Raw genomic sequence first — 57,671 nt, forward strand, 5'->3', positions numbered from 1 at the left:
AGTACGTTTAATGAAAAACATGATGTCGGAGGTTTGCTGGTAGGAACCGTACGGGATTATCTTGAGGGCAGTCCGATTTATATGGGCCTTGAAAATTCTTTACCTAAACGTAATTTAAGTCTTGCCGGCCGGTTTACTTATGCATATAAAGGGAAATATTTTACTGAATTCAACTTTGGATATAATGGTTCTGAGCGATTTGCAAGTGGCGACCGTTTTGGATTCTTCCCTTCGTTTGGAGCAGGCTGGGATGTTTCAAAAGAAGACTTTTATACGAACCTTGGAATTCAGCATATTCTTTCGAAATTGAAAGTCAGAGGAACATACGGCTTAGTGGGTAACGATAACCTCGGAGGCCCCAACCGTTTTTATTATCTCTCGAGTGTTAGTTTAAACGGGGGACATGCAGGATTCTGGGGGAATGACGTAAAGATGGATTTATACAGTAAGCCAACTGTATATATTCGAAATCCCGGAAACCCAGAGATTACCTGGGAAATTACGAATAAAGCGAATCTTGCGCTGGAGATGGGATTCTTTGAAAACAAGCTCTCAATAGTTCCGGAAATATATAGGGAGAGAAGAAAAAATATTCTGCAAAGAAGGTCCAATATTCCGGCGACACTGGGATTACCCTACGAGTTGTACAGTAATGTTCAGGAAAACCTGGCAACAGGTGTTGAGGTCGCCATAGATTACAACGACCGAATTGGAGAAGATATCTGGTTTTTATTACGGGGTAATTTCACTTACGGGACAGCTGAAGTAGTTACTTATGATGAAATTGGAACCGATAAAGCACCCTGGATTTCAAGAATAGGTCATTCTCCTTCTCAACGTTTTGGATTTGTGGCGGAACACTTGTTTATTGACGAATACGAGGTGGCAAACTCGGCCTCACAAGCGGCATTGGGAGGAGAGATTATGGCAGGAGACATTAAATATGTTGATATAAATAAGGATGGTGTTATTAACCAGTTTGACGTTGTGCCAATTGGTTATCCTCAGGTACCTGAAATTCAATATGGCTTCGGCGGATCATTTGGATACAAGAAAATTGATTTCTCTATGTTTTTTCAAGGACAAGCGCATTATTCTTTTTGGTTAAATCCATATGAAATGGCCCCATTTATGCCCACCGGTGGAGGAAACAGGGCATTGTTAGGTTGGATTGCTGAAAATCACTGGTCTGAATCAAACAGGGATTTATATGCACAATGGCCCCGATTATCCAATGTTTACTCAGTTGGTAACCAAAATAATTTTCAATCAAGTACATACTTCATGAAAACAACTTCATACCTACGTTTGAAGCAGTTGGAAATTGGATATACTCTGCCAAAAGCAAAGAGTATGGAAATCAGGGCTTACTTAAGCGGTACAAACCTGTTGACTTTCTCAAAATTCAAACTTTGGGATCCGGAAATGGGAGGAAATGGTCTGGCATACCCGCTTCAAAAGGTATTTAATGTGGGGGTTCAAATTAATTTCAGATAATACAATTAAAACATGAAGAGAATGAGACTTTTAAAAAATATGAAGACAACCATTGCATTATTAATCCTGATAACCTTTGGTTTTGTTTCATGTAATGATTATTTGGATATTTATCCGGGTGATAGTCCTGAGATAAAGGATGCTTTTATGGACCGGAACGAATCGGAAAAATATTTAATGACCTGTTATTCATATATGCCAAGGAATGGTAATTTATATACAAGTTTACCATTGTTGGGATGTGATGAAATATTCTATACAACTGATGATATTCAGTTTACCGCAATGGGAAGTTTTCCCCTTCCTTATCTTTATGGCTATGGTGGTACCAATACTTCAGGCTCTCCATTTATGAATTACTGGGATGGTGGAAACGGTGCAAGCTCGTTGTGGGATGCAATCAGGCATTGTAATGTTTTTCTTGAACACATGCCTCTGGAAGCAGGCGGACCTCCAAATATGGAAGAAATCGAACGTAAGCAGTGGATAGCTGAGGTTAGCGTATTAAAGGCATATTATCACTACTATTTGTTCACCTTGTACGGACCTATCCCAATTGTTGATAAAGCTGTTTCAACGAATGCCGGTATCAACGAGTTTAAAATACACCGGGAATCGATTGATGATGTTGTAAACTATATAACCACCACGATTGATAATGCACTGCCTGATTTAAAGGACCATGCTCATCTAAATCTGGCAACAGAAGCTGGCAGGATAACTAAAACAATAGCTTTGGCAATAAAAGCTCAAACGCTGGTATGGTCTGCAAGTCCGCTTTTTAATGGTAATACCGATTTTAGTGTGGTCGATAACAGGGGGAAACAACTGTTTGCCATCAATTACGATAAAAACAAATGGCAACTGGCAGCTGATGCTCTAGAGGTTGCCCTGGAATCGGCTGAAAGCAATTATTTTAAGTTGCACTATTCCGATGGTAGCGAAATCAAGGGTAAAACACCCAGCCAGGAAACAATTTACCGTCTGGCCGTTAGGGAAGCAGTGGTAACTCATTGGAATGAAGAAATTATTTGGGCAAAATATGAAGACGGAGGTTCTGCCACTTTGCAGACCTTTGCCCAGGCTTTTTATCCGGGGGTGACACCACACGGAAAAGGTGTTGGACAACGGCAAGCTCCTCCCTTGCACATCGTTGAGCAATTCTATTCAGCAAATGGAGTTCCGATAAATGTTGATAATGACTGGATTAACAATGGTTGGTACAACAATAGGTTTACAGCGGTTAGGGTTGCCCCTGAAAATAAAACAGAAGCTGTTGAAGGACAGGTTACTGCCCAGATTAATCTAAACCGTTCACATCGGTTTTATTCCAGCATTTGTTTTGACCGTGGTTATTGGGAAGGCCTTGGTTTTGAAGAAGCTGAATTTAGACATCTTGAAGGTCGGGCATCTGAGGTTAGTGGTGCTATCGGTGTTCGATCCATTGGTATGACAGGATATTACTGTAAGAAAGTTTGTGGGATTAATAATACCTTCTTAAGTCCGGTAACGGGAACAGGCTACCAGGTTACACCTTATGCATTCCCGATTATCCGATTAACAGACTTGAAATTACTTTATGCTGAATGTTTGAATGAAATAGGCGTAGATCATCAGGAAATACTGCCAATCTTAGATGAGGTACGTGCAAGATCCGGTATTCTTCCGGTAAAAGAAGCATGGGATAACCATACTAACTTCACTGACTATGACAACCAGATTGGATTACGCGAAATAATCAGACAAGAACGCCTTAATGAATTAGCTTTTGAAGGAGGGCGTTTCTGGGACACAAGGCGCTGGAGGACTGCATTGATCAATATGAATACTCCCGTTAAGGCATGGAATGTCTGGGGAGAAACAGTTGCTGATTACTATAATTTAGTTATTAAGCAAAGACCTTCATATTCATTTAAAAACTATCTAATGCCACTTAGTGAAACTTCACTGGTTAAAAATCCTAACCTTGTGCAAAATCCGGGTTGGTAATAGTACCATGAAAATTGAAAGATATAAGCAATGAAAAGTATAAAAATAAATACGAAAATATTTTCCAATATCGTGATACTGATATTGGTGACAGTGGTCCTGTTTACTGGCTGTAACGATTATCTGGCTCCGGAACCTTATGTAAAGAACCCGGAAGTGCCACCTGCTTTGCAAAGTACTAATGTTACCAATATAAGTGGTGGCGCTAAAATCGAATTTGAATTACCCAAAGGAGTGGATGATCTGTTATATGTTAAAGCTAGTTATCTAAGAAACGGTAAAACCGTTGAAACAAAAGCTTCAAGGTATGACAATTCATTGTATGTGCAGGGCTTAAGAGACACATCCAAAACAGTGGAAGTTGAGTTAGTAGTCGGTAACAACAGTGGAAAAGAGTCGGCTCCAACCTTTGTGCAGGTAAAGCCCCTGGCTGCTTCTATCGATGTTGCAGTAAAGACAATGCTTGTAGAAGAAACGTTCGGTGGAGTTCGACTTCGGTGGGATAATCCAACACTGGCTGCTACAATTGTAAAGGTATATAGTGTAGGTGTTACCGAATTTGGAGGTGATTCCGTTTTAACAGAGGTTTTCTCCGAAGATACCAAGCTTATACGTCCTGATTATAAAATCCGCGGAGAAATTATTGGCGGCTACGATTCAATTCCAACCCAGTTTGGATTCCAGTTTAAGGATATTTTTGGGAATCAGACCGATACCATATTCTTGATAAAAACTCCTATTTACGAACGGTATCTGCAACCAGTTGCAACAGGTATTTTCCCATTTAAAGGTATAAGCGTGCATAGTGCAACATTGGCCGCTCAGGATCCAACCTTAACGTGGGATGGTCCTAACTGGGGCGACAGGGCATCGTATAAATTGTGGGACGGAAAATGGAACACAAACCCGGATGCCTATTGGGCTGTAGCACACGATGTGAATAACCTTGGTGGTGAAGAAGCATTTAAAAATAAGAAAAGTGCATTTGTTACCATAGATCTTCAACAACCTTCCAAATTGAGTAGATATAAACTTTACGGGCTCAAGAATAAGCAATATGTTTACAATGAATCGGCTCCAAGAAAATGGAGAATTTGGGTGACACCAGATTTGACGGAAGAGGAAGCGAAGAATTGGGGGCCGGATTCAAACTGGGAAGTGGCGCACGATTTTACGGTACCTGCTCCTCTTGACGGGAAAATTGCTCATGATGTAACAGATTCAGATTATAAAACCTGGAATATGGGCTGGGAACATGATCTTTCTATCCAAGTAACATATCCTGTGCGTTTTCTGAGGCTTGAAGTTTATGAAGCATGGACCAGTGCAGTAGGTGGTGGTGCAACAGGAGAATTAGAGGTTTATGGAGCCCCAGAATAATATATTAACAGACTGGTTAATATACTATTGTATTATAAGTACAGGCAAGTTATTCCAACAAAAATAAATGTGTCTATACCTTAAATAATTTAACAGGAAAGTATATAACTCGTTGGATTAAAAATGAAAAAGATGAAAAGAATATTAATATTTATAATAATCATTTCAGCATTTATGGCATGCGAAGATGTCAATGAAATGCATGAAAAGTACTTACGGGAAGGTTCTCCGATTTATGCCGGTAAAATTGATAGCTTGTCTTGTTTCTCAGGATATTACAGGGTGAAGGCTTCGGTATTTCCCTCAATTGACGTGAACAGAAAAGAATTTCGGATTTACTGGAATAATTTCAACGACTCTGTCGTTTTTTCATACGATGCATCGTATTTTAATGCAGATAACGGCAGATATGAGGTAATCGTTGAAGGTTTTGAGTCCCAAAAGATAGAAGGTTACACTACTCTGACTTTTGTAAATTTCGATCAACAGGGAAATAAATCTCGTAAAACAGAATCTACGGTTCTGATTTACGGAGATGATTATGCAACGGGGATACTAAACCAGGGATCAGCTGGATTCGATGGTCAGTTTCTCAACTTTACTCACAGAAACAATGCAGTTGGATTGTTGGCAGAGTACACCACAAACGAAGGCACGCAGAGTACAGTGAAGTTTAACGGAGAGGTAGAAAAATTAAAAATTATTGGGCTTGATCCTGATTTGCCTGATTTTAAAAGTGGTACAAAAGTAAAATTTAAAACTATGTATCATTTGGAGCAAAGCGATATAGACTCAATATATGCAGGTAATTTCAGTGAAACAGATCCCATAGTTTTGCCTGATCCGATAATTGTAGATTCGATTGTCAACAAATACGGGTATGCAGAAGACTTCAATATTCCGGTTAAAGTATACGAAGGGGAAACCTTTGCTTCTGTGTCTGATCAATCCTGGTGTACAATTACAGCAGATAATGAATCAGGAAACATACAGGTTTCCATTGAAGAAAATGTTTCCGGTTCGCGGACAGCAACAATCACTGTTAATGTAGTGGGAAAAACTGGTCCTGATTTTACCAAAGAAATCAAGGTTATTCAGTCGGATGCAACAAAACTGGAAGACACGAAATCTGGTTGGACTAAAGTTTCACTTTCAGATGAAAACTGGGAAGTTGTATCGGGCTGGGGAACAGAAAATCTGTGGAATGGTAGCTTGGCAGAACCGGGATACCACACGAAAGCTGCAGTCCCTACACCGCTTCTTATTAGTGTAAATTTTGGCAAATCTTTATTGATTGATGGTCTTGAGATTGTTCCTCGTCAACGTTACGTGAAAAATCCTGAAGTCTTTGAAGTTTGGGTATCGAATACCGAAAACGAAGTTGGTGTAGACAGGTATTCTGACGAATGGGAAACAAAAGCTGTAGAAGCTGGATGGGCCAAGATAAAAACAGTTGACTGGACAGGCTGGAAAGGAACAGATACCAGGATCGCTTATATTGGGGCAACTGAAAAGTACCAGTACATGAGAATCAGGGTTTTGAAAAACTCGGATTCGGGAAACAATTTGAATCTATTGGAATTGTCAATCATCGGGAAAGAATAAGCTTCCAAATAAGTATTTACAGGAAAAGAGGTTGTCTGCTTCAGGCAGCCTCTTTCATTAAACCTGTTGTTTGTTTTGAGTAAACCATAAGAATACCTAAACGAAAAAGTGGTTTTTATTCTCAATAATCACTCTTCAGTTAATAGAAACATCCGTTTCATCGCTTAAATCGCGCCCTTGAAAATAGAGTGTGAGATAGAACTTTGAAAAGAAAAGCAGGACTATAAAATGACGAAATTAATTCTCTTTATATTTTCACTGATAATAATAAACATTAACTGTATAGCCCAAAATACAAGTGTTTACGTTTCGCCACACCCCGACGACTGGCAATTGTTTTATAATCCCAATATCAGCTACAGCATACTCGACGACAAAGACACAGTCATTATTCTGCACACAACAGCTGGTGATGCCGGTTCTGGCATGGGGAATAACAATTATACACTGGCAAGAGAAGAAGGAAGCTTAAGGGGTATGCGTTTTATAATTAACGTAACCCAAACAAGCAATTTTGAAAATGTTAAAGAGAAATATTTATTGGTTAACAATCACCTGCTGAGGTGCTATTCCTATAAAAATATTATTTCAGTTTTTATGAGATTACCGGACGGAGGTGGAGGCAGAGGCTATGCGGGTACCAATTATGAAAGCCTGATGAGGTTCTATATTAACGAAATACAAACAATATCAGCGATTGATGGAAGCACCAGCTATAGCTCATTGGGTGATTTGAAAGAAACGATTAAACAACTAATTCTGCTAAAATCAAAAAAGGCTGAAAAAATAACGATAAACGTACCTGACACGGATGTTTCAATAAATCCGGGTGATCATAATGACCATCGTCACACTTCGTTAATACTTCAGGAAGTAGCCGATGATATTGAAAATGCTGAAGTGCGGCTATACCAGATGTACATAACCAGGCAAAGACCTGCCAATTTGGATGGCAACGATTACCAAATTACAGTCGGAACATGGGGCGCAACCACATCAGGTCTTGCAGATATGTTTCATAACAGCACATGGGATAATACCCATAATTCATGGGTTGATAAACAATATTTCCGGTTAAAAACTCAAACTAAATCAGACATTATTGACTCCGAAGAGACAAAACCTTCAATTAGCTTTGAGAAAAAGACAGTCCAAAAGGGGCAGGATTTAGTTCTGTCGTTAGAAAAAGTAACCCAGGATATTGAGCTGACGATATTTGGATTAGACGGACAAACCATTTATAACAATTCATTTGATAGCTGTTCTCAGGAAACAGTGCTTGAAATACCCACAGAAAAATTTCCTGTTGGTTATAATTCACTTATTGTCTTTGCCAGCAGCAGATATTATACATACGATTTTAATATTGAATAATGTCATTACTTTCAAAAACGTTAAAATACGATAGATGCATTTTTATACTTATAATCTCATGTGCAACGATGAGAGCTTATGCGCAAGATGTAAGTGTATTTGTATGTGCTCATCCGTACGATTGGCAGCTATTTATGAATCCCAACGCCTATCAAAGTTTGAAACAGAACGGAGAGAAAACTATTTTCATCCATTTAACTTCGGGAGACGAAGGAAACGGGATCAGCAATAACTTGTATCTGGCAAAGGAAGAAGGCAGTAAGAGAGGCGTCAGACATATGTCGAACACCTTTGCATCCGGCAGCGGAATTGGCGCCAATATGGATTCTAAAATCATAAAAATCAACAATCACAACATAAACTGCAGTTCTTACCGAAACGGAACGATGTTTTTTTTACGGCTTCCCGATGCAAAACATGATGGAGAAGGATATCCGGTACACAGTAACAGTTCGATACAAAAGCTGTATAAATCGGAAATAGACAGCATTGAAGCCATTGACAAAAGCAGCACCTATACATCTGTTGAAGATTTAAAAGCAACCTTAAAGGAAATGATCGGAACCGTTGCAAATAGCGACGACCTGATAAATTTTCATATGATTGATGATAGTCTGGAGATTAATCCAGGTATTCATTCAGACAGATTATATACATCAAAAATATTTTTCGAAATTGCCCGCGAATCTGATTTTTATACCCTGTATATGTATAAATCGCAATCAAGTGCCGTAGAAGGCAAAAATGTTTCCGGAAATAATTTATTAAATAATTTTGGTGCCTGGAGTGCAACCTGTTCAGGAGTGACCGACTTATTATTCAGAAGCGGATGGGGAGCACAAAACAATCTCTTACTCGAAAGACAATACTACCGGTACCTGAATCCATTTAATGTTGAAAACGAAAACATTGCTTTAAACAAGCCAAGCTCCTCGTCCAGTTTCGAATCGAACAATGAGAGCTTCATGGCAGTGGACGGTAGTCTGGAAACCTGGTGGGGGGCAAATCCGCACGGTGAATGGTGGATGGTTGACCTGGAATCGGAGTATAGCATCTCACGGATAAATGTGGTAAACTATTTTCATGGCCAACGAATTTACCGATTCAACATTGAGTCTTCAGTAGATAATGAAGACTGGACAAAAGTTGTTGATTATGATGCAAACAATACTTATGCTACATCAGAAGGAAAAAACTTTAGATTTAAGGATCTGCGCAGCAGGTACCTGAAAGTGAATATGACATATAACTCGGCCAACATTGGTGTTCATATTACTGAATTTAGGGCTTATGGCTCATTAATTACCGGAGTAGACGAGATGAAAACCGGCCCTGGAAAAAACATCAGACTTTATCCTAATCCTGTTCGGTTGGGAAATAGTATTAAACTGGAGGTCGATTCCGAAAGGCCAAAATTGGTTACGGTTAAGGTTTTGGATTCTTGCGGAAGCAAAGTGTCGCAATATACCAAAAGCCTGAATACGGGTATTAATACACTTGAAATCTTAACCGGAAATTTTAACGGCGGAATCTATTTTGTTCACATTTTACAAGGGAATGAGATGACAACCGAAAAAGTCATCATTCATTAGTAAAAGTTAGATTGAATCAGTGAGTCATTTTTATTCTTATAAGTTTCTTAATTCCATGAGGTTGTCTGCTTACGTGCAACGGTCACTTGCATGTGGTAGGGCGGTATCGGGCGCCCGAGACACGACTTCACAATGCAATTTTCAAAAAGTTGGTAGCAGTTGTTTTTTAATAGTATTTTTCAACTCCGCCAAATCCTTTTATCATCTTGTTCTCTTTGGTTTTGGCTATGAAATTGTTCAGGCGTTTTTCAAATTCTTCAGGCCTTTTCCGTGCTCTGTCAATGTATGCAATCCTGATCCGTTTATAAGGTTCTGAAAAGTTTTGGTAGTTTTCCCAAACAGCTTTCTCTGATTTTAACCGGGCTATTATGTCTTCGGGAAAAATGAATTCTTGTTGAATTATTTTTACAACCTCGTTTCGAATTGAGTTGTGAATCAAGCCGTTTTCAAAGAGCCATTTTAAGCGTTCAATGTTTGGTTGCGAGATCGACGAGTTTTTTCTTCGTTTACAGAACCTTTGAATCGTGGTCTCTTTGTTTAGTGATTTAACAGTGCTGTCGATCCACCCAAAACACAAAGCTTCTTCAACGGCGTCGTTGTAAAGGATTCGCTTTCGGCCGGTCTGCTTTAACGGATATTCCAACCAAATATCATCCTCGGTCTCAAAGTTCGTTTCGAGCCATTTTCTCCAATCTTTTCTGTCAACAAAATATTTCGTTGTCACTTCACTCATTTTTTTTGATTTCAACGGTGGTTCGTTGTTTGCATGTTTTCATTGGTTTCATTTTCCAACTTTCTGATAATTTCTTGTAATGTCCCTTTTACTATAAGCTGATGAATGGGCTTAACGGGTAAAAAGTAAATTCTCCCAAAGATATTTTTGTATTCAACCGCCGTTGTTATCATTATCTTCTTTTTGCCGTCAAGTAATAATGAAACTCTGAAGTTAAGGTGTTTGTCGTCATCGCCTAACACAAGTTCATTCCCGGTTTTTGCGTACAGTTTAAAAATGCCGAGTTGTTCTCCCTCCTGAAACTTTAAATTATCAGGATTCTTGGCTTCAGCAGTCAGTTGTGCTGTGGTTTTCAATCCAAACACGCCAACTGCTTTGTCTCTAATCGACATTAAACGGTCAGCCCACCCGGGACCACTGGTTAAAAATAATTTTCCGATACTAATTACATTTTTTTCTGGTCCGATAGTTAATTGCTGACTTTGAAAGCTATCAACATAATGGAATGATTTCTCGTCATTCTTCAGAATTGAATCGTCGGGAATTTTGTTTTGTTTCTCTATCATTTGCTTTTTATGGGTTTGTTTTTGCAAGCACTGCGAATGTTAAATTGCATGAGTAGTGACAGATTACGGGCTTCTTTCCTTTCGAACCGTTACGCCATTTTAGCGGATTATAGACGTTGATATTTTTTACATCGCTGTGCCATTATTTTTAAAAAATGTTATCGGTTGGATTTTCAAGATTTATACCTTTTCATACAAATCCACCAGAATTATTTATAACTTTTATAAAAGAGCTACATAAAGATTTATTCATAATAAATAAAGTGTTTATTCTTATTTTGATTGATCAATCCCTATAAGATTTAACGGCAAATTTTCTGGATTAAGGAAATTCTGGGGTAAAGGACCAATTGGTAGATTAGGGAATATTAATGATGGACTTCTTGGGAATTTAATTGGAACAGTCCCGCACCCTGTTGGATCCTCATTTTTTCCTTCAGCTGCTTCAGATAAAATTGCCATTAGCATCAAATGTATTCTTTCTTGTTCTAAATCTTCCAGTGTTTTCCCTTTATTGCGTTCCCATATTACTTTTTTAAATAAATTATTTGCTAAGATTCGAGCTCGTACTTGTTCTGGATCTGCCGCTGAACCTGGAATATATGAACCTGTTCTGCTCTCTTCTTCTTTTATTCTTTCTTTCTCCTGCTCTTTTTCTTCTTGTTTCTCACGCTCTCGTTTTTCCTTTTCGGCTTCTTCACGTTCCACTTTTTCATTTTTTTCTCGTTCAATTTCAACGTGTTTTTTATAAGAAGGTGATGTTGGATAATCAACGCCTAGCCATTGTTCATGTCCTGGTCTAGTAATTCCAGTAGTCGGAACAGCAAAGGACTCTTGTGCATGAGCCTTAAGAATCTCTATATCTTTTAGAAGAGCACTAGATTCCGAATCTAAACGTACTGGCCCATACTTTGTTCCTCTATCGCCATCAATAATATAGGCTCTTCTATATCTGTCTCTAAACGGAAGTTGCGCCACACCTAAACTTACCTGATGCGAAGAATCAAAGTTCTTAATTTCATTCTCCCCAAATAATCCTTCACTTCTCTTTCCCAAAATGTGAGAAAGAACTTCATCTGCCAAAAAGGCATCAAGACGGTCATTTGACTTTGGATTTATTGATTTTAAATCGCCAGACTGAACAAACCAACCAATAGCACTTTCGTTATCTTTAATATTGTCTATTGCATCTTTAATACGATCATCTGTTACATTTTTCAAAACAACTGTTTCTGGTAATTTTAAAAATTCAATTAATTCTTCAATATTAATGTCATTATTATCAAACTTGAGATTATCAGCTAGCTTAGCTATATATTTTTTAATGTTAAAAGCAGAAATCAAATCAGTTATATTATCAGGTGTTAAATCCGTTGCAACAGAACTTTCAATTTTTTTTGCAGTTTCTTTAATTTTCCTATTTAACTCATTTACATCTTCCTTTACAGGAACCATAATTACTTTTTTAGACATATTTTCTCCTATTTTTTGATTTTCATTTATGTGTAATATTTTCTTCAATGTGAATTAGATTGAGGTATCATTACATCTTACAAATCATTCCTTTTTAAAGTCTAAGAAGTTACATAATATTGTTTGAATAAAGAGTTTTCTGACACAAATCACATGTAGTCGATTTTCTGTTAATTACTTAAAATTACTTCATTCAATTTATTGTGTTAATCTTACCGTTAACGGCAGTCTATCTAAAAAGTAAAATTAAGTCGTTGAGATTTCACTATCCGAATAATACCCTCATATAAAAAGGTTTTTAGACACTCTGACAGAAAATTGTAAGTGGCGTAGCCGATTGCGGACTACATTACTGTCAAACCGAGATAAAGCTGATGCGGGTTACATAGCCAGAATAGTGACTCCAACGGCTATGACATTTATAAAATGTTATGCTGCGTTTTTATTTTTTTCTCATAGTCTTTAATTATTGCAACAAGGTCGTCTTTCAATGTATTATTTGATTTACCCTGTATGGCTTGTATTATTTCATTTTTGACTATATCCACTACTTGAATAAAATAATCTTCATTAAGCAACATTTTTCGGTACATGTCTATACTATAATTCGATGTCGAATCATGAAGAAACGTATTGATATTATCAAGAACGTCTTCAAATGATTTGGATATCTTATTTGTTATTTCTTCTTCTGGTAATTTGACTTCGTAGCTAAACTCTTTCTCATTAAATATTGTCGAGGTTAATTCGATGTATTTTTTTCGTTGTTTTTTTGATATGTCCTTGATATCAAGAAACCTAATCATGTTATCATAAATGGTTCTTGTTTTTTCTTTCATTCCAATTCCATCAATGATAGATAAATACTCGCTAGTGATTGTTTTTGGTTCAATTTTAAAGTCAATAAGCGACATATGATTAAGAAACTTTGATGGATTAAACAAGTGCCATGAAATGGCTTCTCTACGTTTAAACTTGGATTTAAAAGCCTTTCTAAAGTAAGTAAATGTCCTATCCCAAGTTAAAAAGAATGGTTCCGATTGATGTTCCTCTTGGTTTGACAAGTGACAAACCATTAATGCATCGTTTGCAAGAATGTGGTATGATTTTGGCGACAAAGAATTATCTCTTATCGTTTCTTCAAGAATTGTTACAGCAGCATCTCTATTCTCATAATAAGGCAAAGTGACTACATCAATTTGTAAGGCGTCATTTAATATGTCAGCAATACTAGAAGAAATAATCTTATCACTTTCAGAATGAAGAGCATCATCTTCATTTATGTATAACCAGTTTTCTAGAAAAGCACCAAACGAATCATCGTCTTCTTCTAAAAGTGAGTTTTCCTTTAAATGCTTGTAGAATAAAAAGAAAACATTGTTTGATAGATGACTTGTTGCCATATCTTCAAATGGAACTAATAAAATTGCCAACTTTAATTGATATGCAACTTCAGACAAGTATAATCTTGAAAATTTGAGTTCAATATTTGGATGCTCTTTTGAGTATTCAAGTAATTCGTCAATTATCTGGTAATAACCATTTTCATAACTAGCTTTATTGACATACCCAGTACAAAGAGCATGAAGAACAAGTTGAGTATCAATATATACTATTCTTTTTTGCTGTCGAATATAGTTTTGGAAATATTCGGGATTAGTTAATTTACCTAGAACTTTACTTGCACTTACTCGAATAACAAAATCACTTTGCTCACATAGTTTAAACAAATCCTTTAGTAAAGAAATTGCCTTTTCTTCATTTGATAATATTTCTTTTAGATAGGTAAGGAATTCATCTAGTATTACATTTTCTGTTTTGTCAATCTCCGACTCATATACTTCTTTAATATCAATGTTGAAGTTATTCACGAAGAAATCTGTAAGCAATTCCAATATAGAATCAAAATGTTCTTCAATTTCATAATTATCAATAATATCTTTGAAGTACAATAGGAAAAGCTCCTTATTTTCATTAAAATCAGCTTGAACAATTGAAAGTCTTTCACTTTCCTTAACTGATAGCTTAATTGAATTATTTGTACTATCTGCAAATTCAACTTTGCCTTTTTGCCTCAAGTTTTCAACCTTTCGCTTATAAAAATTACAACTAAGTATTTTCCCGAAATAACTATCAGATTCTTCCTTTAGTTTATCAATTAAGGTAACGCCATTTGCAATTAAGTAGTGTAAAATAAACGCATCTAACACTTGGCTTTTTATTTCTGTAGTTGAATTACCAAAGCTAATAAAGTCAAATAACATTTTGTTTTCTTGACCATTTAAAACCTCATTAGAAATCTTTGAGTTTATTTGCGGAACTGGTAAGTTTTCAATCTGTGTAGAGAACTTGTGTACAACAAATAGATAAACTACCATTAAGTCATTTAAATAAGTTAATATTTGCAAGTCACTTAAGTCTGGCGACACATGAACTTTATTTCTGATTAAATAAGAACTACAAATCTCATACAAGTAATCACGCTGATTTCGAAAGGAATCAAGGTTCTCAATTGATAAGTTAGGATAATCATTTCTATTTACCTGAGCTGTTAAGGCAGAGTTTATGCCTAAATCTTTAAGTATGGGAATCAACGTTTTATTTTCAACTTCTTGAACCGTTTTGCCCAAGCCAACAATTGATGCTTTTTTTAAAAATGGTTCCAAGGAGTCTGCAATTACTCGCAATGCTCCATGGTCTGAAAAATTTGAAACATAGCTTGTTTGCAATGCGGGGAATAATTGTTTTGCAAGTCCATTAAGGTTTATATTTCCCACATTATGAAGAACTAATTTCTTGAAAAGTTCTATACTTTTATCAATTTGTTCTTCAGTCAGCTGTGGGATTCCATTCGTAAATGATTGAAATGAATTACTCTTGATCTTTGATTTTATTTGTTCCCAATTAAACATAGTTGAATTAAGTTACTGGTATGTACTTTTGTTTTTTGTGAATATACTATTTAAAATTTGTTCAATAGAAGTTTATTGCAGCGTATTAGTTTTAAATGCAGCATAACGTATCTGTATATCACACTGTGCTATACATTTTATTAGTTGCTATTGTTTTAAGTTGTTGATATCTTTGGCTTTGCTCCAATAAAGCCAGTCGTATTTGTGTTTTGTATTGGCAAGCGGAATTTTCAATGTATTGGGTAATGATTGTTTTTCGTGCTCTAAAATAAACATAAAGACTATTGGTAGTACAGCGGCCGATATGTTATAGAGTAGTTTTCAGTTTAGGGGTACTTCGGAAGTGGGGAGGGGTACTTCAGAGGCCTCCGTTTGGGCCTCCGAGCCTCAACGTTGAGCCTCGGAGAAACTAATTTTAGCCTTTTTTGTTAAAAACCGGGGCAAAAAGGCTCAAGCGCGGGCCTCAATTGTTAAAAATTTGAGCAAAAAGGTTCAAGCTTGAGGCTCAATTGTTAAAATTCGAGGCAAAAAGGCTCTCGTTTGAGGCTCTGAGGTTCAAATTAGTTCTTCCGAGGCTGAATTTAGTTTCTCTGAAGCCCAAAGTAATACTTCGGAGGGGTGATGTTGGGGCTCTGAGGGCAAAATAGCCATTTAACCGTTTAGCAATGACTGGTAGCTAGTTCAGTGTTCAGAGTTCAGAGTTCAGAGTTCAGAGTGGCTGTGTTGCCGTGATGCCGTGTTGCTGTGATGCTTCTTCTGTATTTTGCTTGCAGCTCGTGGCTCGTAGCTCACGATTCAAAAAGCTTATTTTGCAATTTTGACAGTTTCAACTACAATGCTTAAATGCGGGAATAAGCTACAAGCTATTAGCTACAAGCCGCAAGTCATTAGCCACGAGCTACGAGTAACAGGTCATTGAATATTGGTGGTCGAAAATTCAATCTCATCAATCCCTCAGTCCTTCAACCCTTCAGTCCATCTGTCCTTCAATCCCTGCGCACTGCTCTTTGCCTCAAAATCAATCCGTCAGCCAATCAAGCTCTTCGTATTAAAAATCTTTACTACTTTTGCAGCAGTTTTTAAAAGGGAAAAATGAGCGATTCTGGCATCCATCCGTTAGTGTATTCAAAAAATGTGGTGGAATTTGTAACCGTAGCCAACGAATATTGTGCTACCATCGAAAACGTGGCGCGCCACACTCCTCAGGAAAATGTAAGTAAACTGCAGAAAATTCTGCCTTTGCTGTACCTGAAAGCCGCGGTGCTTCCGGAGGTGGAACCGGTGATGGACGAGGAGCTGGAAAAATTTGTTTCAGAACTTGATTACAATACAGTGCACCAGAAATGGTTGCAGCTGCTACACCGAAACGATAGTTATTACGAGGTTTTTGATCCGAATATTCAGTTTGGCGAAGAAACCGTAACCGCCAGTATATCCGAAAACCTGGTGGATATTTACCAGGACCTGAAAGATTTTATCACTTCGTACAGCATTGGCAACGAAGAGGTAATGAACGACAGCCTGGCCGAATGTATTTTTCATTTTAAGGAATTCTGGGGACAGCAACTGGTGAATGTACTTCGTGCCGTTCACATGCTGTTGGTCAACAACACCGATTTTTCGGAAGAAGAAAACGATGAACCTGCTCCGGGAAAGGGAAACCCAAAGTGGCTCGATAATTTCTGGGGCACCAACGAAGAAGATGATTTAGATGTTTAAAGAGAGTATTAGCAACGAAGAACTGACCGAAATGCCATTGAAATGGTTCGAAGGCAGGATTGTGTTGGTCGATACAGACCGCAAGTTGCAACAGGCAGTAGAAGAACTGGCAAAGCACCGGATTATTGGTTTTGATACCGAAACCAAGCCTTCGTTTAAAAAAGGCGTGGGCAATAAAGTGGCTTTGTTGCAGCTTTCTACCAGAACAACGGCTTACCTGATCCGCATTAACCGCGTGGGCTTGTCCGACGAATTGCGTTCGATCTTATCGGACAAAAACATTATTAAACCCGGGGTGGCCATACGCGACGATATCAAAGGTTTGCAGGATATTACCGCCTTTGAACCAGCCGGTTTTGTTGAACTGCAGGAGCAGGCCAAAGGTATGGGTATCCAGAATTTCAGCCTGAAAAAACTGACCGCCATTGCCTGTGGCTTTCGTATATCAAAAGGGCAGCAGCTTTCAAACTGGGAAGCGCCCGAGCTGACAGAAGCGCAGCAAATTTATGCAGCTACCGATGCCTGGGCAGCATTGGTGATTTTCGAAAATTTCTCAAACAATTAATCTATGCCAGGCAAATTGGTGAAAATTGTCCTGAAATCAGGAAAAGATCAGTCTTTGCTCCGCTTTCACCCGTGGGTGTTTTCCGGAGCTATCAAAAAAATACAGGGCTCTCCGGCCGAGGGCGACCCGGTAAAAATAGTTTCCAACAACAACGAGTTTCTGGGAATAGGCCATTACCAGATCGGATCGATTGCGGTTCGGATTGTATCGTTTAAAGAAACCGAGCTGGATTCCGAATTCTGGAAAGGCAAAATTGAAAGTGCCTGGAACCTGCGGAAAAGACTTGGCCTGGCCGATGATCCCGGGACCAATGTTTTTCGCCTCTTGCACGGCGAGGGCGACGGAATGCCGGGCCTGGTAGTGGATTTCTACAACGGAACGGCAGTGTTGCAGATGCACTCGATCGGGATGTACCTGATTCGCGAAGAGTTGGTAAAAGCCTTGCAGGAAGTGTTGGGCGATCGCCTGAAAGCGGTGTACAACAAAAGCAGTAAAACGCTGCCTTTTAAAGCCGAGGTGAAATCGGAAGACGGTTACCTTTGGGGGGACGAAAGCGCGAGTGAAGTGTTGGAGTACGGACTGAAATTCAAAGTAGATTGGGAAGAAGGGCAGAAGACCGGATTTTTTGTGGACCAGCGCGAAAACCGCAAACTGGTACAAGCCTACTCAAAAGGCCGCGATGTGCTGAATATGTTTTGTTACACCGGTGGTTTTTCGTTTTACGCCATGAAAGGCGGCGCCAACCTGGTACATTCGGTGGATGCTTCGGGGAAAGCCATTGAGCTGACCCGCGAAAACGTGGAGCTGAACTTCCCGGGCGATGCGCGCCACGAAGCGTTTGTAGCCGATGGTTTTGAATATTTGAAAGACATTCAGGATAAATACGACCTGATCATTCTCGATCCTCCGGCTTTTGCCAAGCATCAGAATGCCTTGCCACAGGCATTGAAAGGGTACAAACGCATTAACACGCGCGCTTTTGAACAGATCCGCAGCGGCGGTGTTTTATTTACGTTCTCGTGTTCGCAGGTGGTGACCAAAGATCGTTTTCGGGAGGCTGTTTTTTCAGCAGCGGCCATTGCCGGAAGAAAGGTGCGTATTCTGCACCAGATAACGCAACCGGCCGATCACCCGATCGATATTTACCACCCCGAGAGCGAATACCTGAAAGGCCTGGTTTTGTACGTGGAGTAGCTGAGGGACTGAAGGATTGAAGGACTGAAGGATTGAGGGGAAGTGATTGAAAAAGATTGAAGGATTGAGTATTCAGTCGCAGTGTACAGTATTCAGTGTTCAGAGATTGAGGGACTGAAGGATAGTATTCAGTGAGCAGTGTTCAGAAAAGAAACTCGCGGCTAGTGGCTAGTGGCTAGAGGCTCGCAGCTTGCAGCTAAAATTACGAATTACAATAAAGCACATTTTTAAGATATGGAACTACAACAATTAACCGAACAATACAACGCTCAACACAGTGAAAAGTCGATGCTGGAGAAACTTCAGTTTCTGGCAGTGGAGCACCCCGGTAAAGTGGTTTTTACCACCAGCTTTGGTTACGAAGATCAGGTGATCACGGATATCATTTTCAAAAACGATCTGGATATTAAAGTGATTACGCTCGATACCGGCCGGCTTTTCCCCGAAACCTATAAAGTATACCGCAGCACGCTTGAAAAATACCGGAAACCCATTTATGTTTATTTCCCGCCAACAAAAGAAGTGGAGGAGATGGTGACAGAGAAAGGGCCGTTTAGTTTTTACGAGTCGCTCGAAAACCGCAAAGAGTGCTGTTTTATTCGCAAAGTAATTCCTTTGAAACGTGCACTGGCCGGAAACGAAATCTGGATCACCGGTTTGCGTGCTTCGCAATCGAACAACCGGAGCGATATGACAGATTTTGAATGGGACGGAGGGAATGCCATCATCAAGTTCAATCCGTTAATGAACTGGAGCCTCGAAGAAACCATTGAGTATGTAAAAGCGAATCATGTTCCGTACAACTTGCTGCACGACAAAGGCTTTGTGAGTATCGGGTGCCAACCTTGTACCAGGGCCATTCAGCCCGGCGAAGATTTCCGTGCAGGTCGCTGGTGGTGGGAGCAAGGCTCGGGCAAAGAGTGCGGACTGCATTCACTAAAAAAATAAATAACTGATTTTCCTTTTTCAAATTTATAAGCAACGGCTGCAGACGGCTGGTTCAAAAAAATCTATTTCTGATATCAATTATCTATCGAAAGCGCTGAAACCAAAAGCTTTTAGTGTTGTTGTTAGATGGTGAAAAGCAAATTATGGACATAATTAAACAGAAAAAGATAGCGCTCATTTTTCTTGTACTGGGAGCTATCGGTGGATTTCTTTACTGGAAGTTTGTGGGGTGCACCAGCGGAACTTGTGCCATTAAATCGGTTTGGTACTGGAGCACCTTGTGGGGAGCAGCCGTTGGTTACCTGGTAGGAGACTTTATCAACGATCTTCTGGTAAGGGTAAAGAAGAAAAAGGAAAAGAAGGATGATAGGGAAGTTTAATCATATAATTAATTCGAGCCGGCCGGTTTTAGTCGATTTTTTTGCCGAATGGTGCGGGCCTTGCAAGCAAATGCCGCCCATTCTGAAACAGGTAAAGGAAGAGCTGAAAGAACAGGTTCGGATCATTAAAGTGGATGTGGACCGGAATCCGCAAATTGCGACCAAGTACCAGATTCGCAGCATTCCCACCTTGATGTTGTTTAAGGATGGGGAAGCAAAATGGACCGGGCTGGGGGTTCGCTCGGCCGAAGAAATTAAAATGGTTGTACAGTCCCAGATTGATAACTAAAGTTGACCGTTTTGGCTGACAGGCAAAATATCTTTTATACCTCTATTTCGAAATATTATTCCGAAATCTTTCCGTATAACCCCATGCAGCTAACGTTTGCAGAGGCGAAACTGGATGGTTTGCCGGGGAAGACAATTTTGGATATCGGGTGTGCCACCGGAGAGCTGGCTTACAACCTGGCGCTTGGTGGCGCGCAGGTTACGGGCATTGATTTAAATGAAGACCTGCTGGAGCAGGCCCGGCAAAACAAGGTGCACCCAAACCTGCAATTTCAAAAAGGAGATATGCTGAAGCTGGAGGCCGATTTTCAGCCTTCACATTTTGATGCCGTGATTTGTTTCGGAAACACGCTGGTGCATTTGAATTCAGTGGCAGCGGTGGTTGAAATGCTAAAAGGAGCACGGACCGTGTTAAAGCCCGGCGGAACTTTGCTTTTGCAGATTCTCAATTACGATCATATTCTGGATGACGAGGTAAAAACATTGCCCCGTATTGAAACCGACAACATTGTTTTTATCCGTAATTACCGGCTCGACGAAAAGAGTGATTTTCTTGATTTCCAAACCGAACTGGTGCTGAAAGAAAAAGCGTTGGGCATCCGGAATGAAACACGCTTGCTGGCATTAAGAAGCCAAGACTTTTTATTCGCATTAACAGAGGCGGGTTTTTCTGAAATCAATCTTTACTCCAATTTTAAACAGGACGCATTTGGCGGCAAACACTTGCCGCTTGTGGTGAGTTGCAGTTAAAATACTATACGAACCGGGACCGGCGATTTGCAATCGCCAAAAAAAACAGATGCGGATTTTAACCACGTTTCTTGCGGTAAACCATCCACCAAACGATAACGCCGCTGATTAATACGATCAGCAAACAAATACCCGCGAGCGGAACAAAAAGAATGTAAAAAGGCCCCAGAATACTCTCGAAAATTCGCCCGGTGTGAATTTCCTGCGAAAAATTCCATAACGACATCGGAGAATCTTTGCGAATTTGCTGTGGCATTTCGGGGAAAGCTTTGCCGCTTAACGCAATCGCCCCCTGGTTGTAATCGAACCACCAGGCCTGGTTTTTACTTTTTACAAGTCCGGCTGCCATGTTGGCCCCAATCGGGCTGGTCATGCCGGTGGGAGCCTTGTAGGGAGCACCGCTGAAAAAGTCGGATACCCGGCCGGTTTCAACATTCCAGATAAATAGGCCGCTAAACGATCCCACCAGCATTTGGTGCCGGTTCAGTGGTTCCAGTATATTGCAGCCCATCACGCTCACCGGAGGCTGGCTGAATGCCGGAACCAGTGGGGCGCGGAGTGTCGGCTCTGCAAAATAAAAACCGTCGGAAGTGGAGAAAAGATATCTTTTTCTATGCTCGTCCCAATATACCCGTCTGAGTTTGTCAAACCACGGATTGGGGCTGTCGAGGTGAGTGCCCGGAATGATGCCTACCTGTTTGTTGGCAATGGCAATCAAAAGTGGCGGACGCAAATGAATGCCGGCAAAGGTGTTAATCAGGAGAAACAGCGCAAAAATATAACCCAGCACATTGTGCCAGTGCAGGTTTTGTTTTTTTACACTTACATATGATTTTGTAGGCTTTGCTTTCTTTTTCCGCCTGCGGATGATTCCCGGGAAAAAGAAATGCAGCAGCCCGGTAACGGATAATACAATCGTGATAATTCCCAGCAGATCAACAATAAGTTTGCCTGTTAATCCAAACAATTCGCCGCTGTGAAGCTGCCAGAAAGTATCGAACAAACCGGTTTCTCGCACATAGTCGGTTGGAGCCGGGAGTTGGTTGGAGTGAAAACTGACTCCATCGGTGCTCACCAGCAAATAATCGCGGGTAAGCACAAGCAGGGAATCACCTTTTAGTGCGAGGTCGGCAATGCGATCATTTTTTACGGGCAGCTGAATTTTCTCCCATTTCCCATTTTCTACCGCCCTATAATACAGCCCCAAATGCGTACCCGCATACAGCTTTTGCTGAAAGGTAATTAACGAATATATTTTCCGGTTGTCAATCCCTTTCGGGAAACCTTCGTTAAAGTCTTCAAAAGCCAAAAGTGCCGGGTCACTCTTCCATATTCCCACATTGCCGTAAATGAGAAGGGCTGATGAGTCAAGTTCTACAGATCCTCTTACGGCCGACTGATTCCAGTTGTTGTAGGTGTAATTGGCTGGCAAAATATTGCGCGAAACATCGATGCCCGAAAACACGCCCCGGTGGTTCATTACAATCCCGGAAATGGCAAAAAGAACAGCAATAAAAGCGATGACCACAGCGGGCCACCGGTGAAGTTTCTTGAATAATTTTATTACGCGGGTTCGTTTCATGCCACTCGGGTTTTATTGGGCTGCCTGTTTCTTCAGCCAATGTTTAAAGAATGAAAATCAAGGGAGAATGTTCAGAACAACAAAATTTTGTTCCGGTTTAGTAGCCGGCGAACATTCGCAAGGCCCTTGACGGGCCTTGCTGTTGGTGCTCTGTTCTTTATTTCTCCCCCTTGTTTTGTCCAGCCGCAGCTGGTTTAAAATAGAATGATGTGAGTTAGTTAATAAAGCGCGGAGTTACTGAAAGCATCAGGTAACCCCAGCATTGAAAGGCGGAACTGTCTCCGCCTTTGAGTAGTTCTAAACTGTCACCTGCAAAAAGCGTCGATAAGCCAAGTGATATTTTTGTCATAGGATTTACTTTCCAGGTTCCTGCCAAATCCAGTTCGGTACCGAGGTAGCGGTCAAAATCCTGTGTAAGATCAGCGGCCGCCCCAAAATAGTGCAGGTGGGCGTTAAATCCCCATTTGTCGTTACTGTAGTCGTATTTCAGGTAAACATCGTTCAAACCCACACTTCCGATGTGATTACTTACATAGAAATAATCCATGAAACCGTTGAATTTGTGATTGGTTCCGTACAACGGGGTGAATGCCTTGTATTTTGAATCGTCGTACGAGGTGCCTGAAAGATGTTCAACTCCCAGGGTAAAACGTTCGAGCGAAGCTTCCAGCAGCAGGTTTAAAGCGCTGATGTCTTTTCCCGAAGCATGTTTGCCTCCCTGGTAATAGAGATTGGCTGCCAGTTTAACGGGCTCAAGCGTAGTAGTAACTCTACCGCCGAGCGTTTGGCTGTATTTGGTTTTCTGATCTCCATCTTCCATTACCGGTACTCCGTTGTTGAGCAGTAACAGGCTTAGTTGCGTCACCTCCCATTTTTGGTGAAACCAGGCAAATTGCAAGTCTTTGTAGGCATCGGGTCCCTCGTAAATGTTATTTGTTAAATTCCCGTTTTCGTGGTGGGCAATCCCAAAGTGAAGTTCAAAATCCTTTTTTAGTTTGAACAAAGCCACATCGTGCGAGCGAGCCTGCTGCGCCCAACCCACATTACCCAGTATTCGGTGATCGTCGTACACCAGCTCCTGTCGTCCGGCTTTTAGCGAGAACTCCGGGGTGAAAAATACTTCCGCCCATGCTTCGTGCACCGAAGTCGCAAAGTCTTCGTTGGAAACCAGCTGGGGCTGATTTCCCCATAGTCTTACATCCTGTAAAACCAGGCCGGTTTGGATGAATTCGTTTTTGAACCCGAAATTCAAACGGGTTCGCTGCGTGGTGATCGTTGATGCATCCTGGTCTTCGAAAGCCAGCGTTTTATAACCGTGGCTCAATTCTGTCCGGGGTCTGAATTCGCCGCTTAACGAGAACTGTGCCATTGATTGTTGAGCCACTACCGTGCTCAATATCATGAGTAATATGAATTTTATCCTTTTCATGATCCTGTGTTAATCGTTGGTTAGTTTTTGGGTTCCGGTTTCAGATCGTATGTTTTTTCTCTTTCTTCAGCCTGTTTTTTCCATTCCGGAACAACGGTGGTCAGGAACTCTTGTTTTTCTGCATTGAGTTTGGCCATATCGAGTCCGATAAATTCCTGGGCTTTGGCTTTGGTTGCAATGTCGGGGTAGGGAACCTCCTGGTTAAAGTCGAGGTCGGCAAGCAGACGGGCCAGTTTTATGCGGGTTTCCTGTGCAATGGTAATTCCGGTAGAGATAACGCGTCCCACTTCAACAGGTGAGTGGAAAGAAGCGCCATGACTGGCTGCTGCATAATCCCAGCGCCATTGTGCGTGTCTGATTCCCATCAGGATGTCCTTCATATTGGTTTCGGTAGCGCCCAAATCCCATGCTTTTTTGGCTTCCACATGTGCACGTACCAGCAGTTCTTCCAACTTATCCCTGTTTTCGAGGATTTTGTCCTGACGTTCATACACGTTGGCCAGCAAGGTGCCTGCTTCTTCGCGGTGGCACACCTGGCACGAGTTGGAAATGTTGTTAAGTGGCGACTGCATTTTATGATCGGTGAATTTTTGGCCTCCTTCGCTTTTGTAAGGCATGTGACAGTCGGCGCAGGAAACACCGCGCTGGGCATGAATCCCGGTCATGTAGGTTTCGTAACCCGGGTGTTGGGCTTTTAGCATGGGTGCTTTGCTCAGTGAGTGAGTCCAGTCGCTAAATTCAATATTATCATAGTATTCTTCCATGGCTTCGGCAGAAAATCCGTTGTCCCAGGGGAAAGTCAGGTATTGCGCGCCGTCCACTTTCTTTTTGTCAAAATAATATTCCACGTGGCATTGGGCACAAACCAGGCTTCTCATTTCTTGGTGACTTACTTTTTTAATATCACGTCCCATTCTTTCAAAAGCTTCCACCAGGGCCGGGCGTGTAATGGTCAGGTTCATGGTTTCATTGTCGTGGCAGTCGGCACATCCGATGGGGTTGACAACTTCGGGCCCCAGTTCCGCAAAGGTTCCGGTATAAAAGGCAGCTACTCCTTTCTGGTTCATCAGACGTGGTACGTCCGGGCTTTTGCAGGTCATACAGGTGGATGGCATCGGGCCTGAATCCGGTGTTTTCGGAGCCCCGGTACGCAAGGTATTGTGAATGTCGGTAACGGCGTAATAGTGGCCACGTCCCTGTTTGTAGTCTTTGGCAAAACCATAACCGGCCCAAAGAACCACCAGGCGGGGATCAACTTCGAGCATATCGATGGTGGCGTTTCCATTGTGCTTACTCCGGAAAGTGGTGTCGGCAGTCCCGTAATACGACTGAAACTCGCGCGGGTAGTTTTGTCCCCAAACTTCGTTTCGTGGCTCAAACTGGCCAATTTCGGCTTTGGGTACATTTACATAAGCAGCTTCGGCACGTCGTTCAATTATCGAAGAGGCCAAAAGTCCTAAAAGAAACACTACCACAACAGTTGCGATAAAAAGTCCCCAGTTTAGCAGGGTTCGTTTTGATGATTTTGAATGAGTTGTCATAGAAAAGGTATTTAGTTGTTTTTAATATATTCTTTGATCCAGCCAGGAACCGGGCTTTCGGGCAGCGGAACCTGTGCGTTGGGCACACTCGAAAGGCTGTTTACCCTTCCGTGCGGCACTTCGCGGTGGCATTCCCAGCAAATGCGGTCCTGTGTATGGTTTATGTGCGCTTGTACCGACGAAGCCAGTTTGGGATCGGTAACCTGCTGGCTGTGGCAGCGAATACAGTTGTTTTGTACCACGTTGCGCCCGGCTTCGTGAATAAAAATCACCTGCGGCTCTTTTCGGAGTGTGAACATGGTGGCATGTCGCAACCCGTCTTTGGCTTTGAAGTAATACTTATTCAGAAAATTATTGTGCGGAACGTGGCAGTCGTTGCAATGGGCCACTTCGCGGTGTGAACTGTGAGTCCATGTGGCGTATTGCGGCGCCATTATGTGACAGTTGGTACAGGTTTCCGGCCGGTCGGAGAGGTATGAGTGGGCTTTCGAAACATAAAACGTGAAAGCAATCAGACCCACAAATATACTGGTGATCATCAGTACCGGAAATTTCCATTTTTGAGGAGGCAGCAGCTTTTTTATCATGGTTACAAATCGGTTTAATTACGGCGATAAAAATCCTGTAATTCCATTTAACAATTTGTAACAGATGTTACATTTCAGCCTTTTTTCAGTACGTTTTTATTCGCCTGTGAATGTCTGAAAACTTTTAGGTCACTCTTTTTTTTATTAATTTTTATTTAACTGATAATAGTAAGGTGTTAAACGGTCAGGCTTTTCTATTTTTGTCTTTCAATTTAACAAAAAAATCAACATGATGCAAAACCTATATTTGGGAGTTGAAGCTATTGGACAGGCGGCAATCGACGGAGGAATTTCCGGCGTTTATGCCTATCCGGGAACGCCTTCTACCGAAATCACGGAATTTATTCAGGCCAGTAAGCTGGCAACAGAAAAGGGAGTTCGCAGCAAATGGTCGGCCAACGAGAAAACCGCCTACGAAGCTGCACTGGGAATGTCGTATGCCGGAAAACGATCGATGGTTTGTATGAAACACGTGGGACTGAATGTGGCAGCCGATGCATTTATGAACTCAGCCATCACCGGAATCAACGGCGGTTTAATTGTTACGGTGGCCGACGATCCGTCGATGCACTCGTCGCAGAATGAACAGGATTCCCGTTTCTATGGAAAATTTGCCATGATACCCGTGCTGGAGCCTTCGAACCAGCAGGAAGCCTACGATATGGTTTATTCGGGTTTCGAATTGTCGGAAAAACTGGGCGTGCCCGTAATGGTGCGCATTACCACCCGTTTGGCACATTCCAGGGCAGGTGTGACCCGGAAAGCAGAGGTGGCAGCCAATCCGCTGAAACTTCCACAGCATCCGTCACAGTTTGTATTATTGCCTGCCATTGCGCGCCAGCGATACAAAAGCCTGTTGCAAAAACAGGAAAGCTTTGAACAGGCTGCATTTACTTCAGAGTACAACTTTTTGAAAAAAGGATCGGATCAAACACTGGGAATTATTGCCTGCGGTTTGGCGATTAATTACCTGAACGAGCATTACAAAAACAGGGAGTGCCCGTATACGGTCATGAAACTGGCGCAATACCCGATCCCGGAAGAAATGTTGCACGAGATGGAACAGCTTTGCGAAGAGGTGCTGGTGCTGGAAGAAGGATATCCCTTGGTGGAAGAGGCGGTGAAGGCCATTTTCTCCAAACAGATAAAAGTAAGCGGTCGGCTGAGTAGTGTTTTGCCCCGCGACGGCGAATTGAATGCCGACCTGGTGGCAAAAGTTTTGGGACTGGAAACCCACGAAGGGGCGTTGGTACCGGAATTGGTAGTAAACCGTCCTCCGGCGCTTTGCCAGGGATGCGGACACCAGGACATGTACAAAGCATTGAACGAAGCAGTGGATAAATATTCCAAGGGGAGGGTTTTCTCCGATATTGGTTGTTACACACTGGGTGCCCTGCCACCGTACGAGAGTATTTATTCGTGTGTGGATATGGGAGCTTCCATTACCATGGCAAAAGGTGCTGCCGATGCAGGTTTGATACCTTCGCTGGCGGTTATCGGCGATTCCACTTTTACGCACTCAGGAATTACCGGTTTGCTGGATGCCGTGAACGATCAATCGAACATTGTGGTGGTGATTTCCGACAATGAATCGGTTTCGATGACCGGCGGCCAGGAATCATCGGCATTGGGTAAAATTGAAAGCATTTGTGCAGGGGTAGGAGTGGATCCGGATCACATTCGCATGTTGGTGCCCATGAAAAAATACCACGAACTGATGGTGAAAACCTTCGAAGAGGAAATGGCTTACGAAGGAGTGTCGGTAATCATTTTCCGGCGCGAGTGTATCCAGGCAGCAGCCAGACGGCTCCGGACCGAACGAAAAATCAAACAAAATCCAAAATTGTAATTCACTATGAAAACAGATATAATATTGGCCGGAGTAGGTGGCCAGGGAATTTTATCCATTGCTTCCATTTTAGGGGAAGCAGTGTTGCGCGAAGGACTTTTTCTGAAACAGGCCGAAACACACGGAATGAGCCAGCGTGGCGGTGCCGTGGTATCGCATTTGCGTATTTCGGATGCAGCCGTTGCGGCCGACCTGATTCCGAAAGGAGCTGCCGACATCATTCTTTCGGTGGAGCCCATGGAAGCCTTGCGTTATTTGCCTTTTCTTTCGCCCGAGGGATACATTGTAACCAATACCACGCCGTTTATCAATGTTCCGAATTACCCGGATGTTGAGAAGCTGATGGAGGAGATTCGGAAACAGCCTCGTTTTGTGGCCATCGATGCCGACCAGATGGCTACCGAAATAGGTAACAAAAGAGCCTCGAACATGGTGATGCTCGGAGCTGCTGCACCTTTTATTGATATCGAGCCTGAAAAAATAGAAGCTGGCATTGAAAGTATTTTTAAACGCAAAGGAGAGGAAGTGGTGGAATTGAACCTGAAAGCCTTCCGGGCCGGGTATCAGTTTGCCCTGAAAAACCGTTGATGTTCCGGCAACAGCCCGAAAAATTTTTCACATTAATTGTTTAAACCGTATTTAAATAGGAATACTGTGTTGTAAAGCTCATGTCTTGATTTAAATATTTCAGGATAAAAGGTTTAACTTGTTTTTTTGTTCCGAAAAAAGACAGCTTGGATGTTTTTGGTCTGAATGAAAATCAACAACTGTATGAACCGATCTTGCTGAAAAACCGGCATTCTGAATTTGCTTTGCAAAGGTGTTTCTATGTTTTTTTCAATTTAAAAAATAAATCAACTTCAATCTTTAACATTTATAACCGTATGAAAAAGTTACCGATTCTTTTTCTCATTTTATTGGCAATGGGAGCGACTTCCCAGAACATGCTGACCAAAAAAGGACTCAATTTTGAACTCTCGGGGTTTGTTCGTAACGATTTTATTTACGACACCCACCGCAATGTAGATGCCTGCGATCATTTGCTTGACTTTTTTCCGACCAAGCCGGTTTACGATGCAAACGGCGAAGATTTAAATGCCATAGGTACCGCTCAGATCCTGAATACATTTTCGCGGATTGGCTCCCGGTTTTCTGGCCTTGAAATGGGAAACACCAAAATAAGCGCCTATGTGGAAGTCGATTTTACCGGCGGCGCCTATACACCTACCGTTCGTCTGCGTCATGCTTATACCCAATTGGAATGGGCACAGTCAAAACTACTGTTTGGACGTGTGTGGCATCCCTTGTTCATCGAAAAAGTTTATCCGTCAACACTCAATGAAAACACCGGCTTGCCTTTCCAGGTATTTAACCGAAGTCCGCAATTGCGCTACACCCGCGGGCTAAGCGATAACCTGGACCTGATTTTGGCAGCCATCTACCAGTTTGACTATGCCAATAACGGCCCCGACGGAAAAAACTACCATTACCAGCGCGATGCCTTATGGCCCAACCTGCACGCGCAAATTCAATACTACGATGAACACTGGACAGCGGGTTTTGCTGCCGATTGGAAGACCATTCTTCCGCGCACTTCGGTTACGGGAACAAACGGAACTTTTAAGGCCGACGAGAAACTTTCAACAATTGCATTGCTGGCTTATATGAAATATTCGAAAGGAAAATTTGAGCTGAAAGCAAAATCCATGTTCGGGCAAAATGTGTGTGAGAATCTAATGCCCAGTGGTTATGCGGTGGCCACCATCGACGAGGAAACCGGGAAAGAAACCTACACGCCGTTTAACCATCTTTACAACTGGATAAACTTTACTTACGGTAAAGAGTGGAAATTCGGGTTTTATGCCGGGATGCTGACGAACTTTGGTACCAGCGAGAATGTGGAGGGAGATATTTACGGTTTTGCTACCGATGCAAAGAATATGTATAAATTGTCTCCGCAATTGATTTACAACTATAAAAACTTTATGTTTGGGGTAGAAATTAGCCTGACAACCGTTGCCTACGGTGAAAATAACAAAGCCGATAAAGCCAAAGTAATTAACACCGACAATGTGTCAAACTTTCGGAGCATGCTTTCGGTAGCATATAATTTTTAACCTGTAATACTGTGAACTATGGCATTTGAAATTTCTGTTTTTCTGGAAAACAAGATCAATCATCTGGAAAAAATCACCGGTCTTTTAAAAAGTGCGTCTATTAACATCCGGTCGTTAACGCTCAATAGCATCATGAACGGTTGGGGAGTGCTGAACCTGTTGGTAGATCAACCCGAAAAAGCATACCAGCTGCTGGCTGAAAGTGGACACTCGGTGACGATGCAGGAGCTGATTGCCCTGGAAATGAAAGACGAAGCGGGTGGTTTGGATGAATTGCTGGTAAAGATCGCGCGTGCAGGTATTCATATCGAAAGCGTGTACACACGGCTGATTGCAGAGAGCAACATGGCCATTCTTTTGCTCGAAGTTCACGATGTACTGGAGGCCGTGCGCCGGCTGGAAATCAACAAAGTAAAAATACTGGACGATAAGGTGGTGTACGGAAAATAACACCCTGCGTCCCAAAAACAGATGTTTACAACATCAGAAATCAACTTTAGCTTTAAACCGAATTAATTTTTTTTAGATGATCTGGAATAGAACGATTGAATGTGCTTCTCGTGATGAAATGGCGGCCATTCAATCAGAAAGACTTATTCGCACTGTTCAGCGGGTTTACCACAATATCCCGAGTTACCGAACCAAAATGCAGGAAAAGGGACTCGTTCCCGCCGATATAAAAAGTGTGGAAGATATTACCAAGCTTCCTTTTACCATTAAATCCGATTTACGCGACAATTATCCTTTTGGGATGTTTACCGTGCCCATGAGCGAGATTGTGCGTTTACACGCCAGTTCCGGAACTACCGGAAAACCAACGGTGGTAGGGTATACACGCAACGATTTGCAAATGTGGGCCGAAGTGGTTACGCGTTCGCTGGGAATGGCGGGCGTTCACCAAAAAGACATTGTTCAGGTGGCTTATGGCTATGGATTGTTTACCGGCGGGCTGGGCTTGCACTACGGAACCGAAAACCTGGGTGCCACCGTTATCCCAATCTCTGGAGGAAATACGCAAAAGCAAATTCAGCTGATGCAGGACTTCCAAAGTACGGTGATCGCCTGTACGCCTTCGTATGCACTTTACCTGTCGGAAGTAATGCAGGAAATGGGCGTGGACCCGGAATCGCTCAAACTGCGGATTGGGATTTTTGGCGCCGAACCGTGGAGCGAAAGCATGCGTCGTGAAATTGAATCGAAACTAAAAATCAAGGCCATCGATATTTACGGACTCAGTGAAGTAGTGGGCCCCGGTGTTTCGTGCGAATGTGAATACCAGTGCGGGATGCACGTAAACGAAGATCATTTTATTCCGGAGATCATTAACCCGGAAACACTCGATCCGGTGGCGCCGGGAGAGATCGGCGAGCTGGTTTTCAGCACCATCACCAAAGAAGGAATTCCGATTTTACGCTACCGCACGCGCGATCTGACAAGGTTGATTTATGATAAATGCGAATGCGGGCGGACACTGGTGCGCATGGAGAAATGCATGGGCCGCAGCGATGATATGTTGATCATTCGCGGGGTGAATGTGTTCCCGTCACAAGTGGAAAGTGTGCTGCTGAGCATGAGCGAAACGGAGCCTCATTACCTGTTGATTGTCGACCGCGTAGGTACGCTCGATGTGCTGAAACTGATGGTGGAAGTACAGGAGCAGTTTTTCTCGGATGAGGTAAGACAACTGGAGGCACTTAAGAAAAAAATAACCCACAATATTCAAAGCATACTCGGTATTTCGGTGGATGTAAAACTGGTAGAACCCAAAACCATTGAACGCACGGCCGGTAAAGCCAAACGAGTAATTGATAACCGTAAAATCTAAGCAACATGATCATAAAACAAGTTTCCGTATTTCTGGAGAATAAGTCGGGAAGGCTTAGCGAAGTCACCCGTATTCTGGGCGATGCCGGGATAAATATCTCCGCTTTTACCATTGCCGATACTTCTGATTTTGGGATTTTGAGGCTGGTGGTTTCTGATCCGGACGAAGCCTGCAAGGTGTTAAGAGACAGCGATTTTTCGGTGCAGACTACCGAGGTGCTTCTGGCCAACAGCCCGAACAAACCCGGGGGCTTGGCTCAAATGCTGGAATTTCTGAATGCCAAAGGCGCCTTTATTGAATACATGTATGCTTTTTCGATGAACGAGGATCAGGCCACCATTGTAATCCGGCCTACCAATATGCAACGGTGCCTGGCAATTTTGGAAGAATACGCCGGTTAAAGGGCCGTGATAAGGTAAAAAGATTCCGAAATCGTATCTGAAGTGTTGCGTTAATTTCTCTGAGAAAATAGTGCGCGGCTGAAATCTTTACCCATTAGTTTGTATCTTTGGGTTCTTTAAAAATTATTGCATGAAGCGAATCGCTATTCAGGGCATTGCAGGATCTTTTCACGAGGATGCAGCCAGGAAATATTTTGAGGATGATGTGGAAGTGGTTGAGTGTAAGACATTCACCACCGTTTGTGAAATGATCGATGCTGACAAAGTTGATTTTGCTGTAATGGCGATCGAAAATTCCATAGCCGGAAGTCTGTTGAACAATTACCAGTTGATCCGCGATTATCATTTACGTATCATCGGTGAGATTTACCTGCACATTCAAATGAACCTTTTGGTGAACGATGGAGTGACTTCAGCCGATATTCAGCACATTCATTCCCATCCTATTGCACTGCAGCAGTGTATGGAGTTTATCGAAAGCTATTACCCGAATGCAAAGCTGCACGAAAAGCTAGATACAGCCGCATCGGCTAAGCTGGTGGCCGAGGAGAAAATGACTAACGCAGCTGCCATCGGTAATTTGCGCTCGGGAGAATTATATGGATTGAAGACGCTGGAAACAGGGATCGAAACCAATAAGAAGAACTACACGCGTTTCCTTATTTTGTCGAAACACGGTAACCCGACCAAGGGAACGAACAAGGCTTCGGTATGTTTCGAAGTGGGGCACTTCTACGGATCGCTGGCACGGGTGCTGAACACTTTTGCCGAGAACCAGATCAACCTTACCAAAATACAGTCGGTGCCCATTATCGGGAAACCCAACGAATATACGTTTCATGTGGACATTGAATGGGAAAACGGCGAAAATTACGACCGGGCCATTCATCAGGTGCTGAAAAGCGCTTCGAGCCTGTCCATTTTAGGTGAATACAAAAGAGGTGAAATACAAAACCAATAAAAAACTAAATTTACGAATATGAGCAAAATAGCTATTTTTTATGGTCCGGTTGGCGGTGCTGTTAACCGTGTTGCTGATAAAATAAAAGAAGCCATCGGCGAAGACAAAGTAGAAATGATCGCTGTAAAAAATGCGTCGGCTGCCGACATCGAAAAGTACGACAAGATCATATTTGGCCTTTCTACCGTTGGAAAAGACACCTGGGATTCCAGTTTCTCGAGCAACGACTGGGGCCGCTTTATGCCCGAAATCGGCAAAGTGGATTATGGCAGTAAAAAGGTGGCTGTTTTTGGCTTGGGTGACCATGTTACCTATGCTCATGGTTTTGTAGATCACATTGGTTTGCTCGGAAAAGAACTAATGGCAAACGGCGCTGTTTTGGTGGGCAAGGTTTCTACCGAAGGTTACGAGTTCGATGAGTCTGACGCAGTGGTGGAAGGTAAATTTATCGGCCTCCCGCTTGATGAAGATTTTGAGCCGGAATTAACCGACAACCGTGTTGCCAGCTGGGTTGAACAGATCCGCAGCGATTTCGGATTCTAAAATAAGGATGGAAGGACGGAGTTGGAGAAGACTTGAATGCCTCAATACAAAATCAAGTATCGAGCATCCAGAATCCAGTATCCTGCATCCGGTCCCAATTGTCAAGGTTATCCCCTGAACTTTGAACATTAAACTTTGAACTGTTTTGTTTATGAACAATTCTCCATTAGACAAGGCACTTGTCGATGAAAAAATAAAGCAACTTCGTATTCCGGATGTTGGCAAAGCATCCATTCGGGAAGTGGTGGCACTGGTAAACCTGGTGGAAGAAGCCACGGGTTTCAAATACGTTCGCATGGAAATGGGAGTTCCTGGTTTACCGCCGGCCCAGGTAGGCGTTGATGCCGAAAAAGAAGCGCTCGACAGGGGAGTGGCTGCCATTTATCCGATGGTGGACGGTATTAAACCACTGAAACAGGAAGCCTCAAAATTTATTAAGAATTTCCTGGATGTTGATTTGGCTCCGGCAGGTTGTATTCCAACTACGGGTTCCATGCAGGGAACTTTTGTGGCTTTTATGGCCGCTGCCCACGTGGATAAGAAAAAGGACACGGCGCTGTTTATTGATCCCGGCTTCCCGGTGCAAAAACAGCAAATGATGGTGCTGGGCCTGAAATACGAGACTTTTGATGTATATAATTTCAGGGGAGAGAAACTTCGCGAAAAGTTGGAATCGATCCTGTCGAAAGGAAATATTAACTCGATCATTTATTCAAGCCCGAACAACCCGGCCTGGATTTGCTTTACCGACGACGAGCTGAAAATTATTGGAGAACTGGCTACGAAATACGATGTGATTGTGATGGAGGATCTGGCTTATTTTGGCATGGATTTCCGTCAGGATCTCTCCCAACCGGGAGTTCCGCCTTTTCAGCCAAGTGTGGCTAATTACACAGATCACTATATTTTGTTTATTTCGAGCTCCAAGATCTTTTCGTATGCCGGCCAGCGAATTGGGATCATGGCGATTTCCGACAAATTGTTTGAGCGCGACTACCCGGATTTGCAGGAACGTTTCAAAGGCACTTCGTTTGGTGCTACTGTTACGCTGCGTTTGTTGTACTCGGTTTCTTCGGGCACCAGCCATTCGGCTCAGTGGGCGTTGGCAGGTATGTTAAAAGCAGCGAACGAAGGGCAGTTCAATTTTGTGGAAGGCATAAAGGAATACGGTGAACGGGCACACGAAATGAAGGCTCTTTTCCTGAAAAACGGTTTTGATATTGTCTACAAAACCGACCTTGGTGTACCCATTGCTGATGGATTTTACTTTACCATTGGTTACCCGGGAATGACCGGGAACGATTTGGTGGAGAACCTGTTGTATTACGGTGTGAGTGCAATTGCGCTCGATAATACGGGCAGTAGCGAAGAAGGAATCAGGGCCTGCGTGTCGTTTGTACAGCGAAGTCAGTTTGCCGATCTGGATACCCGGTTGAGACTGTTTAACGAGAATTTTTCGGAAAAGGACTAAACAGAGAATCACATCGAAAAGTAATACGGAGGTGAGAACAGAAAATGGATAAGACCAAAATAATTACCCGATATGAACACACCTTGGAATTACTAACGGATTTCAACCTGAACAGCGAACCGGTATTGCTCCCTAAAGGCGAGTTGTTTATCGACTATGGCGAGAAGAACCATAAGATAGGGATTCTGCTCGACGGGCTTATGTATGCAACTTACCTTTCTGACAGTGGAACGGAATGGGTTTCGCGTTTCTTTTTTCCACCCAACAATTTTATTGTTAGCAACCACCGGGGGTTTGTGCTGGGGAAAGATTCAACCGAATGTATTCGGGCGTACGAAGATTCAAGGCTGATCTACATCGAAAAAGAACAGTTTAAAGAGTTACTTGATACGAACCATAAGTTTGAACGTACGGTTCGTATTTTGGCCGAAGAAAGCTACATACAGGCCATGGATCGCATCCATTCGTTTCAATCATTGAATGCCGAACAACGCATCCGGAAATTCTTTGGCGATTACCCCGAGCTGGCACAAAAAGTCCAGCGTCAGCACATCGCATCTTACCTGGGAATTCACCGGAACATACTTACGCGGATACTTTATAAGCTTTAGCTTTTGTTAGTTGTGCGCTGCAAATTGCAAGCTTCAAGCCTCCAGTTTCAGTGGACAATAATCTCCATCAAACCCGCTTCTAACTTTGTCAAACCTGTTTCAACCTTCATAGAATTTATTTCTATCTTCAACAAACATGTTTCAACCTTCATCAATCTTGCTTCTATCTCCATCAAACTCGCTTCTATCTTCGTCAAACCTGTTTCAACCGTCATCGAATTTATTTCTATCTTCAACAAATTCGTTTCAACCTTCATCAATCTTGTTTCTATCTTCATCAACCTTGTATCAATCTTTATCAATCACTTTTCTATCTTCATTAAACTCAAATCTTGCATAATCTAATCTTACGCTCTTCCGAAAAGCAACAATAGTTGCACAATTTTCATGTTGTATAAAATAGTTTTGTTTACAAAAGTGAGAACTCAAAAAGAAAAGTTGTGACAAAACTGTAATCTGAAAGCAAATTTCCGGATAATGTTAGGATTTAGAATCGCTATTTTTTTTGATGTAAATAACTGATTTTTATGAGTTTTTTGAAGGGATTGAATCGTTAAATTTGTTACAAAAATTATAGATATGGCAAGAGTAATTGGAGCAGTTGTCGTCGATAAGGAAGAATGCAAAGGCTGCAGTGTTTGTGTGGATGCCTGTCCGCATGATGTATTGGCGCTTCATTTCGAGGTAAACAGCAAAGGGTATCATTATTCGTATATGAAAAGTCCGGAGGCGTGTGTTGGATGTGCCAATTGCGGTGTGGTTTGTCCGGACACCTGTATCACGGTTTACCGTACGAAAGCGAGTTAGTTAATTTGAACATCAAAAAAAGAAGCATAAAAATGGGCGAAATAAAATTGATGAAAGGTAATGAGGTGCTGGCTGAAGCCGCCATTCGTTGCGGATGCGACGGATATTTTGGCTATCCTATCACACCTCAGTCGGAAGTGATGGAAACACTGATGGTGCGGGAGCCCTGGAAGGAAACCGGTATGGTGGTTCTGCAGGCCGAAAGCGAAGTGGCATCCATCAACATGGTTTACGGAGCGGCTGCAACCGGAAAAAAAGTAATGACTTCCTCTTCCAGTCCGGGTATTAGCCTGATGGCCGAAGGAATTTCATATTTAGCGGGTGCCGAGTTGCCCTGCCTGCTGGTAAACGTACAGCGTGGCGGCCCTGGGCTCGGAACCATTCAACCTTCGCAGGCCGATTATTTTCAGGCGGTAAAAGGCGGTGGCCATGGCGATTATAAACTGATTGTTCTGGCACCATCTTCGGTACAGGAAATGAACGACTTTGTGGATCTTGGATTCGAACTGGCTTTTAAATACCGCAATCCGGCCATGATTCTTGCCGACGGTGCCATTGGTCAGATGATGGAAAAAGTGGAGCTGGCCGACTACAAACCACGCTGGACAAAGGAGGAAGTGGCAGAGAAGAACGGCGATTGGGCCACTACCGGAAAACCTGCTTCGCGCAAAAAGAATGTGATTACTTCGCTGGAAATGGCGTCGAACGATATGGAAGTGCGGAACATCAATCTTCAGGCTAAATACCGGAAGATGGAAGAAGAGGATGTACGTTACGAAGCGATTCAGTGCGACGATGCCGAGTTTATCCTGGTTGCTTTCGGAACCGCGGCCCGCGTTTGTCAGAAAGCAGTGGAAGTGGCCCGTGAGAAAGGCCTGAAAGTAGGTTTACTGAGACCTGTCACGCTGTTCCCTTTCCCTAAAAAAATAATTAAAGAACTGGCCCGCAAAACTGCCGGATTCCTTTCGGTAGAAATGAGTGCCGGCCAGATGGTGGAAGATATTAAACTGGCAGTTTACGATGCCGGAAGCAATGCACGTGTTGATCATTTCGGAAGGATGGGAGGTATTATCCCAACCCCTACGGAAGTTGTGGAAGCTTTGGAAGATAAATTTTCATGGGAGTTAAGTTATGGAGTTAAAAGAAGTTACTAAAACAGAAGGTACGATGGATATTCAGGATATTTTAAAACCCGAGAACCTGGTTTATCAAAAAACAAAGCTGTTGACTGATACGCCAATGCACTATTGCCCGGGCTGCTCGCACGGGGTGGTGCATAAAATTCTGGCCGAACTGATTGATGAAATGGGCATTCAGGAACGAAGCGTTGGTGTGGCTCCGGTAGGATGTGCCGTTTTTGCGTACAACTACATCGATATCGACTGGCAGGAAGCTGCGCACGGACGTGCTCCGGCAGTGGCAACCGGTATTGCACGCGTTAATCCCGATGCTTTTGTGTTTACTTATCAGGGCGATGGCGATTTAGCCTCGATTGGTGCCGCCGAGATTATGCATGCCTGCAACCGCGGTGAAAATATTTTGGTGGTATTCATCAATAATGGTATTTACGGAATGACCGGAGGACAAATGGCTCCTACAACCCTGGAAGGAATGGTAACAGCCACCACACCATACGGGCGAAACACCGACCTGAATGGGTACCCGATGAGAATTACCAACTTGATTGCCCAGTTGCCCGGAACTTCGTATGTAACCCGTCAGGCTGTTCATACTGCCGGGGGTGTTCGCAAGTGCAAAAGAGCATTGAAAAAGGCCATCCAGAACGTGTTGGATAAAAAAGGAACTTCGTTTGTGGAAGTGGTTTCTACCTGTAATTCAGGCTGGAAATTGTCTCCGGTGGCAGCCAACAAATGGATGGAAGAAAACATGATTCCGTATTATCCGTTGGGGGATATGAAAGACAGTGTGAAAGGTGAACATTCCGAGAATTAAATTTTTGAAGCAATGACAGAAGAAATGATAATCGCCGGTTTTGGCGGACAAGGTGTTCTTTCGATGGGCAAAATTCTGGCCTATTCAGGAATTATGGAAGACAAAGAAGTAACCTGGTTTCCTTCATACGGGCCTGAAATGCGTGGTGGAACAGCCAACGTAACCGTAATCGTAAGCGACACGCGGATCAGTTCGCCGGTGCTGCAGGAGTACGACACTGCCATTATCCTGAACCAGCAAAGTATGGATAAATTTGAGAAGGCGGTAAAACCGGGGGGCGTTTTGCTTTACGACCCTAATGGTATTGTTCATCCGCCTACAAGAACGGATATCAACATTTTTAGGGTGGAAGCTACCAAAGCTTCTGTTGAAATGGGAAATCCCAAAGTGTTTAACATGATTGTTTTTGGCAGTTATCTGAAGGTGCGTCCCATTTTGTCGCCCGACAATGTGGAAAAAGGCCTGGCAAAATCGTTGCCCGAACGCTATCATAAACTCATTCCGCTTAACCTGGAAGCCATGCAAAAAGGCCGCGAAATAGTGGAAGAGGTACATGTAGTTTAGATTTAGTTGAATAAAAAGATACAGCCTCTCATCCTTATCGGGTGGGAGGCTTTTTGTTTTTACCTGCCGGTAACATTTTATAGTAAGTAACAGGAAACCAATGTGCCTGATTCTTGTTTATAGGGTGTACTTGTCATAACTTACACGAAAAAAGGAAGAATTATGAGTTATTATTTTAATGCCGTACTAAAAGGCAAGAGTTTCGAAGAGGCACTGGAAATCGTTACTGCCGAGTTGAAAAAAGAAGGTTTTGGCGTATTGACCGAGATCGATGTTAGTGCCACGCTTAAAGCTAAAATCGATGTTGATTTTAAAAAGTACAAGATTCTGGGGGCCTGCAATCCGCATTTTGCTTACAAGGCTTTGCAAAACGAAGATAAGATAGGCGTATTTCTGCCGTGCAATGTGGTTGTGGAGGAGAACGATAATGGAGAGGTAGAGGTATCTGCGGTTGACCCGATTGCTTCGATGATCAATGTTGGAAATGAACACCTGGGCGAAATTGCTGCCGAAGTGCAACAAAAAATGAAGAATGTAATTAACAACTTGGCTTAAATAGGCTTGGTTACTAATCGAAAAAGGCTATCCTGTTTGCATTCTCAGGATAGCCTTTTTTTTGTTGTTTTTTTGATTCTTAACAAACGCTTGCTTCTTTTATAATCATTCAGAATTGTTCTGGCAGATGATTCAATTCTTCCAGTTACTGTCTGCTAGTTGCCTTCAAAGTGTACAATGTCCTTTACTTCAAAAATCCGTGATGCTTCTCCATTTACTAGTTTGTAAGTGATTTGACGGATACCGCCGGTTGGTTTGGCATTACTGTCGCCTTCATTGTAAATGGGGAAACGCTGTACCAGGTAATTTTCAACCACGCGAAATTCATCGTGGCCCATGTAGCCTTTGCTCAAAGCCGGGTTTCCGGTTACCGGAGCAAAGTACACATCGCTCATCGATTTACGGTTATTGACTGAGTAGGCGAGAACATTTCCGTAGCTTCCGCTACCATCCGAACGCGAATAAATCATCACTTCGGGAGAACCATCGGCATTCAAATCCTCAATTTCAGCATCGGTAATGCTTCCTTCCATTTCGTGAGTTACCGGCCGGTTGTCGATCTCCAGACCAAAAGGAGAAATAGTTACTTCCGACATACCGTTGTTGCGCGTTGCAGTTATGTTGAAGCCAATGCCCTGCAATTTTAAAACTTTGCTGAAAACAGTTGGGTCAACCTGTTCCGGATCGAGTGCTTCATCAGTCTTGAAATATTTCCCTGCCAGACTGACACCACCCGAACAAAAAAAGTGAAGCGCGTTGTTTCCGGCTTCCGACTCAGGTTCAATGGACAAGGTATCGCCGGAGAAGGTAAACAGAATTTTATTGTCGTCAACATAAGCGTAATACCGGTTGTCCGATTCCCGAAAAGCCTTTTCATCCCAGGTGCAGGTAGGCTTTTTCTTGTCGGCACGCGAACGTACCTGGAACAACAGTTGGTCTTTCCCGGTACGCTTTACTTTTACTGCCACCCAGTCGTAACCTTCGTTGCGCTTCAAATAGTCGTTTGTAATGTAATTGCCTGTAAAAGTGCTTTCCAGCAACGAGCCGGAGGTGATCAGCTCGTCGTTTTTCATCCACATAAAACCGTCGCCTTTCGTCCAGAATACGTTTCCTTTGCTGTCCGCATATTTGGCTCCACTGGCTGCCCGTGTAATGGTAAGGTCGTAGGTTTTTCCGTTGCCGAGGTCTTTTACCCGAATGTTTTCAGGGTTCTTAAAACTAACCGAAAAGCGATAATGCCCGTCGTCGGAAACATAGGTTTGTGCATCGGAAAATTCTGCTGCGGTTTCGGTGGGTTCGCTACTTTGTGTGTTTTTGTTTCCAGAGGATTGGCACGCTGTCAATCCGGCGATCAACAGCGCGATCGTCCATAGTTTTTTCATTGTACTCATCTGTTTTCTGTATAGCTTTTGTTTTGTGAAAATAATGTCAGTTGATTTTTGTATCATCGCCTAACAAAATCAGTTCCACTTTAACGTTGGCATTGTCGCCGGTATTGCGAAACTTGCAGTCAAAAGTAACGGTTTGTTTACCTTTGGTCACAAGAATTTCCGAATTTTCAACAGTAACCGACTGTAATTTATTCCAGTTTTTGTCGTACACAACAGCTTCTCCCGTTCCCGTAATTTTGATGCTCTGATCTTTTTTCAGAACAAGCGGAAAAGTGAGCGTTTTGTAATTGTTGATTTCCATTTTAATGTCGGATACGTCTGCATTTTGCGCTGTTATGATCATTCCCAAAGGCTGGTCTTTTGAGGTGTTTTCAAATTCGAAATTAGAATACAAGGGCTCTCCCGGCTGACGGGTTTTGTTTTCGTGTTTAAATTTGTGCGAGAAAACTTCGGTAAGCACCAGCGATCCGTCGTCGGTCTTTTTCATTCGGAATTCGGTAGATGTATCCCGCATTTTTTCTCTGACATCTTCCGGAAATAAACCGGACAAGCGGGCTGTTTCCCACAAATTCATGATCCGGAAAATTTCTTCGGCACTGCCGTTCGAATGAATCGTCTGAAGACTGGAAACAAATGCAAATCCTGCGTTGTACCCGGCAGAACGCGCCATCATCCATTCAATGTCTTCCACGGGCGTGCTTTCCGTCATTCTGAACCACCCAAGCATTCCCGGCATCAGGTTACGTTTGTAAAACTTCTGGTTGGCCAGGCGGTATTCTGTTTGACTTTCGCGGAAACCGGCATACCAGGGCTCACCCCAGTTCATACGAGAATAAATGTGCCACAGGTAATGTTGAGTGCGGCTCGAGCCCACCAGAAAGTGGCTTTTCAGATCGTCGTTTAAATGATCGTACCATTGCGAAACCATCAGTGCTTCACCGTATTTTCCCATTCCGGTAGACGAGGTTCCTTCCACACCGTCGAAATCGAGCATGCGCCCCCCTGTGTAATTCATAAAATGCGCGATGTTTTCCGCAATTTCCTTGTCGAGTTCCGCATTTCCAAGAAAAACTTTGTACGCATGGTCGGCCAGTTTCCCGATGCTGCTTCCTGTTTTGTGCTCAGCTGCAGTTGTTCCAAACGCACCGCGTTGACAGTCGAGCAATTTCCAGGGCGCATTTTCACTAACCGAGCCGTAACGAATGATTTCATCATCAACTACCACGCTGCGCAGGTTATTGTTTTGAAACTGGTTGAAATAGTCGGGCGACTCAATTTCAATTTCCGTTTCAGTTGTTCCAATAGCTTTTGTCAGCACAGAGCTGCCTACTTTTGCCAGTCTTTTATCGGGAATTGGTGTTACATACGGATCGTTGGTATTAATGAAATTGGTGAGTGTGTGCGTGCCGATGTGTATTCCTTCTGCTTCTGCCTTTTTTACGCAGGCTTTCATCCCGTCGTATCCATCCGGAAACTGGTTTTGCAGCAAGGGAAAATGTCCCCACGATGCAAACGGATGGCTGTGGTACAAATAATTGAAGCCCGAAAGTTTCGTGTATTTGAGGCATTCCTCCATGTTCTGTTCGTTAAAATCCATGATCAGATACGACGAATTGATCACCGGAGAAGTTTTCACCCATTCGCCGTTAATGGTCGGGTGGGGAAGGCCTTCCGCCACTTCAATTTCGCCGATGGTGTGCAAGGTGTTTTCGGTAGCGCATCCGAAAAGGGCAATTTTTGAACCCACCAATCCGCCATCGTTGTATGCCGGAGCAAGGTATTTCTCATGTCCCCAGTTTTTGATCACCCGGTCGTGACTTCTGTTACGCGTGTACGCCTGCAGCGAGCTACCGTTGTGCACGGGTTTCGCAGCTTCAACCGAATAAAGCGTGTAAGGTGTACCTTCTTCTTTCTCCATATTTTCAGAATCCGACTGGCTGAAAATATCCAGTTGCGGAAGAAAATCGTCGTCAGTCCACGGATAGCCACCCAATGTTTTTTGATTCAAGGCCTGCAATCCGAGTGTAAATTCTTCGCCCTGAACGATGCCAACTACTTCGCCAATGCTGTTGTTGAGATCGGTATAGTAAGGTCCCCAAATCAATGCATCAATCCCATCTTCCGACGATACGGAAGCCACTTCAAAAGTTATGTGATCTTTTTTAGGCTGAATGTTTACCTGAACGGAAATATTGTTCTCAAAATTCAAGGAAAGTGTTTGCTTGTCTTTTTGAAAGGATGCCTGTTGAGGCTTTAGAATAACCGTATCCTGTTTTAATGTAAGCAGCCACGATTCACGTTCAGGAAGCAAGTGATTCATGCCTGTGCTGTTGTCTTTCAACTCAATGATCTTTCCTTTATTACTGATGGTCATTGTCCATTTTTCAAGCTGAAATTGTTCCCCTTTTTCTACAGAACAGGAAGTAATCAGAAAGATTAAAAGAAAGAACTGGAGGACGGTTGTTTTCATTTTTGGGTTCATCTTATAGTTTTTAATTGGTTTTATAATTTCAGATTTATTCATTAACATGCAAGATTCCGCGAAGTCGAATGTCGTTGGAAGAGGCTCCCACCATGATCCGGAAGTCACCCGGTTCTACTACCCATTGCATTTCTTCGTTGAGCATTTTCAGCGTTTCCGGTGTTACGGAAAAGCTCACTTCCCTGGTTTCTCCTTTTTTCAGGTGAATTCGCTCGAAACCTTTTAGTTCCATTAAGGGGCGTACCACCGATGCAAACAGATCCCGGATATAGAGTTGAACCACTTCATCTCCGTCGTAATTACCGGTATTGGTAACATTTACACGTATTGTGGTGCTTTCATTTTGCCCGATTTGCTGTTTGTCGAATCGGAGGTCGCTGTACTGAAATTCGGTGTAGCTTAAGCCAAATCCAAAGGGGAAAAGCGCTTTCCCTGTGAGGTTGCGGTAATCATCGCCACGGCCTGTGGGCTTGTGGTTGTAATAGAGCGGAAGCTGCGATTCGTGTACCGGGAAAGTGACCGGGAGCCTGCCCCCCGGATTGTAATCTCCAAACAGCACATCAGCCACGGCATTTCCGCCTTCATCGCCGGGGTACCAAACGTCTACAATAGCTGGTACCTGGTCAATCCAGTTGGTCATGGTAATGGCGCTTCCTCCTACCAATACTACAACTACCGGTTTTCCGGTTTCAGCAACTCTTTGAATCAATTCTTCCTGTTTCCCCGGAAGCGAAAGATAGGCACGGTCGTTGAATTCGCCTTCTTCTATTCCAACCACTACAACGGCTACATCACTTTTTTGTGCCAGTGCCACTGCTTCGCTGATTTTTTGTTCCGAATTATCTTTTACACCCACATTCCATACAAGGTTAAAACGCGCATTTCCAACTGTTTCATAAAACTCGATGCGTACATCGTATTCCCTGTTTTTTACAAAACGGTATTGGGTTGTCAGCGTTCTGACTGTCTGTTTTTTCCAATTGTCGAGTACCAGCTGATTGTCGATGTAAATGCGGTAGCCATCGTCGCCTTTTATCCCGATTTCAAAGGTTCCTGTTTCCGGCGCAAACAATTTACCGGTCCACCGAACCGAATAGCAATCGTAATTTATCTTTTCCTGATCGGGAGAGAACAAGGTCCAGCCAAAATTCAACTGCCGGTCAGTTCTGGTCAGCGCAGGTGCTCCGTTTAATTCACTGTTGTTAAAATATTCGCCTGTCAGTCCGTTGATTTTCTTTCCGTTTTCAATCGTAAAAAGCGAAGAAGAAGGTACTGTCGTGTAATCTGCGATTTGCCTTCCGCAGCCCGGCGCATAGTTTACGTTTTTCTCACCCACTTTATTTATGATGCCATTCAGAATACTGACCGGATTGTTTCCCGGGCCCGAATAGCCACCCAAACGTGCTTCCCGGGCATCAACACCAATTACAGCAAGCGACTGAATATTTTTACTAAGCGGAAGCGTTTCGTTTTCGTTTTTCAGTAATACAATGGATTTCTGCGCCGCCACTTTTGCCAGTTCACGGTGTTCTTGGGTACCGTTAAACTGATCGGCTTCTTTCGCATCAATGTAAGGATTTTCAAACAAGCCAAGTTTGAATTTGGCCAAAAGCACCCGGCGAACAGCCTCGTCGATCGCTTTTGGGGCGATCATTCCTTTTTCAAAAGCTTCCCAAAAAAGCGGGTAATGGTCGTACGAAGTCTGAAAGATAACATCCAGTCCGTTTGCAATTGCTTGTTCGGTACTTTCAGCATAGTTTTTTGCGGTAAAGTGTAGGACATTGGCACCCCCGGTAGCTCCGGCGTCTGAAATAACAAAGCCGTCAAAACCCCACTCTTCCTTTAACTTTTTGTTTAGCAGCCAGTCGTTGGCAGTGCACGGCCTTCCGTCCAGCGAATTATACGAGGTCATCACCGACCATGATTTTCCTTCGGTAAAACAAGCTTTAAATGCCGGGAAGTAGATTTCTTCCAAAAGACGTTCGTTAAAATGAATCGGGTAGCTGTCGCGTCCGCCGTCGCCCACATTGGCAACAAAATGTTTGGGTGTGGTTAGCACCCCCATGTTTTCGAACTGAGAAACAAAGGCAACCCCCATTTCTGAAGAGAGATAAGGATCTTCGCCATAGGTTTCCTCCACGCGTCCCCAACGTACATCCCGCGCTATGTTTACAACAGGCGAAAGTATTTGCCGGATGCCGCGTGACTTGGTCTCGGTGGCAATGGCGTGCGCCACTTGCTGCATCATGGTAGTATCCCAGCTGGCTGCCAGTGCAATTGCCTGGGGAAAAGCGGTAGCGCCCGGCCGAACAAGTCCGTGAAGCGTTTCATCGAAAGGAATAATCGGAATCCCCAAACGCGTTTCTTCCACAAAATACTTTTGAATGTTGTTGATCAGTTCCGCTGTCTGGCGCGCGTTGCTGCCTCCCGAATAGTCAAGTAACTGTTCTGCCGAATTCCCCGATTTGCCTTTTGTGGCTACCTGAAATCCAAAAATCCCGTGTTTATATCTTTCTTTTCCATCGCTTAAATCACCCGGAATCATAAAAAGTTGCCAGAATTTTTCTTCCAACGTCATGCGGGACAATAAATCATCCACTCGTTGGTCGACCGGAGCAGTTGAATCTTTGTAAATTTCGTTATCGGTTTTGTTGCATGAAAAGAGGGAAATTGTCAGGACGGCCAGGGTAATGAATTTCCGGATCATAGTATTTTTTAAAATTGTTTAAAAACTTCCGATAAAGATAAAATTTATTTAAAGAAGATGGAGTGAGATACGGGTTTATCCTGCAACAATAGATTGTCCATTTTTATTGAATGACACAATCAAATTGTTGCCTCTCAAATGCTTTTAAAAGGTGAAATCGAAGGTGTGTCCGAAGAAAACTGAGGTCCTGATAAATTATGATTACAACGTAAAAAAGGATTATCCTGTTGTTCCCATGGCGTTGGAAATGGCGTTTACAGAAATGAGCAATTCGTTGAGCGTTGTTTCTTTTTCTGCGTCCGAAGCCTTGTCCATTCCTCTCCATTTTCGCAGGTTGTTCACCTGGTTTTTGTGCAGGAAATCGAGTGCTTCAGCTCGCAACGCAGTAGAATGAAAGTGATTCTTGCGCCTGTTTTCCATCGGTCGCATGAGTAATTCTTCCATAAAAGCGTGCGTCTTTTCCAGCTCCTTTAAAATAAGAGGAAGTATTGAATCCCGCACGTTGTCTTTTTCTACCAACCCGGCGTAAAGCTTCATAATTTCTTCGTCGGTGCTGGCAAGACTGGTGTCGATGTTGGTGAGCACATAACGTACGAATTGGTTTTCGCGCACCAGTTCTTTTAGCGTCTGAAACTTATCCGGAAATTCCGCCTTTAGTTTTTCGAGCGTAGAGCCTACTCCGTACCAACTGGTAATGTGAAAACGCGATTGGCCCCAGCTAAAGACCCATGGAATTGCCCGCAAATCTTCAAAAGTCTGTCTTCCGGTTCGTCGTGAAGGACGCGATCCGATTTTGCTTTGTTCGATCACATCGATAGGAGTGGCCTGACGGAAAAACTCCAGGAAATGTTCGTTGTGTAGCAGGTCGGTATAGATCTTTTTACTTTCGCGCCCCAAATACTCGACAATTTCTGCTGCCACCAGGTTCCCCTGTGTGTTTTGCCGGTGAAGCAGGGTGTTGAGCGTGGCCCCCGACACCATTAATTCGAGATTGTAGGCCGCGTTTATTTTGTTGGCATATTTCTTTTCGATGGTTTCGCCCTGTTCGGTCATCTTTATTTTACCCGAAAGCGTGCCATTGGGCAGACTTCTGAAAAACCAATGAACCGGGCCGGCACCGCGACTGATCGATCCTCCTTTTCCGTGGAAAAATTTTAAATCGATGTCGAACTTATTGGCTAATTCGGTCAGTTCTTTTTGGGCTTTGTAAAGGTACCAGGTGCTTGCCAGAATTCCTCCGTCCTTGTTGCTGTCGCTGTAGCCGATCATTACTTCCTGAATCCGGCGTTTCCGGCCACGCGCGATTCGCTGGTATTCCAGGCTGTTTTGCACCACCGGCTGCCGGAGGTAATCTTCCAGAATTTTCGGACTTGATTTCAGGTCGTCAATCGTTTCAAACAAGGGGACGACGTGCAGTTTCAAGATGGGGGTTTTGTCGAAATGCGTCAATCCGGCTTCCCTCGCAAGAATGTAAACCGTCATCAAGTCGTCCAGGTTGCGGGTCATGCTGATGATGAGCGAGCCCAGTGCAGCACCCGAGTATTTTGAGTAATGCTGCTGAAGCACTGCAAAGCAGTCGAGCACACTTTTCGCTTCTGTGGGCAGGTGGCTCCAGTCACGGATAAAAGGCCGGTTCGATTCCAGCTCGGAACGAATGATCTCCGATTTTCCCTTGTCAAAATCCATGCTTGATAAGTGTGACTCGTCCACAATCTGGTTCAGAGCCTTTTCGTAATAAGCGCTGTTTTGGCGAACATCCAGTTCAGCCATGTGAAAGCCAAAGGTTTTTACCAGTTGAATGGTGTGATAAACGGAACTATGTACCAGCGAATCTTTTCCGAGTTGGTACAAGCCGTCTTTCAGGATTTCAAGATCCCGGATCAACTGTTTGGAGTTGCTGTAACTTTCGGGGGTGTCCAGCAATTCGAAGGACTGTTCTCGCCCGATTTTTACCGGAAGTTTGGCGATCAGCAGGCTTACATATAATTTGAAAGCCTCTTTTCGGTTGTGGGCAACCACGGGTTTTAATTCATCCGAATTTTCAGCAATCAATTCTTTTAAACGCTCTGAAATGCCCTCTGGTAATTGATTTATCCGGAAGTAAAAGCTCAGATCTTCGCCCAATGTAGTCAGTTCATTTTTCAATATAAGAAACGAATTCAGCCGTAGTTTTTGCAGGGTATGACGGGTAACGTCAGCCGTAACAAAAGGATGTCCGTCGCGGTCGCCACCAATCCATGTTCCAAAGCGAATTTGCGGAAATACGTTATTGTCTACCAGCTTGTGCGGATCAAAGCCTGCATATTCCCATGCCTGAACCAGACGCCGGTTGTTGATGGATACGATTTCAGGGAAAACATTAGTGAAATAATGGATCACGTTTTCGAGCTCGGTTTCCACGTTGGGTTTTTCCATGTAAAACTCATCGATGTGCCAGATGGCATTGATCACGCGTTTGATCTCGTTGCGGTTTTCTTCGCGCTCAAACGAATTGTACATCGAGTTTTCGCGTTTTACCAACAGCAGGTACAGCTCCCGGTATTTTTTCAGCACCACAGGGCGCTTGGCTTCTGTAGGATGTGCGGTAAGCACGGGTTGCACCTCTATTTCAGAGAATGTTTCCAATATCTGCTCTTCCGCAACCGCGTTCTTTTTTAGCAATTCGAGGCTGTTGGCCCACAATCCATTAATGGCCGAGAGCGACCTCTCTTCCTCCGTTTTTCGGCGGTTCTGAACGGCGCCGTTGGTTTCCACCAGGTTTAACAGCTGGAAAGAGATGGAAAACAAATGAAAATGCTTGCGGGTAAAACGTACATCGTCGTAATGTTCGTTTTCGCAAAGCCAGGGGATGGACTCGGAAAGTTCGGTTTCGCGGTTTTCTTCCAGTACTTCTTTCAGGCAGTGCAATAAAAACTCAAGATCGAAATACGGTTTCCCCAGTTCTTTTTTCAGAATTTCCAGTTGCGACATAAATTACATTTTTCGAATTGCTCAAAAAACTAACAACGGTAGGGCATAAGTGTTTAGTTCCGTTGCAAAAATCGGAGGCTCATTTTGGGTGAGCCAGGCAACAAATTACGACTTTGCCGCTAAACATAAAAATTTCTTTTGGATGTTTGAGAGGGTGGAAGGTTCAAAAGAGAAAAGTATGCGCTAAGCGGTTTGAATCCGCTAAGCGCATATTTATTGAGTTCTTAAGCTTCAAATTCAATCTCTCCGAAAAATTCGGGACGGTGGTAATCCGGATTTTCAGTTTTTACCGGGTTCCAGGTAACAAAATGGGGTTCCGAAGTTTCGTCGCCGCACTTGTAGAAGTTAGCCGTGGCTTTTAATCCGTCAAAGGTTTTAAGTGAATCGAAGGCAAAACATTCAACCGGGATGCGAATCATCATTTCCCAGTAAAAGTCGCCTGTTTTTTCATTAAAAGGTTCGGAACCTAATGTCGAAGTAATATCAATTTTTTTGAGCAGTTCGGGCGAAACAAAGTTCCGGGTTCCACGGCCCGGGCCGTGTGCCACATGCGGTGTTCCGATACAGCTGAATTCAAAATTGTAATAATTCTTGCTGTCTACCGAAATAAAGAATTCAACGGTGCTGTCTTTGTAAACATCGCCGTTAATGCGGGTTTCGCGGGCAAGGATGTACTTTTCGCGCACATAATATTTCAGCCAGATTTCGTTGCCGGTGTGGGCAATCCGGAAATTCAGCAAAGGTTTGTACGAAAAGGCTTCCCAGTTCAGTGTGTCAATTTCCTGGAGCTGCGCTTTTGCTTCCAGCAGCTGCGAGGCTTGTTCAGTATCGGTTGTTTTCTCTGCGCTTATTTTTGGGATAAAGAGCTTCTTCATAAGTGATCGTTTTTGAGTATTGTTTTTGCAAATATAACATCCTTCGCGAGGCGAGGCTACATAAAATTTACATTTCTAAACCTGTTAAAAAAGTCAATTCCTGTGGCTGTTTACTGCAGCGGTTTTATATTTGGGGTTCTTTTGATCAGAGTCATTTTGTTCAATAAGGAAAAAAAAGAACTACAATTCTTTCAAAACAACCGATGGGAGAGCTCGAATTCATAATTGCACTGACCGAACACCGCTTTGTAGGGATGGTTTTTCAGCCTTTTTTAATTAGGAGGCTGGAGAAATTTTACACTGTGGTGAGGCTGGTGAAACCGCACGATTTTGAGGATTCGGAATACGAGTGGCGTCCCTATGAGAAGGAGTTGGTAAAGACCATCGAGAAATACAGCGACGAACGTTTGATGAAGCGTTTTTCGAGGGCAGAAAGTGTTTCTGAGTTTTTCTCGCGTCTCGATTCTGGTGTATTTCAGCGGCAGGTGCTTCCATTTATCGAACAGCGCATGATGGATGTGGCTTCGGTGTTGATGCTTAGCCCGGTTCGTTTGTTTAAAAAAGAGGCCAAGTATTCAAATCTTTATGATGAAGATGTGATTCATGTGCCGCCGGTTTTTGCGCGCCCCGAGTTTTATTTCGAGCGTACCGAACTGCAAACCCGTTACCGGCTAAAGGTTTTTATGGAGGGGAAGGAGTTGCTGCTTTCGAAACGCACCAACCGGATCATCACCAACGAACCCTGCCTGATGTTGTACCGCGACCAGCTAATTGCGTTCGAGAAATTGAATGCCAAGCGGTTGATGCCTTTTTTTGAAAAGGACGTGGTTTCGGTCCCGAACACCATCGAAGAAAAGTATTATTCGGGCTTTATCCTGAACACTGTCCGCGATTTCGATGTAAAGGCCAGCGGGTTTGAAATTCGCGAGGCCGACATCAATAAAAAAGCGGTTCTTTCGCTTGAAGTGGATCTGCAATACCGCCCGGCTTTTGTGCTTCGCTTCACCTACGGACAGGAAAATTTTCTGCCGGGCTCGGCCAAACAAACTTCGGTGAGTCTTCAGAAAAAAGGTTCGTCGTATGTTTTCCTGAAAACCGTGCGCGACTTTGAATGGGAAGGTGGAGTGATAAAGCTGCTTGAGCAGAAAGGTTTGGCAGAATTTAACGGCTATTACCAGTTAAAAGGCGCCGAAGTGCTGGAGCAACAAAATGCCCTGTATCATTTGCTGAATTGGTTGGGAGAACAGCACGACGAGTTGAAAAAGTACGGCATTGAAGCGGTGCAAAAGCAGGGCGATAAAAAATATTTTGCGGGTAGCGGCCATCTGGAATTAAAGACACAAACACGCGGCGACTGGTTTGATGTGTATGCGGTGGTTCGTTTTGGCGAGTTTAGCATTCCGTTTATCCGGCTGAAAAAATACATTCTGAACGACATTCACGAGTTTGCGCTGCCCAACGGCGAAATTGCCATTTTGCCCGACGAGTGGTTTGCGCGTTACAAAGGCTTGCTGCCTTACGGAAAAGACAAAGGCGAGCGCATCGAGTTTCACAAGCACCATTTTACGCTGCTGCAGCAAAGTTTTGAAGGAATCGACAGCGATGTGAAGGAGAAATTCCTGAAACTGAAAGATGTTGAAAAAGAAGAAACTGTTTTGCCGTCGAAGCTGAAAGCCAGCTTGAGGACGTATCAGGAGGAAGGTTTTAACTGGATGTACGGCCTGTACAAAAACGGACTGGGTGGTTGTCTGGCCGATGACATGGGGCTGGGGAAAACCTTGCAGACCTTAACTCTTTTGTTAAAACTGAAACGCAGTCAGCAGCCGATAAAAACCGGCGAGACCGACAAAAATGGTCAGCTGGATATGTTTGGTGGCAGTGCGCCTGATGAAACAGTGCAAGTTGCCAGCCTGATTGTTTTGCCCACTTCGCTGGTGCATAACTGGAGCAACGAAATTGCCAAGTTCACGCCTTCGCTGAAAGTATACAAATACGTGGGGCTGCAACGCAAAAAGGTGGAAGACATTGGTAAGATTGCCCGCTTTTACGACATTATTCTTACTACTTACGGCACCATGCGCAACGACAGCGAGATGCTGGCGGCCACCGAGTTTTTCTACCTGATACTGGACGAAAGTCAGTCGATCAAGAATTCGGGATCGAAAACGTACAAGGCGCTGATGAAAATAAAGGCGCGTCACAAACTGGTGATCACCGGGACGCCGATCGAAAATTCGCTGTCGGATTTGTGGAGCCAGATGAACTTTCTGAACCCCGGACTGCTGGGAAGCCTGGCCTTTTTTCAGCGAATGTTTATTACGCCCATAGAAAAGCACGCGAACGAAGAGCAGATGGAAAAACTGCAACTGATGATCCGTCCCTTTGTATTGCGCCGCAAGAAAATGGAAGTGGCGCGCGACCTGCCTCCGCTGATGGAAGAAGTGCGTATTTGCAGCATGGCTGACGATCAGCAAAAACTGTACGACAAGGAAAAATCAATCATCCGGAATACGATCCTCTCAGCCATCGAAAAAGAGGGAATGAACAAGTCGCAGTTTGTGGTATTGCAGGGATTGACGCGTTTGCGGCAACTGGCCAATCACCCGTCGCTGCTGGAGAAGGATGCGGGTGAAAGTTCGGGTAAGTTCGACGAGATTTTCCGGATGTTGCAGAACCTGGTTGCCGAGAAACACAAGGTGCTGATCTTCTCGTCGTTTGTTACGCACCTCGAACTGCTGGAATCGAAAATAAAAAAGCAGCGCTGGAAATATTCGAAGCTTACCGGGCAAACCACCAAGCGCGAAGAGGTGATCAAAGAGTTTCAGGAAAACGATGAGAACCGGATCTTCCTGATTTCGCTGAAAGCCGGTGGAGTAGGGCTTAACCTTACCGAAGCCGATTATGTTTTTATCATCGATCCGTGGTGGAACCCGGCCGCCGAAATCCAGGCCATTAACCGTGCACACCGTATTGGACAAGACAAGCACGTATTTGTGTACCGCTTTATTACCGAAAATTCGATCGAGGAAAAAATTCAGAAACTAAAGGAACGCAAAAGCTCCCTCGCCGATAAGTTTATCAATTCCAACGATCCCTTTCAGCAAATCACCAAGGAGGAAATTGTGGAGTTGTTTAAGTGACTTTTTGCAGGGATTGAAGGATTGATGAGATTGAGGGACTGAGTAATCAGTATTCAGTCGCAGTTTGCAGTCTCAGTGATCAGTGTTCAGTGAGGAAGGGATTGAATTTCCAATTATCAATCTTCAATAATCAATATCCAACGTTCAAAAAACAATAACCAATAGCTTGTCCCTAGCGGCTAGCAGCTCATTCATGCATTAAAGTATTTTTGAATTCACGCATTGTGGTTGAAGAGTGATCAGTCGCAGTATTCATTCTCAGTTTCAGGGACGGATTCAGTTGTTGCAATAATGAAAAACCAATATTCAATGCCCAGTTACTCGTAGCTCGTAGCTAATGGCTTGTAGCTTTTTTGGGCGTTCAAGCCTTCTCGCATTGTTTGATGGATGGATTTCCGAATAATCAATATGCAATTGCCAATGACTAATGACCAGTGACTTTCTTCCTGCTTCGATCTTCTGACTTCCGGCTATTTTCCTTTTTTGTTTCGCACGTAGATCAGTTTGAATTTTCCCTTGTAACTGTCGCGCTGATCGATTTCGAATTTGCCGATGGAGTTGATCAGCGGAGTAAGTTTTTCGAAGCCATAATTTCGCGAGTCGAAGTTGGGTTGGCGTTTCTGAAGCAAACTGCCAACATCGCCCATAAATGCCCAGCCGTCGTCGTCAGCCAGGTCTGAAATGGTGGAGGAAATCAGCCGAACTACTTTGGGAGTGATTTTGTCTACATCGTCTTTTTTCTCTGTTTTACTGGTAACTGCGGTATTTTCAGCTTCTTTGGTGTCGGATTTCAATATTTCGAGGTAAATGAATTTATCGCAGGCCACGATAAAAGGCTCCGGAGTTTTCTTTTCGCCAATGCCAAATACTTTCATGCCGGCTTCACGCAGGCGGGTGGCGAGTTTGGTAAAATCGCTGTCGCTCGACACCAGGCAGAACCCGTTTACCTGCCCGGCGTACAGGATGTCCATTGCATCGATAATCATCGCCGAATCGGTCGCGTTTTTCCCTTGTGTGTAGCCGTACTGCTGAATGGGGTTGATCGCATTTTCAAGCAGTACGTTTTTCCATTTCGAAAGTGTGGGCCGGGTCCAGTCGCCGTATATTCGTTTGATGGTTGGGTTGCCGTATTTGGCAATCTCTTCCAGCATTTCTTTTACATAGGCTGATGGTATGTTGTCGCCGTCGATCAGAACGGCCAGTCTGAAATCACTTTCCATGTTGTTTGTTTTGATTTTATAAAGGTAAAACTATTCCGTCGCGGGCCAAGGGGAAGTGATTCAAGAAAACCTGTTGCCGATTGTTTGTTGAAAGCCCCTAAAAGCTCGCTTGCCGATAAATTTATCAATTCCAACGATCTTTTCCAGCAAATCACGACGGAGGAAATTGTGGAGCTGTTTTCAGTGATCAGTCGCAGTACACAGTCTCAGTGTTCAGGGAAGAAAGGATTGAATTTCAATCATCAATGATCAATAGCCAATGGCTGATAGCTTGAAGCTAATTGCTAATTGACGCATTTAAGCATTTATGCATTCTCGCATTGTGGCCTTTAAGTATTCTGTTTGATTGTTTATGCTTTACTGAAATAATCCGTTAAATTTATAAGACTTTACTGCTGATGTGATTGTATGAAAAACAAATTATTCGCGAACAGGCTTCAGCTGGCGGGGTTCATGGCTTTCTGGTTGTGCTATTTCGCCGTCAATATTTTGTCGACTTACTTTTTTGGTACCGAAAAGTTCCGGGCTGTTATCCTTCTGCATAGTTTGTTGTACACAATTGGCGGAATGCTGTTCAGTTTCCTGGGATACAAAGCAATTAAAAGCCTCAGATCGCAAATACAATCCAACCGAAACTTTTTGTTGATGGCTGTTCTTTGTGTTTATGTGGCTACTTTTTTCTGGATGATTGTGCATCACTTTTCGTGGTGGATGGTTTCCGGCGAGGGAGCATTTGTCGTAAAGCCGGGTCTTTATCCGGTTAAGGCATTGATCTATTCGATTATTTTACTGGCTGTCATATTGCTCCTGATCCTTTCAGAGAATAAACCGCTGTCGGTGAAAGCAAACGAAAAAAGCTCGTTCGACATACAAAATGTGCAGGATCTGTTGGAGAAAAAGGAGTCAGATTATGAGGACATCCTTTTTCTTCCTGTAAAAAATAAGGTTCTGAATATTAAGGTCAGTGCGATAAAACTGATCCAGGCGAACGACTATTACTCGAATGTAATGGCCGAGAAACAAGATAGAATGGTTTTAAGCAGTTATTCACTAAAAAGATGGGAAGAAATCTTGCCTAAAAAACATTTTCGGAGGATTCACCGTTCGTCGATCGTTAACCTGAACTATGTCGAGAACATCGAAAAGAGGCAGAATAATACTTTTGAGGTTACAGTAAAAGGAATCGATCAAACCGTAACGATGAGCCGGAGATGCGCTAAAACGGTTCTTGATCGGTTTCAGGCGTAAGGCCTTGTACCGTTTACTGATTTATTGAACCACTCGCTGAAATTTCCCTAAAACTCCTGGTTGGGCAACGTATTTTAGTCGGAGCACTTTAAGATTAAAACACATGACTAAAAAACAAAAAATCAGCCTAATTGCTACCGTTTTATTTTCCCTTACCTTGTTGGGAGTTGTATACGCGCGGCACATGACCAGTAAAAACGGGTTCAGTGTGCGTTTAAAATCAACTATTCTGGGCGAGGACCGAACCTTGTTGATACACCTTCCGGATGATTACGTGAACTCAGCTGAATCTTACCCGGTTTTGTATCGTTTCGACGGCAATCAGCAATTAGTAAGGAAGACCGTGTCGGCCATTCGGCAATTATCGCGCGAAACGGGAAGTGCGCCTGACATGATTGTGGTAGCCATTGAAAATACTTACAGGGACCGCGATATGTGGCCAACGCACACCAGGTATTACCCCGAATCGCAAGCGCTGGGCTCAACAAATTTCCTGGCGTTTATCGAAACGGAACTTATACCGTACATCGACAAGCAGTACCGAACCACTGATGAGCGGATTGTTTGCGGGCAGTCGCTTAGTGCCGTATTTACGCTTTATGCATTTTTAAGCAAACCTTCGCTGTTTCAGTCTTTTATTGCCTGCAGCGGGGCGTTTCCGGGGTGCGAACCGTTTTTTAAGGAATTGAGTCAGGCAGCTTTTCAGCAGGCAGCGCAGTTCGAAGGGAAAAAGTTATTTATTACCCACGGCTTAAAAGATCCGCTCGATCCTGACGGCACCGTTCATCGGCAAATGACCGATTTCTCCGACTTGGTAAAGAACCATTTAGGCAGCCACACCGCTTGTTTTTATCATATTTATGAAAACGAAGGGCACGTTCCCAAAAACAGTTTAAAAGACGGGCTGCTTTTCTTATTTGAATCGGGGACGAAAGGAAGACCCTAAATCCGGAGCCCTTTGCACATAAGGTAAAGCCGGGATAACAGATTTGCGTTGGCAGGTGCACATTGCTAATTTGAAAAGCTACATCGCTATTTTGAAGAAGTATATCGTCGGTTTGAAACGCAACCTTGTTCTTTTTACTGTGCACATCGCTTATTCGAACTTTTACATCGCTCATTTGAAGATGCACAAAGCTCTTTTGAACTTTTACAATGGTTATTTGAACATGCAGAATGCTCATTTGAACTTGCACATAGCTTATTCGAACTTTTACATCGTTCATTTGAAGATGCACGAAGCTCTTTCGGACTTTTACAATGGTTATTTGAACGTGCAGGATGCTCATTTGAACTTGCACAACGCTTATTCGAACTTTTACATCGTTCATTTGAAGATGCACAAAGCTTTTTTGAACTTTTACAATGCTTATTTGAACGTGCAGGATGCTCATTTGAACTTGCACATCGCTCATTTGAAGATGTACAAAGCTCTTTCGAACATTTAAGATGCTTATTTGAAGTTACATATCGTTCATTTGAACATATAGGGTGTTCTTTTGAATTTGCAGGAAGCTCTGTTGAAAAGTCAAGCTGTTTGTTTGCCTTGCCGGACCAAGGTGTTGGAGGATTGTGCATTACCGTTGTATGGAATAAGATGCTTTTAGTGATTGCCGCTGTTTACTGCTCATTTCATAAAAAATTAAACTGAGGCGGGGCAGGAGCGGGAGCCATACGTTTGCCATCTACATTAGCGTGTTTTAAATTGTATACGGATGCTGCTACCCGGTTTTTCCAGTCAGAACTTTGAATGTATAAAACATCCCCAACGTGTTCTGCTGCCCGTCTGCATATTTTTTGTTGATTTTCATCGGGCATTGTGGTCTCTTTAATATCAATGAGTTGGGCCAGTATGTTGGCTACCCTGTCAATAAATG

The 57,671-nt window shown here is 43.2% G+C and carries 48 protein-coding genes (2 of these 48 cut by a window edge); 32 read left to right on the forward strand and 16 right to left on the reverse strand.

What is annotated here, in order from left to right:
- The 6 genes from INQ51_RS18965 to INQ51_RS18990 all read left to right on the forward strand — a co-directional run.
- Positions 1-1,497: the 3' portion of a SusC/RagA family TonB-linked outer membrane protein gene (locus INQ51_RS18965; RefSeq protein WP_233379527.1), read on the forward strand. It extends 2,001 nt beyond the left edge of the window; 1,497 of the gene's 3,498 nt are visible here — the last part of the coding sequence; its start codon lies off the left edge, out of view; it ends in the stop codon at positions 1,495-1,497.
- A 21-nt stretch (positions 1,498-1,518) separates the two neighbouring features.
- A complete protein-coding gene (locus tag INQ51_RS18970; protein ID WP_233379528.1) occupies positions 1,519-3,486 on the forward strand; it encodes a RagB/SusD family nutrient uptake outer membrane protein in 1,968 nt (655 codons plus the stop codon).
- A 30-nt stretch (positions 3,487-3,516) separates the two neighbouring features.
- On the forward strand, positions 3,517-4,866 hold the full coding sequence (locus INQ51_RS18975; protein ID WP_233379529.1) for a DUF4959 domain-containing protein: 1,350 nt from the start codon (positions 3,517-3,519) through the stop codon (positions 4,864-4,866).
- A 132-nt stretch (positions 4,867-4,998) separates the two neighbouring features.
- On the forward strand, positions 4,999-6,471 hold the full coding sequence (locus tag INQ51_RS18980; protein WP_233379530.1) for a DUF4998 domain-containing protein: 1,473 nt from the start codon (positions 4,999-5,001) through the stop codon (positions 6,469-6,471).
- Positions 6,472-6,699: 228 nt separating this feature from the next.
- A complete protein-coding gene (locus INQ51_RS18985) occupies positions 6,700-7,845 on the forward strand; it encodes a hypothetical protein (protein ID WP_233379531.1) in 1,146 nt (381 codons plus the stop codon).
- A gap of 68 nt (positions 7,846-7,913) precedes the next feature.
- Positions 7,914-9,437, forward strand: coding sequence for a discoidin domain-containing protein (locus INQ51_RS18990; protein ID WP_233379532.1), 1,524 nt, complete (start codon positions 7,914-7,916; stop codon positions 9,435-9,437).
- Between the two features lie 166 nt (positions 9,438-9,603).
- Here the strand turns inward: INQ51_RS18990 and INQ51_RS18995 are convergent, their stop codons facing one another.
- The 4 genes from INQ51_RS18995 to INQ51_RS19010 form a co-directional block, all read right to left on the reverse strand.
- Positions 9,604-10,170, reverse strand: coding sequence for a YdeI/OmpD-associated family protein (locus INQ51_RS18995; RefSeq protein ID WP_233379533.1), 567 nt, complete (start codon positions 10,168-10,170; stop codon positions 9,604-9,606).
- 11 nt (positions 10,171-10,181) lie between these two features.
- Complete coding sequence (locus tag INQ51_RS19000; protein WP_233379534.1) at positions 10,182-10,763, reverse strand: DUF2867 domain-containing protein; 582 nt, start codon at positions 10,761-10,763, stop codon at positions 10,182-10,184.
- Positions 10,764-11,009: 246 nt separating this feature from the next.
- A complete protein-coding gene (locus INQ51_RS19005; RefSeq protein WP_233379535.1) occupies positions 11,010-12,257 on the reverse strand; it encodes a hypothetical protein in 1,248 nt (415 codons plus the stop codon).
- Between the two features lie 371 nt (positions 12,258-12,628).
- Entirely contained in the window at positions 12,629-15,121 is a 2,493-nt protein-coding gene (locus INQ51_RS19010) for a hypothetical protein (RefSeq protein ID WP_233379536.1), read from the reverse strand.
- Between the two features lie 1,092 nt (positions 15,122-16,213).
- Here INQ51_RS19010 and INQ51_RS19015 point away from each other — a divergent pair.
- The 7 genes from INQ51_RS19015 (at position 16,214) to INQ51_RS19045 (ending at position 20,965) form a co-directional block, all read left to right on the forward strand.
- Entirely contained in the window at positions 16,214-16,840 is a 627-nt protein-coding gene (locus tag INQ51_RS19015) for a DUF5063 domain-containing protein (RefSeq protein WP_233379537.1), read from the forward strand.
- The gene (locus INQ51_RS19020) at positions 16,833-17,405 is read left to right on the forward strand and encodes a 3'-5' exonuclease (protein WP_233379538.1); all 573 of its coding nucleotides are present in this window, start codon (positions 16,833-16,835) and stop codon (positions 17,403-17,405) included. Before INQ51_RS19015 ends, INQ51_RS19020 begins: the two co-directional genes overlap by 8 nt.
- Before the next feature lie 3 nt (positions 17,406-17,408).
- A complete protein-coding gene (locus INQ51_RS19025; protein ID WP_233379539.1) occupies positions 17,409-18,599 on the forward strand; it encodes a class I SAM-dependent rRNA methyltransferase in 1,191 nt (396 codons plus the stop codon).
- A gap of 234 nt (positions 18,600-18,833) precedes the next feature.
- Positions 18,834-19,547: a phosphoadenylyl-sulfate reductase gene (locus INQ51_RS19030; RefSeq protein WP_233379540.1), complete on the forward strand. Its 714-nt coding sequence runs from the start codon at positions 18,834-18,836 to the stop codon at positions 19,545-19,547.
- Positions 19,548-19,690: 143 nt separating this feature from the next.
- Positions 19,691-19,927, forward strand: coding sequence for a DUF6132 family protein (locus INQ51_RS19035; RefSeq protein WP_233379541.1), 237 nt, complete (start codon positions 19,691-19,693; stop codon positions 19,925-19,927).
- Positions 19,911-20,216 (forward strand): thioredoxin, encoded by a 306-nt coding sequence (gene trxA, locus INQ51_RS19040; protein ID WP_233379542.1) that lies wholly within the window; start codon positions 19,911-19,913, stop codon positions 20,214-20,216. The genes INQ51_RS19035 and trxA overlap by 17 nt, the downstream gene beginning before the upstream one ends.
- Before the next feature lie 11 nt (positions 20,217-20,227).
- A complete protein-coding gene (locus tag INQ51_RS19045; protein WP_233379543.1) occupies positions 20,228-20,965 on the forward strand; it encodes a class I SAM-dependent methyltransferase in 738 nt (245 codons plus the stop codon).
- Positions 20,966-21,023: 58 nt separating this feature from the next.
- Here the strand turns inward: INQ51_RS19045 and INQ51_RS19050 are convergent, their stop codons facing one another.
- From INQ51_RS19050 to nrfH, 4 genes are all read right to left on the reverse strand, one after another.
- Entirely contained in the window at positions 21,024-22,547 is a 1,524-nt protein-coding gene (locus INQ51_RS19050; RefSeq protein ID WP_233379544.1) for a PepSY-associated TM helix domain-containing protein, read from the reverse strand.
- 214 nt (positions 22,548-22,761) lie between these two features.
- Positions 22,762-23,976: an alginate export family protein gene (locus INQ51_RS19055; protein ID WP_233379545.1), complete on the reverse strand. Its 1,215-nt coding sequence runs from the start codon at positions 23,974-23,976 to the stop codon at positions 22,762-22,764.
- Positions 23,977-23,996: 20 nt separating this feature from the next.
- Positions 23,997-25,517: an ammonia-forming cytochrome c nitrite reductase gene (nrfA, locus tag INQ51_RS19060; protein WP_233379546.1), complete on the reverse strand. Its 1,521-nt coding sequence runs from the start codon at positions 25,515-25,517 to the stop codon at positions 23,997-23,999.
- Positions 25,518-25,528: 11 nt separating this feature from the next.
- Positions 25,529-26,104 carry a cytochrome c nitrite reductase small subunit gene (nrfH, locus tag INQ51_RS19065; RefSeq protein WP_233379547.1) on the reverse strand — a complete coding sequence of 192 codons (576 nt, stop codon included), beginning with the start codon at positions 26,102-26,104 and terminating at the stop codon, positions 25,529-25,531.
- A gap of 229 nt (positions 26,105-26,333) precedes the next feature.
- On the opposite strand from nrfH, the gene INQ51_RS19070 reads away from it, so the two are divergent.
- The 10 genes from INQ51_RS19070 (at position 26,334) to INQ51_RS19115 (ending at position 35,882) form a co-directional block, all read left to right on the forward strand.
- Complete coding sequence (locus tag INQ51_RS19070) at positions 26,334-27,953, forward strand: thiamine pyrophosphate-dependent enzyme (RefSeq protein ID WP_233379548.1); 1,620 nt, start codon at positions 26,334-26,336, stop codon at positions 27,951-27,953.
- A 6-nt stretch (positions 27,954-27,959) separates the two neighbouring features.
- The gene (locus tag INQ51_RS19075; RefSeq protein WP_233379549.1) at positions 27,960-28,541 is read left to right on the forward strand and encodes an indolepyruvate oxidoreductase subunit beta; all 582 of its coding nucleotides are present in this window, start codon (positions 27,960-27,962) and stop codon (positions 28,539-28,541) included.
- Between the two features lie 296 nt (positions 28,542-28,837).
- Positions 28,838-30,070, forward strand: coding sequence for a hypothetical protein (locus tag INQ51_RS19080; protein ID WP_233379550.1), 1,233 nt, complete (start codon positions 28,838-28,840; stop codon positions 30,068-30,070).
- Between the two features lie 18 nt (positions 30,071-30,088).
- Positions 30,089-30,520: a hypothetical protein gene (locus tag INQ51_RS19085; protein WP_233379551.1), complete on the forward strand. Its 432-nt coding sequence runs from the start codon at positions 30,089-30,091 to the stop codon at positions 30,518-30,520.
- A gap of 76 nt (positions 30,521-30,596) precedes the next feature.
- A complete protein-coding gene (locus tag INQ51_RS19090) occupies positions 30,597-31,895 on the forward strand; it encodes a phenylacetate--CoA ligase family protein (RefSeq protein ID WP_233379552.1) in 1,299 nt (432 codons plus the stop codon).
- Positions 31,896-31,900: 5 nt separating this feature from the next.
- The gene (locus INQ51_RS19095; protein WP_233379553.1) at positions 31,901-32,296 is read left to right on the forward strand and encodes an ACT domain-containing protein; all 396 of its coding nucleotides are present in this window, start codon (positions 31,901-31,903) and stop codon (positions 32,294-32,296) included.
- A 130-nt stretch (positions 32,297-32,426) separates the two neighbouring features.
- Positions 32,427-33,257, forward strand: a complete 831-nt coding sequence (locus INQ51_RS19100) for a prephenate dehydratase (protein WP_233379554.1) — start codon at positions 32,427-32,429, stop codon at positions 33,255-33,257.
- Between the two features lie 18 nt (positions 33,258-33,275).
- Positions 33,276-33,800: a flavodoxin gene (locus INQ51_RS19105; protein ID WP_233379555.1), complete on the forward strand. Its 525-nt coding sequence runs from the start codon at positions 33,276-33,278 to the stop codon at positions 33,798-33,800.
- Between the two features lie 151 nt (positions 33,801-33,951).
- Positions 33,952-35,271: an aminotransferase class I/II-fold pyridoxal phosphate-dependent enzyme gene (locus INQ51_RS19110; protein WP_233379556.1), complete on the forward strand. Its 1,320-nt coding sequence runs from the start codon at positions 33,952-33,954 to the stop codon at positions 35,269-35,271.
- 44 nt (positions 35,272-35,315) lie between these two features.
- Positions 35,316-35,882, forward strand: coding sequence for a Crp/Fnr family transcriptional regulator (locus tag INQ51_RS19115; RefSeq protein ID WP_233379557.1), 567 nt, complete (start codon positions 35,316-35,318; stop codon positions 35,880-35,882).
- 47 nt (positions 35,883-35,929) lie between these two features.
- On the opposite strand, the gene INQ51_RS19120 is transcribed toward INQ51_RS19115, so the two are convergent.
- Complete coding sequence (locus tag INQ51_RS19120; protein ID WP_233379558.1) at positions 35,930-36,160, reverse strand: hypothetical protein; 231 nt, start codon at positions 36,158-36,160, stop codon at positions 35,930-35,932.
- Positions 36,161-36,461: 301 nt separating this feature from the next.
- On the opposite strand from INQ51_RS19120, the gene INQ51_RS19125 reads away from it, so the two are divergent.
- The 5 genes from INQ51_RS19125 (at position 36,462) to INQ51_RS19145 (ending at position 39,761) form a co-directional block, all read left to right on the forward strand.
- On the forward strand, positions 36,462-36,689 hold the full coding sequence (locus INQ51_RS19125) for a 4Fe-4S binding protein (protein ID WP_233379559.1): 228 nt from the start codon (positions 36,462-36,464) through the stop codon (positions 36,687-36,689).
- Between the two features lie 32 nt (positions 36,690-36,721).
- On the forward strand, positions 36,722-37,843 hold the full coding sequence (locus tag INQ51_RS19130; protein ID WP_233379560.1) for a 3-methyl-2-oxobutanoate dehydrogenase subunit VorB: 1,122 nt from the start codon (positions 36,722-36,724) through the stop codon (positions 37,841-37,843).
- On the forward strand, positions 37,821-38,642 hold the full coding sequence (locus INQ51_RS19135; protein ID WP_233379561.1) for a thiamine pyrophosphate-dependent enzyme: 822 nt from the start codon (positions 37,821-37,823) through the stop codon (positions 38,640-38,642). The genes INQ51_RS19130 and INQ51_RS19135 overlap by 23 nt, the downstream gene beginning before the upstream one ends.
- A gap of 12 nt (positions 38,643-38,654) precedes the next feature.
- Positions 38,655-39,206 (forward strand): 2-oxoacid:acceptor oxidoreductase family protein, encoded by a 552-nt coding sequence (locus tag INQ51_RS19140; RefSeq protein WP_233379562.1) that lies wholly within the window; start codon positions 38,655-38,657, stop codon positions 39,204-39,206.
- A 162-nt stretch (positions 39,207-39,368) separates the two neighbouring features.
- The gene (locus INQ51_RS19145; RefSeq protein ID WP_233379563.1) at positions 39,369-39,761 is read left to right on the forward strand and encodes a DUF302 domain-containing protein; all 393 of its coding nucleotides are present in this window, start codon (positions 39,369-39,371) and stop codon (positions 39,759-39,761) included.
- Positions 39,762-39,916: 155 nt separating this feature from the next.
- On the opposite strand, the gene INQ51_RS19150 is transcribed toward INQ51_RS19145, so the two are convergent.
- From INQ51_RS19150 to INQ51_RS19170, 5 genes are all read right to left on the reverse strand, one after another.
- Positions 39,917-41,143 (reverse strand): MliC family protein, encoded by a 1,227-nt coding sequence (locus INQ51_RS19150; protein WP_233379564.1) that lies wholly within the window; start codon positions 41,141-41,143, stop codon positions 39,917-39,919.
- Between the two features lie 46 nt (positions 41,144-41,189).
- On the reverse strand, positions 41,190-43,634 hold the full coding sequence (locus INQ51_RS19155) for a hypothetical protein (RefSeq protein ID WP_233379565.1): 2,445 nt from the start codon (positions 43,632-43,634) through the stop codon (positions 41,190-41,192).
- Positions 43,635-43,668: 34 nt separating this feature from the next.
- The gene (locus INQ51_RS19160) at positions 43,669-46,341 is read right to left on the reverse strand and encodes a glycoside hydrolase family 3 protein (protein ID WP_233379566.1); all 2,673 of its coding nucleotides are present in this window, start codon (positions 46,339-46,341) and stop codon (positions 43,669-43,671) included.
- Between the two features lie 219 nt (positions 46,342-46,560).
- A complete protein-coding gene (locus tag INQ51_RS19165; RefSeq protein WP_233379567.1) occupies positions 46,561-49,311 on the reverse strand; it encodes a phosphoenolpyruvate carboxylase in 2,751 nt (916 codons plus the stop codon).
- A gap of 224 nt (positions 49,312-49,535) precedes the next feature.
- Positions 49,536-50,186 carry a carbohydrate-binding family 9-like protein gene (locus INQ51_RS19170; protein ID WP_233379568.1) on the reverse strand — a complete coding sequence of 217 codons (651 nt, stop codon included), beginning with the start codon at positions 50,184-50,186 and terminating at the stop codon, positions 49,536-49,538.
- Positions 50,187-50,389: 203 nt separating this feature from the next.
- Between INQ51_RS19170 and INQ51_RS19175 the strand changes: the two genes are divergently transcribed.
- On the forward strand, positions 50,390-53,326 hold the full coding sequence (locus INQ51_RS19175; protein WP_233379569.1) for a DEAD/DEAH box helicase: 2,937 nt from the start codon (positions 50,390-50,392) through the stop codon (positions 53,324-53,326).
- A gap of 470 nt (positions 53,327-53,796) precedes the next feature.
- Here the strand turns inward: INQ51_RS19175 and INQ51_RS19180 are convergent, their stop codons facing one another.
- Positions 53,797-54,546: an NYN domain-containing protein gene (locus INQ51_RS19180; RefSeq protein ID WP_233379570.1), complete on the reverse strand. Its 750-nt coding sequence runs from the start codon at positions 54,544-54,546 to the stop codon at positions 53,797-53,799.
- A 408-nt stretch (positions 54,547-54,954) separates the two neighbouring features.
- Here INQ51_RS19180 and INQ51_RS19185 point away from each other — a divergent pair, with 408 nt between their 5' ends.
- From INQ51_RS19185 to INQ51_RS19195, 3 genes are all read left to right on the forward strand, one after another.
- Positions 54,955-55,794 carry a LytR/AlgR family response regulator transcription factor gene (locus INQ51_RS19185; RefSeq protein WP_233379571.1) on the forward strand — a complete coding sequence of 280 codons (840 nt, stop codon included), beginning with the start codon at positions 54,955-54,957 and terminating at the stop codon, positions 55,792-55,794.
- 103 nt (positions 55,795-55,897) lie between these two features.
- On the forward strand, positions 55,898-56,740 hold the full coding sequence (locus tag INQ51_RS19190) for an alpha/beta hydrolase (RefSeq protein WP_233379572.1): 843 nt from the start codon (positions 55,898-55,900) through the stop codon (positions 56,738-56,740).
- Between the two features lie 91 nt (positions 56,741-56,831).
- Positions 56,832-57,242: a hypothetical protein gene (locus INQ51_RS19195; protein WP_233379573.1), complete on the forward strand. Its 411-nt coding sequence runs from the start codon at positions 56,832-56,834 to the stop codon at positions 57,240-57,242.
- 184 nt (positions 57,243-57,426) lie between these two features.
- Here INQ51_RS19195 and INQ51_RS19200 read toward each other — a convergent pair whose 3' ends face one another.
- Positions 57,427-57,671, reverse strand: the end of a protein-coding gene (locus INQ51_RS19200) for a DUF4157 domain-containing protein (protein WP_233379574.1). 1,159 nt of this gene lie beyond the right edge of the window; the window shows 245 of its 1,404 coding nt (coding positions 1,160-1,404); its start codon lies off the right edge, out of view — the gene reads right to left on this strand; it ends in the stop codon at positions 57,427-57,429.

Source organism: Maribellus sp. CM-23 (assembly GCF_021354595.1).
Taxonomy (GTDB): domain Bacteria; phylum Bacteroidota; class Bacteroidia; order Bacteroidales; family Prolixibacteraceae; genus Draconibacterium.

What these genes read in the sequence shown, in the direction of transcription:
- INQ51_RS19055 (WP_233379545.1), bottom strand. Translation starts at nt 23,976, where the DNA reads ATGAAAAGGATAAAATTCATATTACTCATGATATTGAGCACGGTAGTG.
- INQ51_RS19085 (WP_233379551.1), top strand. Translation starts at nt 30,089, where the DNA reads ATGGCATTTGAAATTTCTGTTTTTCTGGAAAACAAGATCAATCATCTG.
- INQ51_RS19030 (WP_233379540.1), top strand. Translation starts at nt 18,834, where the DNA reads ATGGAACTACAACAATTAACCGAACAATACAACGCTCAACACAGTGAA.
- INQ51_RS19080 (WP_233379550.1), top strand. Translation starts at nt 28,838, where the DNA reads ATGAAAAAGTTACCGATTCTTTTTCTCATTTTATTGGCAATGGGAGCG.
- INQ51_RS19160 (WP_233379566.1), bottom strand. Translation starts at nt 46,341, where the DNA reads ATGATCCGGAAATTCATTACCCTGGCCGTCCTGACAATTTCCCTCTTT.
- INQ51_RS19150 (WP_233379564.1), bottom strand. Translation starts at nt 41,143, where the DNA reads ATGAAAAAACTATGGACGATCGCGCTGTTGATCGCCGGATTGACAGCG.
- INQ51_RS19070 (WP_233379548.1), top strand. Translation starts at nt 26,334, where the DNA reads ATGATGCAAAACCTATATTTGGGAGTTGAAGCTATTGGACAGGCGGCA.
- INQ51_RS19170 (WP_233379568.1), bottom strand. Translation starts at nt 50,186, where the DNA reads ATGAAGAAGCTCTTTATCCCAAAAATAAGCGCAGAGAAAACAACCGAT.
- INQ51_RS19100 (WP_233379554.1), top strand. Translation starts at nt 32,427, where the DNA reads ATGAAGCGAATCGCTATTCAGGGCATTGCAGGATCTTTTCACGAGGAT.
- INQ51_RS19190 (WP_233379572.1), top strand. Translation starts at nt 55,898, where the DNA reads ATGACTAAAAAACAAAAAATCAGCCTAATTGCTACCGTTTTATTTTCC.
- INQ51_RS18985 (WP_233379531.1), top strand. Translation starts at nt 6,700, where the DNA reads ATGACGAAATTAATTCTCTTTATATTTTCACTGATAATAATAAACATT.
- INQ51_RS19180 (WP_233379570.1), bottom strand. Translation starts at nt 54,546, where the DNA reads ATGGAAAGTGATTTCAGACTGGCCGTTCTGATCGACGGCGACAACATA.
- INQ51_RS19175 (WP_233379569.1), top strand. Translation starts at nt 50,390, where the DNA reads ATGGGAGAGCTCGAATTCATAATTGCACTGACCGAACACCGCTTTGTA.
- trxA (WP_233379542.1), top strand. Translation starts at nt 19,911, where the DNA reads ATGATAGGGAAGTTTAATCATATAATTAATTCGAGCCGGCCGGTTTTA.
- INQ51_RS19035 (WP_233379541.1), top strand. Translation starts at nt 19,691, where the DNA reads ATGGACATAATTAAACAGAAAAAGATAGCGCTCATTTTTCTTGTACTG.
- INQ51_RS19165 (WP_233379567.1), bottom strand. Translation starts at nt 49,311, where the DNA reads ATGTCGCAACTGGAAATTCTGAAAAAAGAACTGGGGAAACCGTATTTC.
- INQ51_RS19125 (WP_233379559.1), top strand. Translation starts at nt 36,462, where the DNA reads ATGGCAAGAGTAATTGGAGCAGTTGTCGTCGATAAGGAAGAATGCAAA.
- INQ51_RS19090 (WP_233379552.1), top strand. Translation starts at nt 30,597, where the DNA reads ATGATCTGGAATAGAACGATTGAATGTGCTTCTCGTGATGAAATGGCG.
- INQ51_RS19140 (WP_233379562.1), top strand. Translation starts at nt 38,655, where the DNA reads ATGACAGAAGAAATGATAATCGCCGGTTTTGGCGGACAAGGTGTTCTT.
- INQ51_RS19135 (WP_233379561.1), top strand. Translation starts at nt 37,821, where the DNA reads ATGGAGTTAAAAGAAGTTACTAAAACAGAAGGTACGATGGATATTCAG.
- INQ51_RS19095 (WP_233379553.1), top strand. Translation starts at nt 31,901, where the DNA reads ATGATCATAAAACAAGTTTCCGTATTTCTGGAGAATAAGTCGGGAAGG.
- INQ51_RS19050 (WP_233379544.1), bottom strand. Translation starts at nt 22,547, where the DNA reads ATGAAACGAACCCGCGTAATAAAATTATTCAAGAAACTTCACCGGTGG.
- INQ51_RS19120 (WP_233379558.1), bottom strand. Translation starts at nt 36,160, where the DNA reads ATGAAGATAGAAACAAGATTGATGAAGGTTGAAACGAATTTGTTGAAG.
- INQ51_RS18995 (WP_233379533.1), bottom strand. Translation starts at nt 10,170, where the DNA reads ATGAGTGAAGTGACAACGAAATATTTTGTTGACAGAAAAGATTGGAGA.
- INQ51_RS19015 (WP_233379537.1), top strand. Translation starts at nt 16,214, where the DNA reads ATGAGCGATTCTGGCATCCATCCGTTAGTGTATTCAAAAAATGTGGTG.
- INQ51_RS18970 (WP_233379528.1), top strand. Translation starts at nt 1,519, where the DNA reads ATGAGACTTTTAAAAAATATGAAGACAACCATTGCATTATTAATCCTG.
- INQ51_RS18990 (WP_233379532.1), top strand. Translation starts at nt 7,914, where the DNA reads ATGAGAGCTTATGCGCAAGATGTAAGTGTATTTGTATGTGCTCATCCG.
- INQ51_RS19010 (WP_233379536.1), bottom strand. Translation starts at nt 15,121, where the DNA reads ATGTTTAATTGGGAACAAATAAAATCAAAGATCAAGAGTAATTCATTT.
- INQ51_RS19115 (WP_233379557.1), top strand. Translation starts at nt 35,316, where the DNA reads ATGGATAAGACCAAAATAATTACCCGATATGAACACACCTTGGAATTA.
- INQ51_RS19155 (WP_233379565.1), bottom strand. Translation starts at nt 43,634, where the DNA reads ATGAACCCAAAAATGAAAACAACCGTCCTCCAGTTCTTTCTTTTAATC.
- INQ51_RS19025 (WP_233379539.1), top strand. Translation starts at nt 17,409, where the DNA reads ATGCCAGGCAAATTGGTGAAAATTGTCCTGAAATCAGGAAAAGATCAG.
- nrfH (WP_233379547.1), bottom strand. Translation starts at nt 26,104, where the DNA reads ATGATAAAAAAGCTGCTGCCTCCTCAAAAATGGAAATTTCCGGTACTG.
- INQ51_RS18980 (WP_233379530.1), top strand. Translation starts at nt 4,999, where the DNA reads ATGAAAAGAATATTAATATTTATAATAATCATTTCAGCATTTATGGCA.
- INQ51_RS19020 (WP_233379538.1), top strand. Translation starts at nt 16,833, where the DNA reads ATGTTTAAAGAGAGTATTAGCAACGAAGAACTGACCGAAATGCCATTG.
- INQ51_RS19145 (WP_233379563.1), top strand. Translation starts at nt 39,369, where the DNA reads ATGAGTTATTATTTTAATGCCGTACTAAAAGGCAAGAGTTTCGAAGAG.
- INQ51_RS19185 (WP_233379571.1), top strand. Translation starts at nt 54,955, where the DNA reads ATGAAAAACAAATTATTCGCGAACAGGCTTCAGCTGGCGGGGTTCATG.
- INQ51_RS19105 (WP_233379555.1), top strand. Translation starts at nt 33,276, where the DNA reads ATGAGCAAAATAGCTATTTTTTATGGTCCGGTTGGCGGTGCTGTTAAC.
- INQ51_RS18975 (WP_233379529.1), top strand. Translation starts at nt 3,517, where the DNA reads ATGAAAAGTATAAAAATAAATACGAAAATATTTTCCAATATCGTGATA.
- INQ51_RS19130 (WP_233379560.1), top strand. Translation starts at nt 36,722, where the DNA reads ATGGGCGAAATAAAATTGATGAAAGGTAATGAGGTGCTGGCTGAAGCC.
- nrfA (WP_233379546.1), bottom strand. Translation starts at nt 25,517, where the DNA reads ATGACAACTCATTCAAAATCATCAAAACGAACCCTGCTAAACTGGGGA.
- INQ51_RS19110 (WP_233379556.1), top strand. Translation starts at nt 33,952, where the DNA reads ATGAACAATTCTCCATTAGACAAGGCACTTGTCGATGAAAAAATAAAG.
- INQ51_RS19075 (WP_233379549.1), top strand. Translation starts at nt 27,960, where the DNA reads ATGAAAACAGATATAATATTGGCCGGAGTAGGTGGCCAGGGAATTTTA.